This is a genomic window from Bacillus sp. JJ1533, from assembly GCF_036965045.1.
Taxonomy (GTDB): Bacteria; Bacillota; Bacilli; order Bacillales; family Bacillaceae_L; genus Ferdinandcohnia.
In genome coordinates this window covers 1-57671 of record NZ_JBALOV010000027.1, presented here as the reverse complement: position 1 = coordinate 57671, position 57671 = coordinate 1, and the positions used below count along the sequence as shown (strand labels likewise).

The following is a 57671-nucleotide window of genomic DNA, read 5'->3' as shown; positions in this document are numbered from 1 at the left end:
AGAGAAAGCCAAAGAGATTGCGAAAGAGACAAATGCGGTCATAGAGGTTAACCATGATCCAGTCGGTGGTTTAAAAGGTGCTGATTATATTTATACAGATGTTTGGGCAAGTATGGGGCAAGAGAAGGAACAGCAAGAAAGATTGCAAGCGTTCATGCCCTATCAAGTAAATTCAGAGCTTGTGAGTGCAGCTGATGACGAATATCTTTTCATGCATTGTCTACCTGCACATCGTGGTGAAGAAGTCACGGCTGAAGTGATTGATGGTCCACATTCGGTTGTATTTGAACAAGCAGGGAATCGCCTGCACGCACAAAAAGCCGTTTTAAAAGCAATTATGGAATAAAATTTTTAAGCTTTGGACTTCATGGTTCCAAGGCTTTTTTCATGATTTAAGGCATGAGTGGGAATAGTAATCATGTATTACCATTCAAAAGGAGGATTATCATGGGGCAAAGTCATGAATTTCGTGCAGGCCAAAAAGCACCGAATAATGGGATTTATGTTGAAATCGGCGAGCAAGGAGATATGGTTAAAAACCCAAAAAGCGTTAAATTAAGTGCCGGAGACGCATTCCCGGAAAACTCAAACCATAACCGCAAATGGACATATAAAAGAAAACCGTGATTAGAAAAAAAAGACCCGATGGGGTCTTTTTTAATGCTGAGGTTCCTCTACAGAATCATTTGGAATAATAGATCCGAGAATAATGATTAGGGCTGTAACGATAACAGCTACGATTGAAGATGTCTTAAAGGAATATGTAGCCGCCTGCATTGATCCAATTACATATGAAGCCATTTGGATTAAGAGGAATGTCCAAAAAAATGTCCAAAAATAACGCAATGTCTTCACCTCGTTAAACAAATTCTGTAATTAGTTTACCACAATTGTTAACGGATAGAAAAGATATTTGTTAGGCATTTCCCCCTTTCATCTTTTATTTCATAACATACACTAATCATGAAGGACGAAAACAAGAGTAGGGGAAGAGAGCAATGGTACAAAATAAATATTTTTTTAAGCTCGATACGGAGTGGTCTGCTCTTCATTTGCCAACACGTCCAAATGGCTTCGCTGTTTTAATTATCGGGGATAAAACAAATTTTGTAGAAGAGAATACCAGCTATTGGATTCAAAACTACGCAAGGTCTCAAATTCTTGAATACCTAAAAGATGAAGGATATACAGTATTTTATTCAAACTTATACGGTGCAAACTGGGGAAATCCAGCCTCCGTCAAGTTAGCTACACAACTCTATCACATCATCATGAAACGAGAAATTCTAAACAAACGCATTCATATTCTGGCAGAGGGAATGGGTGCATTAACAGCAATGCAATTAAGCCAAAAACTTAATGAAGAAATTCGCTCAATGGCTTTCCTCAATCCATGTATTGATTTAGTGGCACATATCGATAATGAAAGAAAAAATAAATTTTATTATAAAAAACTAATCAAAGAAATTGCACAAGCATATCAACTTGACGTAAGGGCAGTTGAAATGAATATTGAAAACTTAGCACCTAGAGACCATTTGCTTTTTCCAAATATCCCAATAAAAATTTGGCATAGCACAAATGAAAGGACATACACTCCAGAAATCCACAGTATGAAATACCAGGGTGCCAATGAGAAGGTTACGTTAAGCTATCATATTAGTGAAAATACGTATGCATTTAGTCGCTCAATTGGTAGCTATTTTAAAGAGAACGAAAAGGAATTATGAAAAGTCCCGATTCTTTTTTTAGAATAGGGACTTTTTATTTCCCCACAAGCATACGATACTGTAACAAAATATATGGGAGATGTTACAAGTGAAAAAGGTCATCCTATTCGACACTTTCTCGTTTGTAGGATATGGACTTTGCTGTAGAATGATTGAGAAAGAAATTCATGTAATTGGTGTAGATACAATACCAGAGGAAAATAGCCTTGAAGAAGATAAAATGCTGCGGATTGGCCGTAATGCATTTTTTGAATTTAAGGAGTACCCCATAGCAATGATGAATCAAAACCTATTCATGCAAACAGATGCTGTGATTTACCCTTGGTATAATCCAAACTCCTTAGAGCGAAATAAAAAAAACGAGGAAAAGCTTCAATCTGTGATAGAGTTCTGTTCTGAGTCAAAAACAAAGTTAATTCTAGTCTCGGCGCATTCCTTAAATAGAACTATTGATTTAGACGATGAACTTGATGAAAACTGGTATTCAAAAATTACGATTGAGAATAGTTTGTGTGAGCATCAAAAAGTTCGAACAAAAAATATTGAGTTTTTGTTTACGTTTATCCATTTTTCAAGTACAGGGTTGGAGGATGGAATCAATAAGAAAAATGAACATAAAGAGTGGATTTCCCAAACTTTTTGTGACTAACGACTTTTTTTCCTTTCTTATTCCAAACAAGTACAATAAAATGAAAGTATTATAAGATTGGTTTGTTTTTGTTTTTAAAGGAGTTGTAGTCATGCAAAAGTTGTTTAGGTGGTTGATATTCTTATTCTTAATTTCCATCCTCGTAGCTTGTGGACAAACGGATGCCAATACTGGGATTAAAAAAGTTGGCTTACTAGTACCTGATACAATTGATGATCAAGTGTGGGGTACGGAAGGATATAAGGGGTTATTGCAAATAAAATCAAAATTTCAAGTTGACGTCTTCTTTAAAGAAGGTATTACTTCAGAAGCTTCAACACGAGCAGCTGTGAATGAATTTGTTGATCAAGGTGTCAATTTAATCTTTGGTCACGGAAGCGAATATGCTGAAATTTTTAATCAGATTGCAGAAGAATACCCCGATGTCCATTTCGTTTTTTTTAATGGGAATACGAGAAAAGAGAATATTACGAGCCTAAACTTTGAAGGTCATGCCATGGGCTTTTTCGGAGGTATGGTTGCTGGTAAAATGACTGAAGCGAACAAAGTCGGTGTAATCGCCGCATTTGAATGGCAACCAGAAATCAACGGATTTTATGAAGGTGTTTTATTTCAAAATGATGAAGTAGATGTGGATATTGGCTATGTTCAAAACTGGGATGACACTGAAAAGGCAATTTCAATCGCAGAGAAAATGATAGCTGAGGGTGTAGATATTATTTATCCTGCGGGGGATGGTTTCAATGTTCCTGTAATAGAAAAGATAAAAGAAGAAGGCCTCTATGCGATTGGTTATGTTTCAGATCAATCTGACCTAGGAGAAGAAACAGTATACACAAGCACAGTGCAGCATGTAGACCAGCTCTACTTATTAGTTGCAAATAAATTTGATTTGGGCGAACTCAAATCAGGAACCCTCTATTTTGATTTCCAAGACGATGTTGTTTCTATGGGCGCCTTTAGCCCAAAGGTAGATGAAACGTTTATAAAGGAATTAAAAGGGTATATTAAAGATTACAAAGAAACAGGAGACCTACCTTCAAAATAAGAGAGGCTATCACATGTGGTGATAGCTTCTTATTTTTTTCGGAAATAATCAAGAAGTGGAGATAAGTCCTTTAATGCCGGCTTGATTTTGCTGATGGAGGTCATAATATCGTCGATTTGGTTCATCAGTTGATTGAAATCAACTTCATCTGTTTTGATTTCTTTCGTATTTTTTTCTGCTGCTTTTCTTTCATCTCTCCTAGCACGAGGGCCAAACATGAGACGATCAAACCTGGCCATCTTGGAAGGCTCACGTTCACTTTCTTGCTGTACAGTGGATTCCTCATGCGTAACATCCAAATCATCAGGCTTATTACTCATCATTTATCACCAACTTACATTTAATATCTTTCTTGAACACTTTTTACTATAATCTTATGTTTCACCACACAAAATGAAATAGGCCTGTATCACGTATAACACTAGGCAAACGTGGAATCTTACAAAAAGTAAAACCAAAGAGTTGATAACAATTAAAAAATGAATTAAAATTAGTACCAAGTCATAAGAATTGATAATAAGAAAAATGCTTATTCTATAAATTTGAGTTTTTCGCATAAATAAGGGAGATGTTTATATGGGTGTAGGAATAATCGGAATTAATCGATTTGTACCAGAAAAGGTCGTAACAAACAAGGATCTAGAAAAAATTCTAGACACTTCAGATGAATGGATTCGTACAAGAACAGGAATAGAAGAACGTAGAATTGCCGATGATGATACAAATACATCTGACATGGCATACGAGGCAGCCCGTAAAGCAATTGAAGATGCAGGAATCACTGCTGAAGAATTGGACATGATCATCGTAGCTACAGTTACCCCTGATCATCCGTTCCCATCCGTATCTTGCATGATTCAAGAACGTTTAGGTGCAAAAAACGCAGCTGCAATGGATATTAGTGCTGCATGTGCTGGATTTATGTACGGAATTATCACAGGTAAACAATTCATCGAAGCGGGTACCTATAAGCACGTATTAGTAGTAGGTGTTGAAAAACTTTCAAAAATCGTTGACTGGAGCGACCGAAATACTGCTGTTTTATTTGGAGACGGAGCTGGTGCAGCAGTACTTGGTGAAGTTTCAGAAGGCAGAGGTATCCTCTCTTTTGAATTAGGAGCAGACGGTACAGGAGCAAAACACCTTTACCAAGATGAACACATTATCATGAATGGCCGCGAAGTGTTTAAATTTGCGGTAAGACAAATGGGTGAATCAAGTGTAAATGTTCTCGAAAAAGCTGGATTAACTAGAGAGGATGTAGATTACCTAATCCCACATCAGGCAAATATTCGTATCATGGAGGCTTCAAGGGAAAGACTTGAACTACCAGTTGAAAAAATGTCAAAAACGGTAGACCAGTTTGGAAATACATCAGCAGCATCAATCCCAATTTCGATTGTTGAAGATCTCCAGGCAGGAAAAATTAAAGACGATGACGTAATAGTAATGGTAGGATTTGGTGGAGGATTAACTTGGGGTGCCATCTGCATAAGATGGGGTCGCTAGAGAAGTGTTTTTTAAAAACAATTGTGTGTAACACATGATAGAAATTTTTTATGAAGTTGGAAGGAGAACGATTATGGAAAAGAAACGTGTAGTTGTTACTGGATTAGGCACAGTCTCGCCATTAGGTAACGATGTGAAAACGACTTGGGAAAACGCAAAAAACGGAGTCTCAGGGATCGGTCCATTAACTAGAATTCAAATTGAGGGCTTACCCGCAAAGGTAGCAGCTGAATTAAAGGATTTTAATCCTGAAAATTATATGGATAAACGAGAAGCACGCCGTATGGACCGCTTTACTCAATATGCAATGGCAGCTTCCCTCATGGCTGTTGAAGATGCTAAATTAACCATCACCGATGAAATTGCTCCACGCGTTGGAGTATGGATTGGTTCAGGTATTGGTGGTATGGAAACACATGAAGAACAGCACAAGATTTTCTTGGAAAAAGGCTATCGTCGTGTAAGTCCATTTTATGTTCCAATGATGATTCCGGATATGGCAGCAGGCCAGGTATCCATCGCAATTGGGGCAAAAGGAATAAACACCTGTACTGTTACAGCGTGTGCGACAGGTACGAACTCAATTGGAGATGCATTTAAGGTCATCCAGCGCGGAGATGCGGACGTCATGATTACAGGTGGAACAGAAGCACCTTTAACGAATATGTCATTTGCAGGATTCGTTTCTGCAAGAGCTTTATCATTAAACCCAGATCCAAAAACAGCAAGCCGCCCATTTGATAAAAACCGTGATGGATTTGTAATGGGTGAGGGCGCTGGGATTCTAGTTCTTGAAGAATTAGAGCATGCGTTAGCACGCGGTGCACATATTTACGCTGAAATTGTTGGCTACGGAGCAACTGGAGATGCCCACCATATTACAGCACCAGCACCAGGCGGTGAAGGCGGAGCTCGTGCAATGCGCCAAGCTATTGCGGATGCAGGGCTTAATCCAAGCGATGTTGATTATATCAACGCACATGGAACGAGCACAGATTACAATGATAAATTTGAAACAGCAGCTATCAAGGAAGTTTTTGCTGAACATGCATATAAAGTGGCAATTAGTTCAACAAAATCAATGACAGGACATCTACTTGGAGCTGCGGGCGGTGTAGAAGCAATCTTCTCAATACTTGCAATACAAGAAGGGCTTATCCCACCGACCATTAATTATGAAACACCAGATCCAGAATGTGATTTAGACTATGTCCCGAATAAAGCAAGAGAGCAGGAAGTAAATGTAGCTCTAAGCAACTCACTAGGCTTTGGCGGACACAATGCAACGATTTTATTTAAAAAATATCAATAAGATTTTGAGTGAGAGTCAGACTTAAAGGTCTGGCTCTTTTTTTATGAAGTTGAATACAATATAGGGTCCGCGAAAGGAAGGAAGTGAGGTAGTGGGGTAATACGTACCGACGAATGGCTAAAGGAAACAGATGCAAACCCTATTGAACTTTCTAAAAAACTTACAAGCTATTTTCCAAAAGGAGCTACTGCACGAGATATTTATGAGTACTTAAAAATGCATGGAATGTATAGAACAGGTTCTAAAAACAAAGCGGAAAGTCTTCCTCAAAATGTTTGGGCAAAAGTAGAGAAAGAATATGGTGTTTTGCAAAAACAATGGAATGGCCCACAGATTCCAATTTTCATTTTACCAGCAGATGAAACAAACACCAAAATCAAAAGAGAGTTCAATGGAAAATCAGGCCTTGCCTTTAAAAACAAATTATTTCTATTCTTTTCACCACATAATACAGATTCTGAAATCAAAGCTGTTTTAACCCATGAATACAATCATGTTTGTCGTTTAAAAAAATACAGAAAAAATGAAGCCGACTTTACACTTTTGGATGTAGTCATTTTAGAAGGCTTTGCAGAAAATGCAGTCCGCGAACATTGTGGAAATGCGAGTTTGGCGGACTGGACAAAATATTACTCTGACAAGGAACTCAAAAAAATAGTACAACAACTCATCATTCCAAATCGAAATGTGAAAAGAAATGAAAGAAAACATGATGATCTTTTATATGGAAAGAAATTTTACCCGAAGATGACAGGATACTGTGCAGGCTATTATTTGGTGCGAAACTATTTGGAAGCAAACCAGCTTCAGGTTAAGGCAATACTTGGGGTGGATTCGAAGGAGTTTGTGAAGGAGTATATGTAAGATTTTTTTAAAAACCGCAGGGAGTTGTGATCCTGTGGTTTTTTTGTTTGGATAAAACAGGTAAAAGTCATAGTATGAACCCTTGTATAGACAACTTATTTGAAAATTCCAATATAATATATTTTTATAATATATTAAAATAATTTGATTAAATGGAAATTAACTAAAAACCCATATATTACGGAGTTTTAAATCTTTTTTTATGTAAATTTAAAAATTGTCTTGCAATTATAACATTATAGTAATAAAATTTTATTTACATATTAATTGTGGATAATCTAGAAGAATTTGGGGTGTTATTATGCAACAGCCAAATAATGGAGCCCCTTTACTAGAGGTAAAGGGCTTAAAAACAGGCTTCAACATAGATGGAGAAATCTATCATGCAGTGGATGATGTTTCTTTTACAGTAAATCCGCGCCAAATTGTCGGAATTGTTGGTGAATCCGGCTGCGGAAAAAGTGTCATGTCAATGTCTGTAATGAAACTATTACCGGTAGGGATCGGAGAGATTACAGACGGGGAAGTTATTTTCCAAGGAAATAATATTGAAAGTCTATCAGAATCTGAAATGAATAAAATACGCGGAAAAGATATTTCAATGATATTCCAGGAGCCAATGACTGCACTTAACCCAGTTTTCACCATTGGGTTTCAATTAGACGAGGTTCTATTAAACCACCAAAAAATTTCAAAGCAAAGAGCAAGAGAAATTAGTATTGAACTTCTAACCCAAGTAGGTATTTCTCGTCCTGAGAGTATTGTAGATGAATACCCTCACCAACTTTCTGGAGGGATGAGACAGCGTGTCATGATAGCAATGGCTATTGCATGTCAGCCAAAACTATTAATTGCAGACGAACCTACAACTGCTCTTGATGTGACAGTACAAGCACAAATACTAGAACTTCTTAAGACGATTCAAGAAAAGAATGATATGTCAGTCATTTTAATAACGCATGACCTTGGTGTTGTAGCCGAGATGTGTGACGAAGTAATTGTAATGTACGCAGGTAAAATCGTGGAAAGAACGGATGTTGATACACTTTTCTACAATCCAAAGCATCCATATACAAAACTCTTAATGGAATCTATTCCAAAGCTTCATGAAGAAGTTGAAACATTGGGATCGATTGAAGGAATTGTACCATCCTTAAAAAACATGCCTAAAACGGGTTGCCGATTTACTGACCGTTGCCCGGCAGCAATGCCAGAATGTAAGACGCTAACACCTGAATTGGCAGCAGTAGAGGATGGACATGAAGTTTCCTGTCTTTTATATAAGAGCAGTCGTCCTGTAGAAGAGGTGAAATAAAAATGGCTCAATCAACATTAGAGAAAAAAGATAATCTTATTTTGGAAGTTAAGGATCTTAAAACCTACTATCCTATTAAAGGTGGGTTTATGAGGAAAACGATTGGCCATGTAAAAGCGGTTGATGGTGTTTCGTTTGACATTAAAGAAGGTGAAACATTAGGTCTTGTAGGTGAATCAGGATGTGGGAAGTCAACAACAGGAAGAACCATTCTTCGTTTGCTTGAACCAACAGAAGGCCAGATTCTATTGGATGGTAAAGACATCACAAAACTTAAAGGAAAACACTTGAGAGAAATCAGAAAAGATTTCCAAATGGTATTCCAGGACCCATATGCTTCATTAAATCCAATGCAGATGGTTGGTGATATCGTAGCAGAACCTATCATTAACTACACAGGAAAATCATTAAAAGAACTAAAAGGTGAAGTATTGGATTTATTGAAAAAGGTTGGTCTTCCCGAGGATGCTTTCTATAAATACGCACATGAGTTCTCTGGAGGGCAACGCCAAAGAATTGGGATAGCACGTGCCTTAGCACTTAAGCCAAAACTAATTATCGCAGATGAACCTGTTTCGGCGCTCGATGTTTCCGTTCAATCCCAAGTATTAAATTTATTAAAAGAATTACAAGAGGAGTTCGGATTAACGTTCCTTTTCATCGCCCATGATCTGAGTGTTGTGAAGCACATGAGTGACAGGATTGGAGTTATGTATCTTGGAGGTATTGTAGAAATTGCAGATAAGGATGACTTGTATGCTGAACCGCTTCATCCTTATACACAGGCATTGATATCTGCTATACCCGAGCCTGATCCAAGAAAGAAAAAGGAAAGAATTGTTCTTCAAGGCGATGTACCAAGTCCAGCGAATCCACCAAGTGGCTGCCCGTTCCATCCAAGATGTCCAATGGCAATGGAGGAATGTTCGAAAAGCAAACCACTTTTAAAGGAGGTGAAGCCAGGACATAAGGTGGCTTGTCATTTACACAAATAATTGGCAGCTAAAATTTAAAAAACATAAACAAATACTTAAGGGGGAAAACCTACATGAAAAAGTCAGCATTGTGGACAATCGTACTTATGCTAGCAATGTCCTTATTTCTAGCAGCATGCGGTGGTAATGAAAAAACAGCTGAAAAAGAAAAAGAAAACACTGGTTCAGAAACAGCTGAACCAAAAGAAGGTGGAACAATCACTTTAGCAGTTGACCAAGCTCCTGAAGGCGTTTTTGAATCTGCTTATTATAGAAGCGTTATTGATGCGCAAATCCTTGGTTTTACTGGTGGTAGTATTTACAAGGTAAATGACGACCTAGAGTATGTACCAAATCTTGCTGAATGGACAATCAGCGATGACAAATTAACGTATACTTTTAAATTTAAAGAAGGCGTTAAATGGCACAATGGTGAAGAGTTAACAGCTGATGACTATGCGTTTGCTCTTGAAACAATCGCAGACCCTGATTATGATGGCTCTCGCTTCAACTATGTTGAAGGAATCAAAGGTGCTACAGAGAAAAAAGAAGGAAAAGCAGACCATATCGAAGGTGTTAATGTAATTGATAAATACACAGTTGCAATTACTTTTAAAGAAGTGAAAATTAACAACTTAGAAAATCTATGGTCAGATCCAATGCCTAAGAAACATTATGAAGGCGTACCTGTAGCTGAACTTGGAGAATCTGAACAAGTTCGTACGAATCCTGTTGGTCTTGGACCATTCAAAGTGAAAAAAGTTGTACCTGGTGAGTATGTAGAATTAGAACGTTTTGATGAATATTGGGAAGGGAAACCACTTCTAGATGGAGTAGTTATCAAAGTTATTGATCCTTCATTAGCAAACGGTGCTTTCCAAAATAGCGAAATTGATATTATGAACATTGCTCCAGCGTCTGTTAAAGAATTAGAAAAGATGGATCATGTTCGCGTAGAAGAAGCTACTGGAACTGTTTACTCTTATATCGGTTTACGTTTTGGTCATCGTGATCAAGAAGCACGTAAGAACATAGCTGATTTTGATAAGTTTGAATCTAAAGAGTTACGTCAAGCTTTATTAACTGCAATTGATCGTCAAGCAATGATTGATGGTTTCTTATCTGGTAAAGGTAAAGTATTCAACACTGTTATTCCATCTGCATTCTGGATGGCTGCTGATGATTCAGAACTAAACCAATATGAATATAACCAAGAAAAAGCAAAAGAACTTTTAGCTTCAGCTGGTTATAAAGATGTAGATGGAGACGGATTTGTAGAAGATCCAGAAGGCAAGCCATTCTCTATCAAATTTGGTCACTATGCAGGTAACGCAACATTTGAAGGTCGTTCACAAGCAATTATCCAAAGCTGGAATGACATCGGCGTAAAAACTGAATTAGCAACTGGTAGTCTAATTGAGTTCAACCTTTATAACGAAATGAAAGACAATGACGATGTTGAATTAGAAGCATTCTTCGGTTCTTGGGGAACTGGTTCTGACCCAGATCCATCTGGTCTATGGGCTAATGATGCTGAGTGGAACTATGGACGTTGGGTAAATGAAGATAGCCAAAGACTTCTTGATGAAGGCTTAAGCGAAAAAGCATTTGATAAAGAATATCGTGGACAAGTATATGTTGAGTGGCAAAAACTATTCAACGAAGAATTACCAGCATTACCATTATGGGAAAACATGGACCTATATGGAATTAACGAACGCCTTCAAGGTGTACATGTAAATGCAGTTGGATTCCAAACAGATGTTCATAAATGGTATGTAACTGATTGATCACAGGTCAGTAAAGTTCAAAAAGTCACGAACTGTGACTTTTTGAACTTCTATTTTAGTAAAGAATTTTTTAGAATAAGGAGAAATTAACATGCTCCAATACTCAATTCGAAGAATACTAAGCATGATTCCATTATTACTCCTTGCCTCAATAGTGGTATTTTCCTTGTCAAAAGTAATGCCAGGTGACCCGTTTGGGGGAGAAATTGACCCGTCAAATACTGATCCAAAATACATTGAAGAAATGCGAGAAAAATTGGGCTATAACGACCCAATCTATGTACAGTATTGGAGATGGGTTACTGACTTTGTTCAGGGGGATTTTGGAAAATCTACAACACATAAAATGGATGTTTCAAAGCTAATTGCTCAAAAAATTCCAAACACATTATTTTTAGCACTTGTTTCATTATTTTTTACGTACATTTTTTCCTTCTTAATGGGAATGTATTCAGGACGAAAGCCGTATAAACTTGGAGATAATCTTATTGCAAGTTATAACTATATCGGACTTGCAGTTCCATCGTTTGTTGCGGGGATTGTAGCGATTTATTTCTTTGCGTTTCAGCTTAATTGGTTCCCATTCAGCGGATCAGTTGAAGTAGGACTTGATGAAGGAACTTTTGAATATTATGTGAGTAAATTCCATCATGTATTGTTACCAGCACTCGTTTTAGGATTAATGGGTACTGCATCATACACTCAATTTTTACGCAATGATATTATCGAAAATAGTCGGAAAGACTTTGTAAGAACAGCAAGAGCAAAAGGCACGAAAGAATCAACGATTTATAATAAGCATATTTTACGAAATTCTATTATTCCGTTAGTAACATTTTTAGGATTCGATATTGCAACCTTAATAGGTGGAGCGGTTATAACTGAAACTATTTTCACATACCCTGGAATCGGACAACTTTTCTTAGAATCCGTTAACACAAGGGATTATGCTGTTATGATGACGATCACAATGTTACTTTCATTTTTAACACTTTTCGGAAATCTTATCGCTGATTTACTTTATGGTATCGTGGATCCGCGGATTCGATTGGATTAAGGAGGAGAATAAATGGAAGTAGTTACAAATACAGATGCAGGTTCACCAGACAAAGAAGCAAAAAGTCTTTCCCCTTGGGCGATAGCCAGAAGGAAATTCATGAAAAACAAACTAGCGATGTTCAGTTTGGGTTTTCTGATTCTAATCATATTAACGGCTATTTTTGGCCCAATGTTTAATAAAATGGATATTGTTCGTGTTGATTTCACGAACATGAGAAAACCGCCGTCCGCAGATAACTGGCTTGGGACAGATACAAACGGTCGTGACATGTTTGCAAGAATGCTACATGGGGGAAGAACATCCTTATTAATTGGATTCTCATGTACCATTTTCATTACTCTAATTGGAACTATTGTCGGTTCTGTCGCAGCTTATAATGGTGGGAAAATCGACCAGATGTTAATGCGTTTTACAGATTTCGTATTAGTATTCCCTTTTATGATCTTTGTAATTGTTTTAAACAGTATTCTTACTGGGAAGGTATCTGGAGCATGGACTCTAATTATTGTAATGAGCTTACTAAGTTGGGGTGGAGTTGCACGTATCGTTCGCAGTAAAGTCTTAGCAGAAAAAGAAAATGAATATATTCTTGCTGCGAAATCGATTGGGACAAGGCCATCAAAAATCATTATTAAACATTTGTTACCAAATGTTTCTTCCACAATCATTGTGCAAGCGACATTAATTTTGGCGGTTATGATTGTTGCTGAATCTGGTTTAAGTTTTCTAGGTTTTGGGGTACCTTCGAATACACCAAGCTGGGGAAATATGCTAGCGGAGGCAAGGGATGCCGATGTTCTGCGAAATATAACTTGGATGTGGGTACCTCCTGCAACAGCTATTACATTAACCATTTTATCCATAAATTTCATAGGTGAAGGGTTAAAGGATGCGCTTAATCCTAAATCCAACCGTTAACAGATCTATCACAATGTGTGATGGATCTTTTTTTGTCTTGGTATTTCACTGATTCAACGCTTTTTGGCGGTAAAGTATTATATTGAGAAAATAAAAACAGCGTTTTATAACAAAGATATATTACGTATGATTCTTTTGAAAAACCTTTAATATCAAATGGTTAAAGAAAAAGTAATGAAAATAATAAAAATTATCTTGCAATTTTGACATAGTTTTAATAGAATTTTAAATAGATTAAGAGAATGTAAATTTTTCGGTTTAACCTGAATTAAATCAATTTTTAAAAATTGACTTGTATTTGTAATCTTTCTGTAATAAAATTTAGGTGATTCTTTTGTCAGATAATTTAGTGCACTCTTTACGTTAACGCTTTAATCTGGTAAAATGAGAGATTGCTAGAAATTTTTGGTTGATATTTCTCTAAAAATATTATATTTTGAATAATGAGTGAACTTGTTTAGTTCCGATAAGGAAGGTGAACCTAATTTATGGCTACATTACTAGAAGTGAAAAATCTAAAAACATATTTTTATAAAAAGAAAACAGTAATACCTGCCGTAGATGGCGTTGATTTAAAAATAAATAAAGGTGAAACTTTAGCAATAGTAGGTGAGTCTGGATCTGGTAAAAGTATTACCTCACTTTCAATTATGAAGCTCGTACCAAGTCCGGCTGGAAAGATCGTAGAAGGTGAAATCGTTCTTGATGGTAGAAACCTCGTCGAACTGTCTGAGGCAGAAATGTGTAAGGTTCGAGGAAATGATATTTCAATGATTTTCCAAGAACCAATGACATCTCTTAACCCAGTACTAACCGTTGGAGAACAAATCATTGAGGTACTAATGTATCACCAAAAAATGTCCAAAGCAGAAGCGACTAAAAAAGCAATTGAAATGTTGGAATTGGTTGGATTCTCAAGGGCAGCTGAATTAATTAATGATTACCCGCACCGTCTTTCAGGTGGTATGCGCCAAAGGGTAATGATAGCTATCGCAATGAGCTGTAATCCAAAGCTTTTAATTGCGGATGAGCCTACAACCGCTCTTGACGTTACAATTCAAGCGCAAATTCTTGATTTAATGAAGGATCTTAGTCGCAAATTTGATACTTCAATTCTTTTAATCACCCATGACTTGGGAGTCGTATCAGAGGTTGCCGATAAAATTGTTGTTATGTACGGTGGCCAAGTAGTTGAGCAATCACCAGTGGATGATTTATTTGATGAACCGCTTCATCCATATACGGTTGGACTCATGAATTCGATACCTGCAATAGAAGGTGAAATTGAACGTCTTCAATCAATTGAAGGAAATGTACCTTCACCTGAAAATATGCCGAAAGGATGCAGATTTGCCCCACGCTGTTCCAAAGCTTTAGACCGCTGTTTTGCAGAAGCACCTCAGCTAAAACAAATGGGTAAAGAACGAGCAGTTCGCTGTTTCCTATATGAAGATGAGGGGGCACAAGCATGACTACTACCAACCTAGATAATAAAGTTAAAACAACGCAGGAAAATAGCGATATCATCCTGGAGCTTCAAGATGTTAAAAAATATTTTCCAATCAAGGCTGGTCTCCTGCAACGAAAAGTAGGTAATGTCAAAGCAGTTGACGGCATTAGCTTACAAATCAAAAAAGGAGAAACAATCGGGCTTGTTGGAGAGTCAGGCTGTGGAAAATCCACAACTGGCAGAACAATTATCCGATTATACGAACCGACTGATGGAAAGATTATTTTTAAGGGTAAAGACATTTCACATATGTCGGAAAGTGAATTAAGAAAACATGTGAGAAGAGACATTCAAATGGTCTTCCAAGATCCATTTGCAACCCTTAACCCTAGAAAGACATTACGTTCTATTATTAAAGAACCATTAATTACTCATAACTTATACAATGCAAAAGAGCGAGAAGAGAAAGTAAAAGAATTAATGGAAACGGTTGGATTAAACTCATCTTTTATCAATAGATATCCACATGAATTCTCAGGAGGACAACGTCAAAGAATCGGAATTGCAAGAGCACTTGCGTTAAATCCTGAATTGATTATAGCTGATGAACCTGTATCAGCGCTTGACGTGTCGATTCAAGCTCAGGTTATTAACTTGATGGAAGATCTTCAAGAAGAATTTGGACTAACGTACATCTTTATCTCTCATGACTTGAGTGTTGTAAGACATATAAGTGATAGAGTAGGAGTTATGTATTTAGGTAGAATGATGGAATTAGCTGAAAAAGAAGATTTATATGCTGAACCACTTCATCCATATACACAAGCATTATTATCTGCCGTTCCTGTTCCTAAAAAAGCAGGTGCAATCAAAAGAGAACGAATTGTACTTAAGGGAGAACTTCCAAGTCCTTCAAATCCGCCAAGTGGATGTGTCTTCCACACTAGATGCCCAGCCGCAACCGATATTTGCCGCCAGCTGGTACCAGAATTTAAGGAAGTAAAACAAGGGCATTTTGTTGCATGTCACCTTTACGAGTAAAGGTGGCTGCACAGAAAATATATAGATTTCTTGAAGGGAGGAGATGCCACCTAAGAGGGATCAATCTAAGTAGTAAAAACTAAAAATTCTAACAAAACGATAGGGGGAAACAAAGATGAAGTTAAGAAAGAGCTTATGGCTATTTTTAGTCCTAACACTTGTTATGTCACTTTTCTTAGCAGCTTGTTCCGGTGGCGAAAAAGCTAATAGTGACGAAGAAAAGCCAAAAGAAGAAACACCTGCAAAAGAAGAACCAGCAAAAGAAGAACCAAAAAATAATGAACCTGTAACTGGTGGAGATTTGGTAGTTGGAAGTGCAGGGAGTCCAACATTATTCAATCCATATTTTTCAACTGATACAGCGTCAAGTGATATTGAAGGATTAATCTATAATGCAATTGTCAAGACAAATAAAGATCTTGAAACTGAGTATGATTTAGCTGAGGATATTCAAACTTCTGAAGATGGTTTAGAATATACGGTTAAACTTAAGCAAGGCGTTAAATGGCATGATGGTGAAGAAATGAATGCTGACGATTTAGTATTCGCCTATGAATTAATGAAAAAACCAGAGGTAGTTTCAGAACGTAAATCAAACTTCGAAAGTTTAGAAAAAATTGAAAAAATCGATGATTACACTGTTAAATTTACTTTAAATAAAGTAGATGTAACTTTCTATCCAACAACATTAGGATCATATGGTCCACTACCTGAGCATATCTTAGGTGATGTTGACCCAGCTACAATTCATGAGCATGAGTTCAATACAAAGAGCCCTATTGGTACTGGTCCTTTCAAATTTGTAGAATGGAAAGATGGCGAGTATGTAAAAGTAGAAGCGAATGATGATTACTTTGAAGGTCGTCCATATTTAGATACGATTACAACTAGATATGTAGCAGATGCTAATGCTTTAATCGCAGCATTGCAAGCTGGTGAAATTGATATGTATAATGCATTCCCTGGTACTGAAATTGATACTGTAAAAGCAATCGAAGGAACTAAGATTGAGGAAGATTTAGCTTTATCTTATACATTCCTTGGATTCAACCAAAAGGATGAAAGATTCAAAGACAAGAAAGTACGTCAAGCATTTACACATGCTGTAAACAAACAAGCAATTGTTGATAGCATTATGAATGGTGCTGGTCAACCTGCTGAAGCTCCAGATAGCCCGTTGATGTGGACATATAATGACGACGTACCAAAATTTGATTATGATTTAGAGAAAGCCAAAGCATTGCTTAAAGAAGCTGGTTGGGAAGATACGAACGGTAACGGTATCGTAGATAAAGATGGCAAAGAAATGTCATTCTCTATCAAAACGAACCAAGGTAACAAAATCCGTGAAGATATTGCTGTAGTTTTACAACAACAATTTAAAGAAATTGGCGTTGAAGCAAAACCAGAAATCGTTGAATGGTCAGCATTCATTGAACAAATCTCTGCTCCAAACTGGGATTATGAAGCAATGATTCTAGGCTGGTCATTATCAACATTCCCTGATCAATATGATATTTTCCATTCAAGTCAAGCTGAAGAAGGCTTAAACATGAACTGGTATAGCAATCCTGAAGCAGATAAGCTAATGGAAGAAGCTAGAAAGACTACTGACATTGAGAAGTATAAGGAAATTCACAAAGATCTATACCAAATTCTTGTTGAAGACCAAGCATATACATTCTTGTACTACCCAATTGAGTACCGTGCTATGCCGGAAGAATTACAAGGTTATGAATTCCATCCGAAGTCTCAATTATTCAATGCAAATAAATGGTGGTTACAACCTAGTAACTAATAATAGTAAACTAACATGATTATTGCAGAGGGAAGGGTAATGATTCCCTTCCCTCTTGCTATTGGAAACCGAAAATTCCTGGATATTTGTATCTAGATCAAACATAGACGAATTTATTAAATTGTGAAGGAGAAATAGCTATGGTATCTTATATCATCCGTCGAACATTAATGGCTATTCCCCTATTATTAGGAATTACCATCATCTCATTTGCAATCATGCATATGGCTCCAGGTGACCCAACTGCACTCTTGATGGACCCTAATATTAGTGCTGCAGATAGAGAGGTGGTTATGGAGAAATATGGATTTAATGACCCTGTCCATGTACAGTATTTCAAATGGTTAGGAAACATGCTTCAAGGTGACTTTGGAGATTCCGTTATTAATAAGGGCCGAGATGTTTCTGAGTTGATTTGGAATCGATTGCCGAACACCCTCTTGTTGATGGGAGTATCTACAATATTAGCAATCGTAATTGCAGTTCCATTTGGTGTCATTTCTGCTGTACGTCCATATTCAAAAATAGATTATACAGTTACTGTATCTTCCTTTTTAGGACTTGCTATCCCAAATTTCTGGTTTGGACTAGTATTAATTATGATTTTCTCTGTTCATCTAGGCTGGTTCCCAGCTTCAGGTACCCAAACACTAAATGCACCGTTTAGCATTTGGGATCGTATTCACCATTTAATCCTACCTGCTTTCGTTTTAGCAACAGCCGATATGGCTAGTTTAACTAGATATACTCGATCAAGTATGATCGAGGTTGTTAACCAAGACTACATGAGAACGGCAAGAGCAAAAGGCTTTAAAGAAGGAAAGGTTATTGCAAAGCATGGATTACGAAACGGTTTAATTCCGGTTATTACGATATTTGGAATTATGATACCAAGTTTCATTGGTGGTTCCGTAATTGTTGAATCCGTATTTGGTTGGCCGGGACTGGGAAAATTATTCGTTGATTCAGCTTTCCAACGTGATTATCCAATCGTTATGGCAATAACTGTTATTTCCTCCGTACTAGTAGTAGTAGGAAATCTTATAGCCGATATTTTATACGCTATCTTTGATCCGAGAATTGAATACTAGAGGGGGGGAAGAAGGATGGCACAACCTAATTTAGCACCAGGAAATGAAATAGAACTTCAAGGTATGAGCTCTAAAGCCGATACTTTGACGAAAATAATGATTCGTAAGTTCTTTAAAAATAAGCTTGCAGTTATCGGTGCAGTGCTTTTGATTCTTATTATCTTATCAGCGATATTTGCACCATTATTAACGCCACATGACCCAGACAAACAGGATCTATTTAAGAGACTTGCAGACCCTAGTAAGGAACATTTACTAGGTACAGATACCTTTGGCCGTGATATCTTAACTCGATTATTGTATGGTGCAAGAATTTCATTACTGGTAGGCTTTGCATCAGTAGCTGGAGCGATTACGATTGGAACAGCATTAGGTGCAATTGCAGGATATTTTGGTGGAATTGTTGATGCATTGGTCATGAGATTCGTAGATATTATGCTTTCTATTCCACAAATTTTCTTGCTAATCACGCTTGTAACGCTTTTTAAACCAGGTGTTGATAAGTTAATTATCATTTTTGCACTTACAGGATGGATGACAACTGCCAGATTGGTTCGGGGTGAGTTTTTATCACTGCGTAATCGTGAGTTTGTTTTAGCATCTAAGACGATTGGAACAAGAAGCTTTACCATTATCTTTAGAGAAATCCTTCCAAACGCGATGGGGCCAATCATTGTTGCAGCTACATTAGCTGTAGGGGGAGTCATTTTAGCTGAGTCTGCTCTTAGTTACCTAGGATTAGGTATTATGCCACCAACACCAAGTTGGGGAAATATGCTACAAGGTGCACAGAGTATAACAATCATGCTTAACCAGTGGTGGGTTCCAACTGCTCCAGGTTTAATGATTTTAATTACCGTACTATGCTTTAACTTCGTAGGTGATGGTCTTCGTGATGCACTTGATCCAAAAATAAATGAGTAAAAAGCCAAGATGCGATCTTGGCTTTTTCTATTTTCCAGTAGTCATCTTTTCTAAACTTGAACCATAGATTATAGTAAGTAAATGGGACGAGCAGGTGATTGAATTGAGAAGGCATTTTTATCACAGCTTTATTGTCTGGTATCCAGATGGGTAGGGCTTTTTTCTTTTTAGTTGGATTTGGGCTAGCAGTTAGTGGAGGTATTACGATCATTGCTTATTTAAACCTAATGACAACAGGGCTTACATTTGTGCAATACTTGCAATTTATTAGTAAAAGAATTGAATGCTATCTAGTCGCAGTGGGCTTAGGAATGATTTGGGCTAGTATTTACTATCCGGTAAAATCATCAAGAAGAGATTAAGATGTAGAGTATTTTTCTAGCAAAACAAGAATATTTTGGAATAAATTTTTCCCCTTCTGCCTATACTGTTGACAAACAGCTTTGAAGTGAGGGGTAATAAATGTTGTTTCTTCATGATATTTGGGTAAATTGGTTTGAAGGTGAAGAAAATGGTTACAACGTTTGCCACTTCCATGAATGGCGCAAGGATGATAGTGTTGAACTGTTAGACCAGGTACCTTTGCTAAAAATTGAGTCTCCATTGTTTAACTACATTGAGAATGATTTAATGGAACTACCACAGCAACTTCTTATGGATGTTCACCAAAAAGCGTATGTTCGAAAAAATCATGAACGGATTCAGCTCGATTATTGTTTTGTTGTAACAGATGGTCATGGAATTATGGCGATAGACACAATTGGGTACAATATTCCAATTCGGAAAAGTCGATTAATTCCACGGCAGGAACAGCTTGTTTATGAGATGGTGAGTGGACATGAAGCGATTCCTTATACTTTTGATACTAAGGATAGCATAAATGACAAGGAATATCATATTTTATCTCCATCACCTATTGAAATGGCAGGGCTAACCCGTAAGGAAAGACAGTTAAAGCAGCTTTTATTTATGGCGTTAGATCAGTTAGCCTCAACAAAAAATGTAGCTGAGATCAGGTATTGGTATACGGAATGGAATCCGTCGAGATACCAAGAAATTCAGGAAATGCAGTTTGAGGAAGTATGGCATAACCTCTATGAAGAAACGAGAAACGGTTGGACGAGCAAACATGTCCAACTATGTGAAAACCTAATTAAAGGTCAGCCATTTTTTGAAAAGCTTTGGGAAATTGAACATGAGTCAAAGGTATAAGAAAAAGGATTTGTTTTCGAACAAATCCTTTTTCACTTTTATTATTTTCTTTTTCTCCCTAGACCCATGGCATTTTCCATCTTTTTGACGGTTTTACTTGCTACTTTATTGGCTTTTTCAGCACCGGCATCAAGGATTTCATCTAATTTTGATGAGTTTAAGAAGTCGTAATATCTTTCTTGAATAGGGCGAATTTCGTTTAATACAACCTCCGCTAGGTCAGCTTTAAATTCTCCGTATCCTTTTCCTTCATACATTGCTTCAATTTCCTCAATTGATTTGTTGCTGAAATTGGAATAGATGGTCAGTAGATTGGAAATACCAGGTTTATTTTCCTTGTCGAATTTCACAATTCCCTCTGAGTCGGTTACGGCACTTTTAATTTTTTTCTCAATTTGTTTTGGATCATCGAGTAAGGCAATATAGCTTTTTTGATTTGGATCTGATTTACTCATCTTCTTAGTTGGTTCCTGTAAGGACATAATTCTTGCGCCTTCTTTAGGGATTCTTGCATCAGGTATCGTGAAGATTTCACGATATTTTTTATTAAATCTTTCAGCAAGGTCACGTGTTAATTCGATATGTTGCTTTTGGTCCTCACCCACAGGAACAAGGTCTGCATTATAAAGGAGAATATCTCCAGCCATAAGTGGAGGATAGGTTAATAATCCAGCCACGACTGCTTCTTTTCCTTGTGATTTATCCTTAAATTGAGTCATTCGCTCAAGTTCACCGATATAAGAGACACATTGTAACATCCAACCTGCTTGAGCATGTGCCGGAACCTCTGATTGAATAAACAGAGTTGCTTTTTCTGGATCAAGCCCAATTGCCAAATATAGTGCAGCTAGGCTTTTAATATTTTCGCGTAATTTTTTTGATTCTTGTGGTACTGTAATCGCGTGTTGGTCCACTATACAATAGAAGCAATTGTATTCATTTTGCAATTCAACAAATTGCTTCATTGCCCCGATATAGTTTCCTAATGTGACGGATCCACTTGGTTGAATCCCTGAAAAAATAGTTTGCATCTTGTTTTTCTCCTTTTTTAATAGTTAAAACCAAAATAAAAAACCACCCATCCCTAACAATTAAATGTTAGGGACGAATGGTTTCCGCGTTGCCACCCTAGTTATTTTACCCATATTAGTGAGTAAAATCTCTCGTATCCTTGTAACGTAAGGAACACGTCTAAAGCCTACTTTGTTTTTCAGCATAGATGCTCATAAGTCCATTCCATATGCTCCATTATCTGTTCACACCAACCACAGACTCTCTGTAAAAATGGTATTCATATGTACTACTCTTCTTCATAGCACGTTATTCATATTATTTTTATTATATTCTTTTCAATCTAAATTGCAAGTAGTGAAGCGAAAAAAATGGTAAAACATAGGATGCTAACACGCATAAGAAGATATGTTTTGAAACAACATAAGTAGCGTATATCTTTTCGAAACAAATCAAGCAAATTACATATTTGGGAGGTTATCTAATGAAAAAATTATCGAGGTTAGTAAGCATATTTTTGGCAAGCACCCTTGTCCTTTCCGCCTGTGGCACATTTGATAATGATAACGAAGAAGGAGGCGGAGCTGAGGGGGAAGGTGCAAAGCAAGAACTAAGAATCAATATTAGTTCTGAACCTCCAACATTACACCCAGGCTTAGCAACTGACTCAACATCTGGGGTTGTCCTTACCCATGCCTTTGAAGGTTTGACACGTATCAATAAAAATGGAGAAGCAGAAGAAGCAATGGCGGAAAAAATAGATGTATCAGAGGACGGAAAAACTTATACATTTACCATTCGCGATGCCAAATGGTCCAATGGTGATCCTGTTACTGCTCATGATTTTGAATATGCGTGGAAATGGGTACTGGTCCCTGGGAATCAATCTGATTATGCTTCACAAATATACAATTATATTGAAGGGGCAAAAGACGCATACAATTCACCAGATATTACAATCGAAAAAATGGAGAATGTAGGTATTAAAGCAATCGATGATAAAACGCTTGAGGTTAAATTAGTAAACCCAACTGCTTATTTTCTAGAACTAACAGCCTTTTATACGTATTTTCCTGTGAATAGTAAGATTGCAAAGGATAATCCTGATTGGGCAAATCGTGTTGATGAATCTTATGTATCGAATGGCCCATTTGTGATTGCGGATAAATCAGCAACAATCACGCTTGAAAAAAATAAGGATTATTGGGATGCAGATTCAGTTAAACTTGAAAAAATTACAATGGATATGATTAATGACCCGAATACAGAGTATCAGAGTTTCAAAAAAGGTGAATTGGACTGGGCTGGGGCGCCTATGTCAGCATTACCGACAGATGTTATTCCTACTTTAGAAAAAGAAGGAACACTCAAAAAAAGCACAATTGCAGGAACGTATTGGTATAAATTTAATATTAATAAGGAGCCGTTTCAGAATGAAAATATTCGTAAAGCATTTGCTTATGCGATTAATCGAAAAGCGATAGTAGATAACGTTGCCCTAGGTGGACAAATTCCAGCAATGGCATTAGTTCCAACGACCATATTAAAAGAAAATGAGAACGGTTATTTCAAAGATAATGATGTTGAGGCTGCAAAGGAACATTTACAAAAAGGTTTAGATGAACTTGGTTTAGCCGACGTTTCTGAACTTCCTCCAATTGCTCTCTCCTATAATACTTCCGAAGGGCATCAAAAGATTGCCCAGGCAATTCAAGATATGTGGAGAACAAATTTAGGAGTGGAAGTAACACTTAATAATGCGGAATGGAACGTGTTTCTTGATAATGTAGACCAAGGCAATTTCCAAATTGCTCGTACAGGTTGGTTAGCTGATTTCAATGACGCTGTAAACTTCCTTGAAATTTTTACTGAACCAAAAGGTAATAATGATACAGGTTGGACAAGCGAAACATTTAATAATTTGCTTTCGCAAGCAGCAAAAGAAACGGATAAAGATAAGCGCCTAGGAATACTGAAAGAAGCCGAGCAAGTGGTAATTGGTGAAATGCCAATTGCACCTATCTACTTCTACACAAACAACTGGGTTCAAAATGAGAATCTAAAAGGTGTTGTTATCTCACCATTAGGTGATGCTCAATTTAAGTGGGCTTACTTTGAGTAAGTAAAAATAAGCAGTTACCACAGTAAAGTAAGGTATATAGTTGGCCTATATACCTTACTTTTTGAAGCGTATGTGATTGGGAGGTGTTCAAAGTGGCAAAATATATCATTAAGAGATTGCTCTACATGCTCGTTTCTCTCATCTTGATTGTAACCGCCACATTTTTCTTAATGCAAGCGGCCCCGGGGGGTCCTTTTACAAAGGAAAAAGAAGTTCCCCCTGAGATTGAAGCAGCATTAAATGCTCATTATGGTCTGGATCAACCACTATATAAACAGTATTTTGACTATTTATATGATGTGGCAAGATGGGATTTTGGTCCTTCCTTTAAATATAAAGCAATGACAGTCAATGAAATCATCAATAATGGATTTCCTATTTCCCTTTTTTTGGGGCTTGAGGCCATTTTAATCGCGATTGCCTTTGGTGTGGTTTTAGGTGTGCTCGCTGCAATGTATCATAATAAATGGCAGGATTATTCGGCGATGATTGTTGCCGTTTTAGGAATATCAGTTCCAAGCTTTATTTTAGCTACGGTCTTGCAATATGTGTTCGCTATTAAACTGGACCTTTTTCCTGTGGCAAGATGGGAATCTTTTATGCATACCATTTTACCAGCAATTGCCCTAGCATCCTCACCAATGGCCTTTATTGCTCGATTAACTCGTTCAAGTATGCTTGAGGTATTGAGCAATGATTACATAAAAACGGCTCGTGCGAAAGGATTAACGAAACCGACAATCACCATTAAACATACGATACGTAATGCGATGTTACCGGTTGTCTCATATATGGGTCCGTTAACAGCAGGAATCTTAACAGGAAGCTTTGTCATTGAGAAAATTTTTGGAATACCTGGATTAGGGGACGAATTTGTAACGAGTATCACAAACCGTGATTATACCGTGATTATGGGAGTCACTGTGTTTTATAGTATCTTACTCTTGATTTCTGTTCTCCTTGTCGATATTTTGTACGGATTTATTGATCCTCGTATTAAGCTTTCTGGGGCGAAGAAGGGAGAGTAACATATGCAGAATATCCCAAAAGAATTGTTTACACCTGCAACTATCAATGAGAATGAAGCTGAAAAAATTTCAAAACCAAGTCTATCCTTTTGGAAGGATGTCACATCCAGATTTAAAAAAAATAAATTGGCAGTAGCAGGTGTGGTTCTATTAATTCTTTTATTAATCATGGCCATTTTTGGCCCAATGATGAATGAATTTGATTATCGGACAACAGATCTTGCCCATGCCAATGAGGCTCCATCAAGTGTGCATTGGTTTGGGACAGATGAGTTGGGAAGAGATGTTTTTACAAGGACGTGGGAAGGAGCCAGAATCTCTTTATTTATTGGACTGGCTGCTGCTGTTATTGACCTTTTTATTGGGGTTTTATGGGGCGGCATATCCGGCTATATGGGCGGAAAAGTTGATGAATTTATGATGAGATTTGCTGATATTTTATATGGCGTACCTTATTTGCTTTTAGTCATTTTACTTATGGTTATATTAGAGCAAGGGTTAGGCACCATGATATTAGCGATGACGATTACGGGCTGGATTAATATGGCCAGGATTGTGAGAGGACAAGTCTTACAGCTGAAATATCAGGAATATGTTCTTGCCGCTCAAACGCTAGGTGCGGATGTCAAGCGAATTATGTTTAAGCACTTGATTCCAAATTCAATGGGACCGATTTTAGTTACGATGACGTTAACGATTCCAAATGCAATCTTTACTGAATCCTTTCTAAGTTATCTTGGCTTAGGTGTACAGGTACCACTTGCCAGCTGGGGAACAATGGCTTCGGAAGGTTTGCCAGCATTTGAATATTATCCTTGGCGTTTGTTTTTCCCGGCTATCTTAATCTGTATCACGATCTTTGCTTTTAACGTAATAGGGGACGGAATGCGAGACGCATTAGACCCAAGGCTGCGCAAGTAAGGGAGTGAGTAAATGGAAAAGTTATTAGAAGTAAAAGACCTTGAAGTCTCGTTTCAAACCTATGCGGGTGAGGTAAAAGCTGTCCGCGGTGTGAATTTTGATTTGTATAAGGGGGAAACACTGGCAATTGTGGGGGAATCAGGTTCGGGTAAAAGTGTAACCTCGCAAACAATCATGAAGCTTATTCCAATGCCTCCAGGAAAAATTACGAAAGGCCAAATCCTGTTTGATGGGGATGATCTCGTTCCAAAAACCAATAAGGAAATGGAGAAGATTCGCGGAAAGGATATTGGGATGATCTTTCAAGATCCAATGACCTCCCTTAACCCAACAATGAAGGTCGGTATGCAAATAATGGAGGTATTAATTAAGCATCAGAATATGTCAAAGGGAAACGCAAAAGATCGTGCAGTTGAGCTTCTAAGACTCGTTGGAATACCCAGCCCAGAGAAGCGGGTCAATCAATATCCGCATGAATTTAGTGGTGGAATGAGGCAGCGTGCTATGATTGCAATTGCCTTGGCGTCAAGCCCAAAATTATTAATTGCAGATGAACCAACTACGGCATTAGACGTAACCATTCAAGCGCAAATATTGGAGTTAATGAAAGACCTTCAAAAGAAATTGGAAACGTCGATTATTTTTATCACGCATGATTTAGGAGTCGTTGCCAACGTCGCAGACCGTGTTGCGGTTATGTATGCAGGAAAGATAGTTGAATACGGAACCGTAGATGAAATTTTTTATAATCCGAAGCATCCCTACACTTGGGGATTATTGTCGTCCATGCCGAGCCTTGACAATGATAATCAAACAGAACTTATGGCAATACCCGGGTCACCTCCTGACCTTACAAATCCTCCGAAAGGGGATGCGTTTGCGCCAAGAAATCGTTTTGCTATGAAAATTGATTATGAAATGGAACCCCCAATGTTTAAGGTTACGGATACACATTATGCAGCAACATGGCTACTTCATCCTGATGCACCCAAGGTGGAGCCGCCAGAAGCGGTAAAACGCAGAATTCAAAAATTATCATCCGAAAAGCAACAGAGAAAGGATGATGAATAAATGGCTGAAAAACAAAAATTAGTCGAAATCAAAAATTTAAAACAATATTTTAATGTGGGAAAGCCAAATATGGTTAAAGCAGTGGATGGAATCACTTTTGATATTTACAAAGGCGAGACATTAGGTCTAGTAGGTGAGTCTGGCTGTGGAAAATCAACCACAGGTAGAACGATTATCCGTTTATATAATGCCACAGGTGGCGAAGTCATTTTTAATGGAGAAAATGTTCACGGGAAGAAGTCTAAAAAAGAGTTAAAAAAGTTTAACCGAAAGATGCAAATGATTTTCCAGGACCCTTACGCTTCTTTAAATCCGAGAATGACCGTAGCGGATATTGTGGCTGAGGGTATTGATATTCATGGGCTTGCGAAAAACAATAGTGATCGAATGGAACAAGTTTATTCCCTTTTGGAGACAGTTGGTTTAAACCGCGAGCATGCTAACCGCTATCCACATGAATTTTCTGGAGGCCAGCGTCAACGGATAGGAATCGCACGTGCACTTGCTGTAAAACCAGACTTTATTATTGCCGATGAACCAATCTCTGCGTTAGATGTATCGATTCAAGCCCAAGTCGTCAATTTGATGAAAAAGCTCCAAAATGAAAAAGGGTTGACTTACCTTTTTATTGCACATGATTTATCAATGGTAAAATACATTAGTGACCGAATTGGCGTTATGTATTTCGGGAAAATCGTCGAACTTGCAGATGCAAACGATTTATACACAAACCCTATTCATCCATATACAAAATCATTGTTATCCGCAATACCACTACCAGACCCTAATTACGAGCGAAATCGAAAACGACTAAGTTATGATCCAAAAGAACATGGGTATTCAGAGAATGAAGAAATAAAGCTCCGAGAAATTAGACCTGGACATCTGGTGGCTTGTTCGGAAAAGGAATACAAAGAATATAAAGCACAATACAGTTAGTGGGACAGGTACACCTTGTCCCACTTTTTTAATTTTCTGCAGGGAATTACCAGTTATATCACAAGAATTAAAATGGAAACTATTCTTATAAAGACAAACTTACTCATTCATTAAAATAAATACTGAATATATGAAAAGTTTGTCTAATTTTGTATAATTTTCACGATTGTTCATTTAGAATGGTTATTAGAGTGGTTAAAAGGAAGGAGGAAGACATGAAGAAAATTATCACTTTTTTAATGATAAGCCTCGTAATCGGATTCGGTTTTATATTTGTTAATCAAACAGGATATGCAGATAATATAATACTCACGCTAGAATCTCATCCAAAAAGTAAAATGGTACTATCTAAAAAATCAATTCCAGAAACGGCTACCCGGTTTGAATTTGAGTCTGGATATCAATTTGAATATCCTGACGCTATTAGAGGTATTTATGTTTCAGCCCATTCCGCTGGAGGCAATCGTTTTCCACAACTTGTCCAATTAATTGATGGGACGGATCTAAACGCAATGGTTATTGATGTGAAGGACGACTTTGGTTATTTGACTTATGTACCTCCACAAGGCTCGAAATATCAACGAATTAGTAAGGATTATATTAAAGACCCAGCATCACTAATTAAAAAACTTGAGGAAAAGCAAATTTATCCGATTGCAAGGGTTGTTGTATTTAAGGATTCAGTATTGGCAAAGAATAGACCGGAATTATCCTTTAAAGAAGGAGACAAAGTTTGGACAAATGGGCGTGGGGAGGCGTTCGTGAATCCATTTTTAAAAGAGGTTTGGGATTATAATGTAGGGATTGCAATTGAAGCTGCAAAGCTTGGATTTCAAGAGATTCAATTTGACTATGTCCGTTTTCCAGAAGGGTTTGAAAGACGTGATCAAACCTTAACATATAGCATGGGGGAATACGAGAAAGCAAATATAGACAATGTTCAAAAAAGAGTTGCTGCTGTGACTGATTTTGTGGCTTATGCAAAAGAAAAATTACAGCCCTATGATATAAAGGTTTCGGTGGATATCTTTGGATATACAGCAACATTGCCTGAAGCACCCGGCATTGGGCAAAACTTTTCGAAGATCTCCGAGCATGTCGATGTGATCTCTTCGATGATTTACCCAAGTCATTGGACTTCATATTTTGGAATTCCACGTCCAGACTTAGAACCATATCGCTTAGTTTCTGAATATGCAAAGGTTGAAAATCATAAACTTAACCAAATCGAAAACAGACCTATTTCAAGACCATGGCTTCAAGACTTTACAGCGAGTTGGCTGGGAAAAGGAAATTATACGGTTTACGGAAAAGCTGAAATAGAAGCGCAAATAAAAGGATTGCAAGACCAAGGGATCCATGAATTTTTACTATGGAACGCTGCAAATACCTATACAAAAGGCGTGGACTACACTCCATAATAAGAAAAGCGTAAGGCGCCTGCCTTGGGGAACATCGACTAACTACCGCCACGTCCTGTGGCGAACGTCGATGTCAGTACTTCCTGTGCAAGTCAAGCATAAGACGAGCGCTGACAAAAGGTGCCTTTTACCTTCCGAAGCGATTGGCTTATGACCAGAGAGCCGATGGCGCCTGAAGCTAGACAATAAAATGGCTGGCCCAATCGACTTTGGGCCAGCCTTCATTTTATTATTTTTTTCGTCCGCCAACGTTTTTCCATCCTGTTTTTACATGTAAATCTCGATTAACAATATCAGAACCGGTTTTGCCACCAAAAACTCGTTCCCCAATTCCATTTGCCATAACACCCATCAAGGCAGTAATACCAATGATGAGAACAGCAATTAGACCTAAATCCATTATGTAGTTTGCCATGAACACCCCTCCATGAAAAGGTTTTCTTCTTACTTCTATTCTATTCGAAGTTTAGTTTGAATAAAAGAGGGAATATCTAATTTTAGAACAAACTTACTGAAATTGCATACACTAAGTATGTCCCATTAAATGACAAGGAGAAGATGTATGAATTGGTATGAAAAATTAAATCAGTATTTTCCAATCGAAGAAATGAAATCAAAAGAACATATGGAAACACTATTACAGGAAAAAGGAAATATTTATTATAAAGATGAAGGACCTTACCATGTTCTTATGTATGCGGAGTTGGAAGGCTTTATTTTTATTGACTATCTTTTTGTTTCATCAGAATCTCGCGGACAAGGCTTAGGACATAAACTCATTGAAAAACTAAAGAAAAAAGGGAAACCAATAATCCTAGAGGTTGAACCCGTTAACTATAATGACTCAGACACTGAAAAAAGATTAAGGTTCTACAAACGAGAAGGATTTGAGCATGCAACCTCAATTGGATATGAACGTAAGTCATTAGCAACAAATGAACGTAATCAAATGGAAATTTTATATTGGTCACCAACAAATCAACCCGAAGAACTTGTCTTTGAAGCGATGAGAAAGACTTATGAAGAAATCCACAAATATAAAGACAAAGAGTTTTATGGAGATTCCTATGAAGACGTTGATGAAGTATTATCATTTAAAAATAATAATGATAATCGGGATATCTTAAAAAATGTTTAATACTGGGAAACTAAAAGGCTGTGAATGCCTATTGTTTGTCGATTAAAAGCATTGAGTATCAAAGAGTGAATGAATCTTAAGTTTTCTTTAAAATTGTCTATCTTTCTCAGAAAATTTGAGGTATAATAATTAAAGAAATTACTTAATTAAAGTCATTTTAATTTAGGAATATACACATCCATGACCAATCATGCAGATTGTTAAGTAATAATCTACTTTTAAGGGAGTGATAAGGTTAATGGTTACTCTTTATACTTCTCCAAGCTGTACTTCTTGCCGAAAAGCGAAGTCATGGTTAGAGGAAAATCAAATTCCATATCAAGAAAGAAACATTATTTCAGATTCTCTTTCAATCGAAGAGATCAAAGAAATTTTACGTATGACGGAAGATGGAACAGATGAAATCATTTCAACTCGTTCTAAGGTCTTTCAAAAATTAAATGTAAATCTGGAGACTATGCCTCTTCAGGATTTATACAAATTGATTCAAGAAAACCCTGGTCTTCTTCGTCGACCTATTATCATCGATGAGAAGAGACTTCAGGTAGGATATAACGAGGACGAAATTCGCAGATTTCTACCAAGAAAAGTTCGTACCTTCCAACTAAAAGAAGCGCAGCGCTTAGTCAACTAACATCAAGAAACTTCTACTTTAACGTAGGAGTTTTTTTCTTTAATAGGACATTTTACTCGTTTTCTATCGCGTTTCGTATTATAATGGTACATAAAACAGAAGGTACCCGAATCTTGCTTAACCGTATTCATTAATGTATGAATAAAAACCGGGCAAAACAACTGTTTTTATAAAAATAGCCTTTTTTATTTCCATTCTCATAGCTTTTAACATAAAATAAAGTACAAGATTAGACTTTTTCTTATCCTGAGGTTATTCTGCAACAATTATGGGAAAAGTGAATAAAAGAGCATCTGGCTCGGGGGTATAACGTCCCTTCAAAAACTGAGCAAGAAGGGAGAGGTTCTGTAATGGAAATCGAACGAATCAACGAACATACAGTAAAATTTTATATTTCATATAATGACATAGAGCAGCGTGGATTTGAACGTGAAGAAATTTGGTATAACCGGGAGAGAAGTGAAGAGCTCTTTTGGGAGATGATGGACGAAATTCATCAGGAAGAAGAATTTACGATTGATGGTCCACTATGGATCCAAGTCCAGGCGTTAGAAAAAGGGTTAGAGGTTCTTGTAACCAGAGCACAGCTCTCAAAAGATGGTAATAAATATGAGCTTCCTGTTGGTGACGATAAAATTCATGTTGATGAAAAAATCGAATCCTTACTCGATCAGCAATTTCATACAAAATATGAGGACAAGGATTTTATCGAAGAATTTGAAGAAGAAAACTTCCAATTTTTAATTCGATTTCAAGATTTTGAGGATGTTATATCTCTTGCACATCGAATCCAGCTTGAGGGATTAAGCAACTCCTTGTATTCCTTCGAAAATAAGTATTATTTATTTATCGAATTCAACGAGGAAGTTTATACTGAAGATGAACTTGAAGATATGCTTAGTATCGTCTTGGAATATGGGCAGGAATCAGCTATGTCGATTCATAGAATTGAAGAATATGGTAAAAAAATCATGAATGAGAATGCGTTAGAAGAAATGGTTAAATATTTTTCGATATAATTGAAAGTCGATTTCATTTTCTGAAATCGGCTTTTTTAAGTGAAATGTTCATAATATTTAGATTGTGCAACCCCGTCATCTGTGCTATTTTTAAGGAGCCATTAAAAATAAGTAGGAGATGAGGCCATGTTTGTTGCTTTACGTGAAAATGGTGAATACCTATCACTTTTGGAAAAATGGGAGCGTTCAGAATTGCTTAAGCTTCGAAAGCAGGAGACTTTTCATTGTCCAGCATGTCAAAGCAAGGTTCAGCTTAAGGCGGGTATGAAAAAGACTCATCATTTTGCACATTTAAAAGGATCCGAATGCACAGTTAAAACTGAACCTGAGTCAGAATACCATCTAGAAGGTAAACGGCAGCTTTATCATTGGTTTCACGCCCAAGGCTATGATGTTAAGCTGGAGCCATTTTTACCCGAAATATCACAACGTCCAGACCTCTTAGTTTCCACTCAAACCAAACACTTCGCAATTGAGTACCAATGCTCCCAAATTGATTTTTCCTTATTTAAGAAGAGATCAGATTCCTATAAAAATGAAGGAATTGTGCCTATTTGGATTTTAGGTGCTAAATGGTTTAAACGGTTGTCTACCTATACGGTTCGACTACCACCATTTCAATGGCTTTTTGCCACTTCCTTTAATCAATTCATCCAGCCAAGTATTCTTTATTACTGCCCAGAAACATCTACCTTCGTTAAACTATCGAATCTTCAACCATTTACGACTAGTGAAGCTTTTTGTACCATTCATGTTAAGCATGAAAATATGATGTCCTTTTCAGCACTATTAGCACCTCCCAATCCCCCGTTTACCTTTCAACACTTTTGGGGAAGAAAAAAACAAAAGTGGAGGGCAAGCTACTCCGGATATTCATCTAACCATTTGACTCCATTCTTGACGACCCTCTATCAAAATCGAATTCCACCAGCCCATTTACCTGCTGAAGCAGGATTACCCGTTCCGTCAGGCTACTGGTTCCATACACCGCCGATGATTTGGCAGATGTGGATTTTGCTAGATCTTTTGCTTCTTCTGAGGAGAGGTGATACATTCTTTTTTTCAAAAGTAATGGAGGTCATCTCAAAGCGATTGGATACAAAAGATATTATGATTAGACAGTTGCCACTGGTGTGTCATACCCAATATTCACTTGCAGCTGAGGAATATTTAAATATACTTGTCATTACAGGCAAGCTAAAAAAACTTTCGAAGACGAAATATGAAAAAACGAAGGATTTTGAAGTACCAACGAATCTAGAGGAAGCTTGTAAAATGGACGAAAACCTGTTGGAAAGTGTTGGAAAGCATGAAGAAGTTGGATTGGAACAACATAATATTGGTAGAGAACTAAGTTAACATAAATTCAAAAGGCTTGAACTTTTTTCATAAAAAAGGAGATAATCAAAGGGGTAGAGAATACTTTTTAATGAATAACAAATAGGAGGTTATCAAAATGGCTGAACAATCAAATGTAAAAAAGCTCCCGAATCGGAATGAAATTGCCGAGCAGGATACATGGCGATTAGAAGATATATTTGCTTCAGATGCAGATTGGGAAAAAGAGTTTGCTGAAGTAAAAGAGATGATTCCTGGAATTGAAGCATTTCAAGGTAAACTAGGCGAATCAGCAGATAAGCTGTATGAAGCCTTAGCATATCAAGACGCAATATCTCTACGAATGGGGAAACTTTATACATACGCACATATGCGCAATGACCAAGATACGTCAAATTCTTCTTATCAAGGTTTATATGATCGTGCTACAAATCTATACACACAGGTAGGAAGTGCACTTGCTTTTATCGTCCCAGAAATTCTATCTGTCGATGAAGAAAAAATCAAATCCTTTTTAGCAGAAAAAGAGGAGTTGAGGGTATACGAGCATGCCTTAAGTGATATCAACCGTGAACGTCCACATGTTCTTTCTGCAAAAGAAGAGGCATTACTTGCACAAGCATATGAGGTAATGGATTCTTCAAGCAACACATTTGGTATGTTAAATAACGCAGATTTAACATTCCCAACCATCAAAGATGAGAATGGGGAAGAGGTTGAAATTACACATGGTCGTTATATTAACTTCCTCGAAAGTTCAGACCGACGTGTAAGAGAAGAAGCGTTTAAATCTGTCTATGATACATACGGCAAATTTAAAAATACGTTTGGAAGCACATTGAGTGGAAATATCAAAAAGAATAATTTTAATGCTCGTATTCGTAACTATAAATCTGCTCGAGAGGCAGCCTTAAGAAGCAATAATATCCCCGAGACCGTTTATGATAATCTTGTGAATACAATCAATGAACATTTGCCATTATTACATCGCTATGTTGACCTTCGCAAAAAAGCACTAGGTGTGGAAGAGCTTCATATGTATGACCTCTATACACCACTTGTAAAGGATGTAAAAATGGAGGTATCCTATGAGGAAGCAAAGGATTATATCCTTAAGGGGCTTGCTCCATTAGGTGAGGATTATTTACATGTATTAAAAGAAGGCTTTGAAAATCGTTGGGTGGACATTCATGAGAATAAAGGAAAGAGAAGTGGAGCATATTCATCAGGAGCTTATGGAACAAATCCATATATCCTTATGAACTGGCAGGATAATGTGAACAATCTATTTACATTAGCTCATGAGTTTGGCCACTCCGTTCATAGCTACTATACTAGGAATAACCAGCTATACACCTATGGAAACTATTCCATCTTTGTAGCAGAGGTAGCCTCTACTTGTAATGAAGCTCTATTAGGTGATTATTTATTGAAAACCCTTGAAGATGACCAACAAAGATTATATCTTTTAAACCATCAGCTTGAAGGATTTAGAGGAACTGTATTCCGTCAGACGATGTTTGCAGAATTTGAACATCTGATTCATAAAAAGGCTCAAGAAGGGGTAGCGTTAACTCCTGATTTATTAACCGAAATGTATTATGACCTTAATAAAAAATACTTTGGTACAAACATTGTCGTGGATGAGGAAATCGGTTTAGAATGGTCACGTATCCCACATTTCTACTACAATTATTATGTATATCAGTATGCAACTGGCTATAGTGCGGCAACGGCGTTAAGCAAGCAAATCTTAGAAGAGGGCGAGCCTGCTGTTAAACGATATATAAACAATTTCTTGAAAGCTGGAAGTTCTAATTATCCAATTGAGGTATTGAAAAATGCAGGGGTAGACATGACGTCTGCAGATCCAATAAAAGAAGCTTGTAAGGTATTCGAAGCTAAGCTAACTGAAATGGAAGAATTATTAAACAAGCAATAATGAAGAAGGGCATCCGTGTTGGATGCCCTTTGTCAGGAACGAAAACCCTTGAAACGATTTCGGTGATTATAAATAACGATGGTAACTAGTAATGAAAGAAATAAAAGTGGGGTTGTAATATAAAGGGGGATTAACTTCATTAATCCTAATATATTTAGTCCAAAGGTGATGATGATCATGAAAGTCCCGATTATCAGCCCGATTTTCCTCATCTTTAATTCCTCCATAGTTTTATAAGTTTTTCGTTAATTCCGCTAAATTTACTATATATTTTATATCTATGTCCAAGCATACGTTTTAAGAATTGGAATTTGACAACTTTGTGAAAAAATGTACAAATAGTTGAAACTGGTTATCAACCTTGTTATTATGTAATCAAGAAGTAATCACACAAACAACACCCCTTTGTTTGAAGTGAAATTTCTCCCATCCCCTTTATTGAAATAGAAAAAAGACTTGGACCAATCGGGTTCAAGTCTTTTTCGTTTTTCAATTTTTAACTCCAGCGCTTTTATTCTATATATCTCCAAAACGTTCCGTATTTGACAGGAACTTGTTCCACTTTTTGCTTTAAGATTAGCTTCTTCATTTCACGTTCGACTTCTGGTATCGGTAAATCATATAGAACTGAAATTTCTTTTGAGGCAACAAATTTAAAGTATCTTAAGAAATCCTCTAAGGGCGGTGGTGGTGTAGGTTCTATTTTCTCCCCAAGCATATCGTAAATAATATGAACATACATTTCATATGGATAGCAACCAGTGATTTTTAGTCCTTCTTCTTCAATGTTTTCATTGAAGAAAACAAGTGTTGGAATTTCATCTACTTCCATTTCAGATGTGATTTTTAAATCGCATTGGAATGCCTTTGCTGCACTTGATGAGTGAAGATCACTTTTAAATTCGTTAACATCAAGACCGACCTCGTCCGCGCATGCAAGCAATACATCGACTTCTGAAATATCGCGTTTCTCTAGAAAGAGATTTTCCTGAAGCTTTCGTAAAAAACGGATTCCTGCTTTTTTACCTTGTAACTCAGCAGCTTTAATCGCAATTGATACTGAATGGGGGGCAGCGATTGGATTCTCAAGCCAGAGGCTTCCATCACATGACATTCCTGATCTGCTAGCTGTGCGTTCCCATACCTGAGCTATGTCAGCAGGTTTTTTCCTCTTTTGAATATTCAAGGAAGCAAGGCGGCCACTTAAAATATGGCGAATTGTAAAGTAGTTTCCATATTCAATTGTCAGCTTTTTTAAAATGGGTTCCAGTGCCCAACAATCAGGACATAATGGATCAACAAACATATAGATTTCTAATGGCCGATTATTAGATGAGTGATTGAAACCCACATTTTCAGTTTGTTTCAAGACCTTACCCCCTTTCTACTCGCAAGGAGTGTATAACATATGTTGAATGTATTAACATTTTATCAATGGACGGGATTTATCTCAAATAAAGCGCACTTTTTGTAGGAAGAAATTTATGGAATCGAAATAATATCCGGTCATAATGAAAGAACTCTCCCTGTAGTACAGAGAGAGTTCGTGTTATCCAAAATAGCTTTCAGTTACTTTTTTAACATAGTTTTGTGTTTCTTTAAAAGGTGGAATTCCGCCATATTTGTCAACATTTCCGGGTCCAGCATTATATGCAGCTAATGCAAGTGAAATATTACCATTGTATCGGTCTAACATATTTCTTAGGTATTTCGTCCCGGCTTCAATGTTTTGAGCAGGATCTGTCATATCCGTGACGCCTAAACCTCGTGCAGTTGCAGGCATTAACTGCATAAGACCAGTTGCGCCCGCATGGCTTTTCGCATTTGGATTAAAATTGGATTCCTGTTTGATTACAGAACTAATCAAACGTTCATCGACATTATATTTTTGTGCTGCTCTTTGAATCAACTCATCAAAACTTGTGGAGACAGGCAACGATTGAGCGTTCGATATCGATAATGGTATATAATGCTTATTCGTATATAAAGATGAAGGGTCAACCTTCGACCGTATACTTTCAGCTGGTGCACTAGATGTATTCGCCATCAACTGTAATAGCATATCCTTAAAAACGGAATTGTCATTACTAGTCGAAGGTGAATTTGCCGTTGAAACATTCCGTAACGCTTGAAGCTCCATCAATACTTTAAAATCTATTTTCAACTGTGTTCCTCTCCTAGTAGAATTTGTTTTTTTTGATTATAAAATCTACGAATTTTATTGTCTGTTTTACGCAGTGGAATATTATATTGATCGAGTAGTTCTTTAAAAATTTCTTTTCCGATTACATCGTCCGTTACTTCATATTCTACCTCGAAATCGCTGCTGTTTAAATAGTAACTCTTATCCAATACAAGTAAGCCATCTTTATAATCAACTTCTGCTCGTTTCGTTTTAAGTGACCCAAAGAACATAACTTCCATCGGGTTAATGGTTAATGTTTTTAAGATGGCAGAAACTTCACCTTCAATCATTTGACCGCCATTAAGCATCTGTTTTGCTTCTTCAGTCGTTAAGACTTGATGTGTCTCAAGTAATCCTCGTTCAACAGGCTGCTTCAATGTGAGTGTAAATGTTCCTTTCTTTTCGCGGATACGGAGGGCGGCACCAAGATTTTTTAAAGAAAACTCGGCTGTATCAAAATAAAAATTCTCCTGTATGACCGTTTTCTCCTCAGTAATCGAGAATCCAGAGAGTAGTCGATGGTATTCATGTTCCGTAAGTATATTTTTAAATTCAATTTCAAGTTCTTGTGACATTATTTTCAACGCCCTTTATTACAGTTTGTCTTATTATATCATGTTAGTGCGTTTTTTTTAGGAATTGGTTAGCAGTTTCTTTAAAGAATCGATGTACATATGATAAAATAAGTGTGGATTTGGAAATGAGAAAAAGGAGATTACGAATGCAGAAGCGTATTGAAATTAGCCATATTAATGATTCTAACAACAGACTAGTGCTAAAAGCGGATCAAACTGATTTTGACACAACAGGATTGCGTGCCAGTGGTCAAATGCTTGTTGATTCCGATTCACTAGCATTCATTTACAAGCTTGAAAATGAACAGGAATTTATATATGTGAGTTTACCATCAGAAGTTTGGCCATCACTTAAAAAAATTATTTCAGAAAAACAACAAGTTATTTTACAACTAGAGGACAACGAACTTGAGCTGATCGATATCATTCCTGAATTGGAGTACCTTTTAGATAATATCAAAGGTAATGCCAATTATGGAGATGTTATGGTAGAACTCGTTGAAAAGACATTTTTATCCGAATAAGTTAATTAAAATGGGGGTCTATTATGAGTAAAGATTGGGATCTTTTTTTGGCTCCATACAAGCAAGCGGTGGATGAGCTGAAAATTAAGTTTAAAGGAATGAGAACTCAATTCGAAATGCAAGGTACCCATTCCCCTATCGAATTTGTAACAGGAAGAGTAAAGCCAATCCCCAGTATTTTAGATAAGGCAAAGAGGAAAAACATTCCGCTCGACAAAATTGAGGAAGAGATGCAGGATATCGCAGGGTTACGGATGATGTGTCAATTTGTGGATGATATCAAGCGGGTTGTGGGGCTTTTAAGGATGCGAACAGATCTAGAAATCTTAGAAGAACGAGATTATATTTCACAAAAGAAAGAGAGTGGATATCGTTCCTATCATCTTGTAATCAAGTATCCTGTTCAAACCATAAATGGTGAGAAGAAAATTTTAGTGGAAATACAGGTTCGCACTCTTGCTATGAATTTTTGGGCAACGATCGAACATTCCTTAAACTACAAATATAAGGGCAGTTTTCCTGAAGAAATCGAGCATCGCTTGCAAAGGGCATCAGAAGCTGCTTTTCTCCTAGATGAGGAAATGTCCAAAATACGTGGCGAAATCCAAGAAGCGCAAGCTATTTTTTCTAGAAAAACGGATAGTAAGGATTCGAAATCTTAATAGATAGGGTGTAAAATATGAAATTTGCTGTAACTTCGAGAGGTGACTCGAACTCGAATACATTAATGCAAAAAATAAAAACATACTTAATGGACTTCGGGCTCATATATGACGAGGATCAACCAGATATTGTCGTTACTGTCGGAGGAGATGGAACACTATTATATGCCTTTCATCGTTACCGTAGCCGATTAGATAAAACAGCCTTTGTTGGGATTCACACAGGACATCTTGGATTTTATGCAGACTGGGTTCCGGAAGAAATCGAAAAGCTTGTAATAGCTATTGCCAAAACCCCTTATCAGGTGGTTGAATACCCATTACTTGAGGTATATATTCGCTATATCAATGGTGGTCGGGAATCAAGATATCTTGCTTTAAATGAATGTACGGTAAAAAGTGTAGAGGGTTCACTTGTGATGGACCTCGAAATCAAGGGACAGCTTTTTGAAACATTCCGTGGGGATGGATTATGTATTTCGACACCTTCAGGGAGTACTGCATATAATAAAGCGCTTGGTGGTGCCATTTTACATCCATCGATTGAGGCAATACAGGTTGCGGAAATGGCGTCAATCAATAATCGCGTGTTCCGGACGGTAGGTTCACCCTTAATTTTACCAAACCATCATACGATTTTAATGAAACCCGTGAATGACGTCGATTTTCACATTACGATTGACCATTTGACCCTGTTGCACAAGGATGTAAAGTCCATTCAATGTAGGGTTGCACCTGAAAAAGTGCGTTTCGCACGTTTCCGCCCTTTCCCATTTTGGAAAAGGGTACGTGATTCGTTTATTTCGGATTGATAAAGGGGTCAAGGAATGTGACGGCTTTTACATTAGAATGGAAGATATCATTTTTAGATAAAGGTAAAGTTGTTCGAGAGTTTTTAAAAGAGCAAGCCATCTCAAAAACAGCTTTAACTGCGATTAAGTTTGAAGGTGGCGGCATTTTTATAAATGGCGCTCCTGTAACAGTTCGACATCGTTTGGTTGAAGGTGAGGTTCTAAAGGTTGTATTCCCACGAGAGGAACCCAGCATAGAGCTAAAACCTGAAAATCTGCCTTTGCAAATTGTGTATGAGGACCCTTTTGTCTTGGTTGTGAACAAACCGCCATTCCAACAATCAATTCCATCTAGGGAGAGTTCGACGGGTAGCCTGGCGAATGCCCTTCTATATTACTATCAATCGATAGACCATAAGGCAACGGTTCATTTAGTTAATCGGCTTGATCGAGATACATCTGGGTTATTGCTCGTCGCAAAGCATAGGCATATCCATCATTTATTATCTCAGCAACAAAAGGCTGGAAGCTTGAAGAGAACGTATGAAGCTATAGTTCATGGTGTGATAGATGAGGAATTAGGGACAATCGATGCCCCAATTGGGCGGAAGGACGATAGCATAATTGAACGCCAAGTGCGGGAGGATGGGCAAAAGGCGGTTACCCATTTTCAGGTTATTCAAAAGTATGCTGATTATACATATGTGCAGCTTCAACTAGAGACAGGTAGAACTCATCAAATCCGTGTCCATCTCTCTCATATTGGTCACCCGATTGTAGGGGATGATTTGTATGGGGGGATGCGGGCGGAGATGGATAGGCAAGCACTTCATTGCAGGGAGCTTCGTTTTTTGCATCCGATCGATAAAAAAGAGATTGTCATGGATGCTGAACTGCCGGAAGATATGAAGAAGTTATTGGAAAAAGCGACCTTGTGAGTAGCGGGTTTTTTTTAGGGTACAAAACAACAAAAAAATATCAAATGAGGCTCTAATTTATCATCTAAATTAGAGCCTTCGTTTTTATTGATTTATCAATGTTTAAAACCTAATAAACGTCAATTTATATACCATTTTGACATTGGTAACCAGCATTAGTAAAATAAACGGAGATTTTCCGGTTAAATGCAGAATGGAGTTCATTTTGGGGTAAATAAGGGGAGTTTTTCCGATTATGCCAAGCGAAAGTCCCCATTTTCCCCTTTTTTGAGTAAATAGACGGAATCTCTCCTTCTATTTAAACCTTTTTTAATTATAATTACAAATTAAGCGGAATTTTTCCGTGTATTATCAGCTCGGGAGCTTAACCTGATCCCTCAACCAATAGTGTGGACCTAGTTACAGGAATCCGCAGCTTGTTATCAGCACCCGTAAACGGAATCCTTAATGTTCTTTTTGCCTTCGATTTTCTATTCTAATTTAGTATTCAATTGCGATGATATTTAAGGTGTTAAAACCTGTTATATATATAGCGTTATTTTGCTATTTTCACCTCGAAACAGAACCCGTTACCTTGTGAGGTCGCTTGTTTGGTATCATGTCTAATTTTGAATTTAGCGGTACATGCTCCAGCAAAAAGTGAGCGAGCGTGTCGCGCAATATAGGTTTTGCGGTACATGCCCGACAAAATGCACGAACCTACCCAATCTCCCGAAACTTCTCCTCCACCATTGGCATTGACGAAGGGACTGAGATGGTCTCCATTTCCGGATACCTTAAAGCCGTCAAGCTTCCACCAAACACGCATCCAGTATCGATATTCACAGTATGATTTACCCATCTAGGCTTCTTCACTGGCGTATGCCCGTAGACGATCCAGGCCGAGCCCTGATAACGTTTGGCCCAATCCCGTCTTTCCGGTGTCCCATCAGGGTTATTCTTACCTGTAATATCCCCATACAACACAAAGGTTTTCACCTTTTTATCAGTGCGTCCGATATAGTCCTCACGTATCCCAGCGTGAGCGATCACTAATTTCCCCCCATCTAATCTCTCATACAAAGGGGCACCCTCATACAAATTAATAAACTGATTGCGAATCGATTCTTGTTCTTTTTTATCCAAAGCTTCATACTCAGCTGCCGTTGTTTCCAAGCCATGTGTAGTATGGACCTTGTTCCCGAGAAAAAAACGATATAGCTTATTACAGTGGTTGCCCGGTACATAATAGCCTTTTTTCTCTTGAACAACGAGCCTGTATACTGTTTCAATTACCTTTAATGACTTTGGTCCGCGATCAGTTAGGTCACCCACAAATGCTAGGACTCGCTCAGTATGTAATGGAATCCCGCGCTCCCACGAATAACCTAATTTCGTCGTTAATTCTTTAAGTTCTTTAAAACACCCATGAATATCACCGATTACATCTATTTTCATCCAAAACACCTCTCAACAAAAAAATCACGCCACACCTATTATTAGAAGTATGACGTGATTTTATTTCTATTAATCGAACATAAACTTTTTCGTTCTTGAACGAACATTTAGCACAATCCCAATAGCAATCATATAGGTGGCGAGGGAACTACCTCCATAACTAATGAACGGTAATGGAAGACCAGTGATAGGTAAGATTCCAACTGTCATTCCGACGTTTTGGAACACTTGGAAGGTAATCATTCCAATTACACCTGCACACAAGTAACTTCCGTATGGGTCGTGACTTTCTAGTGCGATATGAATCATTCGATAGATTAATAAGAAGAATAAGGAAATAATAATACTTGTTCCGATAAATCCAAACTGCTCGGCAACTACAGCAAATATAAAATCGGTATGCCCTTCAGGAATCGTAACCTCTGATTCCTGGAAGCCTTTTCCGCGTAATTGTCCAGACCCAATTGCAAGAAGGGAGCGAACTAATTGGTGGCCCTCGTTACCAGCTGTTTCAAAAGGTGCGAGCCAACCATAAAACCGATTCATCTGGTAGTCTTTAATAATATATTTAAAGAAAAAGTCCGGAAAATTGAAGTATAGAAATACGCCTAGGGAAATTGCAAAAACAGCTGAAAAGATAGCTGCAAAAATAATTCTCCATTTAATGCCTGCGACAAGAATCATTGTCGCAATGATGGACATAAAGACCATCGTCATCCCCATATCAGGCTGTAAAACTAAAAAACCAATCGGAGGGGCAGATGCTAATAAAATCTTTCCGATAAGAAGGAGATCATCCCTTACCGTATTAATCGGATATTTTTCCCGATGATCTGCAATAATTTTACTTAATACAATGATAATAATAATTTTCATTAGTTCTGATGGCTGAAAGCTAGCAAATCCAAAATTGTACCAGCTCGTTGCACCTTTTACCATAGTTGCAAAAGGGATGTCAACAATATATTTTTCAACAAAAAGACCAAATAATAGCACCATCCCGAATCCATATAAGTACCAGGAAATCATTTTGAAACGGTCAAAATCAATTACCATGGTCCCGATGATGGCGACAATACCAATCACATACCACTGAAGCTGTTGAGCTGCGAAATTTATATTTTTAAGCTTTTCCGGTAAAAAGGGCTGTGCGCTTTGGATTGCAATAGCACTAACAATGGCCATGAGAAATAAAATAAACAACAATGTATAATCAATTTTTTGAGGAGTATTTTCTTTATTCATGGATAAAAATCCTTTCTAATCAGGCACGAGTTTTATATCATAGGTAACAGGGTATAATTCAATATCCTGTTTTTAAATCTAAAATCCAGCTTCACGCGTGTCTTACGCATTTCAAGAGCCAATTCTATCTTAGCTTATTTTTGCTTCGTTGCAAATCATTACATCGTGCAAACTAAAAAAATAATGATATACATTTTGCCACTAAAAGTAAATGGTCGTATGTTACATTTTATGAAAAGTATGTTAAGATTTTATTTTTCAGTTGAAAGGGGGGGAAAGAACATGCTACAACAAGAAGTAACAGAAAAAGAGCAACAGCAATTAGAAAATGAACAATTGCTAACTGCTCTTGAAAATGAGAATATTGACGAATTCCGGGCCATATTCTTAGAAATACATCCATATGAAAGATCAAAATTCTATGCAAAATTACCAAAAGATGCTAGAATGCGCGTATATCTTTTTTTATCTCCAACTGAAATGGCCGAGGTTTATGAAAACCTGGAAATCGATGAGAATGAATATGAAGAGCTTTTATCAGAGATGGATCCAACCTTTGTCGCAGACATGCTTTCCCAAATGTATGCTGACGATGCTGTTGACGTATTAAATGAATTAGATAAAGACCAGGTTGCCAGCTATTTGACCATTATGGATGTTGAAGCTGCAGGGGAAATTAAACAGCTTCTTCATTATGAAGAATATACAGCTGGTAGCATCATGACTACCGAATTTATTGCCATAAATGCTAACCAAACCGTAAAATCAGCTATGTATATTTTGAAAAAGGAAGCACCTCGAGCTGAAACGATTTATTATGTGTATGTAATCGATGAAGAAAAACGACTTGTTGGTGTTATTTCAATCCGTGATTTGCTTATAAGTGAAGACGATACAATGATCCATGAAATTATGAATGACCGTGTTGTTTCCGTGTCTGTTAGTGAAGACCAAGAAGAGGTCGCACGGAAGATGAGGGACTATAATTTCTTAGCTGTCCCGGTTATTGACTTTCAAAATCATTTATTAGGAATTATTACTGTAGATGACATTATTGACGTTATCGATGAAGAAGCTTCTGATGATTACTCAAAGCTTGCAGGTATATCAGATGTAGATTCTGCTGATAAGAATATTTTTACATCCGCTAAGAAGAGATTACCATGGCTCATTATTTTATCCTTCCTTGGAATGATGACAGCAAGTTTAATCGGACGATTTGAAGCGACGTTGGATCAAGTTGCAATTTTAGCTGTTTTTATTCCGTTAATTGCAGGTATGGCAGGGAATACTGGAACACAAGCGCTGGCTGTCGCCGTTCGTCGAATTGCGATTGGCGAGGATGAGGATGAGAATAAATGGCTATTAATCTTAAGGGAAGCTGGGACCGGTGTCATAACTGGGGCTGTTTGTGGAACAGTCATCATGTTTGTGGTTTATTTTTGGAAAGGTGATTTCTTTCTTGGATTATTAGTTGGATTTTCTATTTTAATTACATTAATTGTGGCAACACTTGCCGGTGCGCTTGTACCTTTATTGATGCATCGTTTAAAGGTGGACCCAGCGGTTGCGTCAGGACCTTTTATTACCACCATTAATGACATTATTAGTATTCTCATTTATTTTGGATTAGCCACCTTTTTTATGGGCTATCTTGTTTGATCCAATTTTAGTGTGAAATATAAGGGGGTAAAACATGGAACATGGTGCTTCATTAACATCTTTAGTAATTGTGATGGTGGTGGCCTTTTTGACACCACTGTTATTACATAGGCTAAAACTCCGGATAATCCCAGTTGTTGTAGCTGAAATTATCATGGGGATTATTATTGGAAAAAGTGGGTTTGACGTGGTTGAACCTGATATGTGGCTTGAAACCTTATCAACATTAGGATTTATCTTTTTAATGTTTTTAAGTGGTGTTGAAATAGACTTTTCTGCATTTGCTGGAAGGAAAAAGAAACAAACACTACAGAGTGGCAAAAAGGCACCAAATACTTTCGTTGTGTCAGTAGTTGTGTTTGCAGGTATATTTATTTTATCGCTTCTATTATCATTCGTATTTGTGTGGACGGGTTTTACCGATAATGCCTTTTTAATGACATTGATTATTTCGACGATTTCATTAGGAGTGGTGGTACCAACCCTTAAGGATGCCCAAATTATGAAAACAAATATTGGTCAGATTATTCTACTTGTTGCTGTAGTCGCTGACCTTGTTACGATGATTTTATTAGCTGTATTTGCCTCTATTTACGGAGGCGGAGAGAGCAATATGTGGCTTCTGTTAATCCTATTTGGTGCAGGGGTACTCCTCTATTTGGTAGGGAAGAGGTTTCAAAATCGCTCCTTCCTTGAAACGATGTCAAAAGGAACAGTTCAAATTGGAACAAGAGCTATTTTTGCACTAATCATGATTCTTGTTGCTCTATCCGAAACAATCGGCGCAGAGAACATTTTGGGCGCATTTTTAGCGGGTGTCTTAGTTTCACTATTGTCTCCAAATCATGATATGGTGCAGCAGCTTGATTCGTTTGGTTATGGATTTTTAATACCAATCTTTTTCGTGATGATTGGGGTTGAACTTGATCTTTGGGCGCTTTTCCAGGATCCGAAGATTTTAATCCTGATTCCATTATTATTTATTGCTTTAGTTATTTCAAAAATGGTTCCGATTCTTTATATCAAGCGCTGGTATGATTGGCGAACCACGATTGGCGCTGGTGCTTTATTAACATCCACCTTATCTCTTGTGATTGCAGCAGCAACTGTTGGGGAGAAGATGGGAATCATTGATGACCGAATGTCGGGTGCCTTGATCCTAGTTGCAGTTATAGCTAGTATCGTTTCACCAATAGGGTTTAAAAAGCTTTTTCCAAAACAAATGGACGAAGACCCAGTTATCCGCGTTTCCTTTATTGGTGCAAACCAAATGTCATTACCTGTGATAAGGGATTTAAACTCAAAATTGTATGATACGACGATTTATCATACAATGCAGGATAAGATTGATAAAAAACATTCTGATTCTGTGTTTGATATTGTCGGGCTTGAAGATTATTCAATTGAAACCTTACAAGAGTTAAATGTGTTTGATGTAGAGATTTTAGTTATAACTACTGGGTCTGATGAGCAGAATGCCGAAATTGCGAAATACGCGAAGGATAATGGAGTAGAACGTGTTATTGCGAGAATTGAATCCGGTTCACTTGGTGATGAACTCAAGGATCAAAACATCGAAGTATTCTCTTTACTCATGTCGACTAATACATTGCTTCGTGCGTTAATAGAAGTACCTAGTATTATGACAATCCTAACCAATCAGGAACAGTCCTTGTATGAAATTGATATGAACAATAGCCTATATGATGGAACCATGCTTCGTAATTTCCCATTTACCGGAGATGTCATCTTTGTTCGAATCTTTAGAGGCAAGGATTCCATCGTTCCACACGGGGATACAGACCTACAGCTAGGGGATCGTTTGGTTGTTACAGGCTCGAGGGAGTATGTTGACGAGTTGAGAATGGATTTAGAATTTTAAAATAAGAAAGGGCGAGCCATTAATGGTCTCGCCCTCATTTTTTACCCTACAATATTATAACCGGAATCTACATAGATTACTTCACCCGTTACACCGCGTGATAGATTACTTAACATGGCGATGGACATGTTACCGACATCTTCTTTTGTAACATTTCGCTTAAGTGGAGCTTTTTCTTCAATCATTTTCATAATATCATTGAATCCTGGCACTCCTTTAGCAGCTAATGTTCTGATTGGGCCAGCTGAAATCGCATTGATTCTTACTCCGTCTTTTCCAAGGTCAAATGTCAGATATCTCACACATGCTTCAAGTGAAGCTTTTGCAATTCCCATTACATTATAACCAGGAAGAGCTCGAACAGCACCTAGGTAAGACATGGTTAAGATTGAAGCATCCTCTGCTAAATAAGGTCGAGCTGCTTTTGCTGCTGCCACTAATGAGTAGGCACTCGTGTCTTGTGCAAACGCATATCCATCTCTTGATGTATCGATAAAATCACCTTTTAAGTCATCTGCATTGGCGAATGCAACAGAGTGTACTAAGCCGTGAATCGTTCCTACTTTTTCACCAATTTCAGTAAATGCTTGTGCAATACTTTCATCACTATTCACATCACATCTAACAATCATTTCAGCAGGGTAGTTGTATTTCTCTAATAATTTTTCCAACTTTTCACGTGAACGATCTAGACGATATGTATAAATGACTTTTGCCCCAGCTTTATAAAGGGATTCAGCAACTCCCCATGCAATACTTCTTTCATTCGCTACGCCCATAACGACGATATTTTTACCTTCTAATTGAATTAAGTCCTCCATTGTTACCTCCATAACAGCATAAAAAATTTTATTTCACTTTTTATTATACCTGGTTTTAGTATCTGATACTAATTATAACATTTTTTATTAATTTACCCAAGTGTTTGTGATGTTTAAATGCTTTTATATTTCAATTTTTTCATCGTAACTAATAAATGTTTAAAGAAACCTGCATAGTAATCAAAAGTCATGGTAATTTTTGAGAAAGTAGTTTCTGGCATCTTTTGGTGTTTGTTACATGATTGCGATGATATGTTTATATGAATGGTTTATTTGGGAATGGTTAGTTTGTCACCTAGCGTAATTTAAGTCCAATAGTGCAAGTGGTTCATACATTATGGACCATCCATAATGACAGTTTGAGGTTTTGTGGATATTTTTTAATTAATCATCTTCATTATTGTTGTGTTGTAAACTTACAAATTGAAATATTAATTCATTTAATTCTTTTGCAGCATCAGTTGGTATATGGTGATCAGCATTTTCAATAAACTTTAATTCATTAACAGGTAATTTTTTATGCAATTGCTTCGCGTAAGAATGAAATGGCTTATCCTTTTTTCCATAAATTAATAAAACGGGAAGGGCGATTTGATTCAATTGGTTAGTACAATTATAATCCAAGCTATACCGATAGTATTGCTCGATGTTTCTTGAATCTCCTTTTCGAGCTTCTGTAACCATTTTCTTAAACAGCTTTAGTGTATTTTTTGAATTGCTCCACGATATAGACCACGCCAATAATGGTACAGCTCCAGCATTCGCAAGCTTAGCACCTAATGAAATCTTCTTTCGTAACGACTGATCCAATACTTCTGACATTCCTCCAATGACAACTCCTCCTAAAGCTCGATCGGCTGATGTTATCAAAAATTCTAATGCGATAGATCCTCCGGTTGAATAGCCGCAAATAAATGCTTTTTTTATTTCAAGATAGTCCAACAAACGTTTGATATCATCAACAATCAATTGATAAGTTATAGGATGACTTGAATAACTACTTCTTCCGTGCCCCCTAATATCAAAGGTTAAGACTTGAAAGTTTTTAGATAAATCGTCTAATTGGTAATTGAAATTAACGGAAGTAAGTACAGGTGGATGAATAAAAACGATAGGTACCCCTTTTCCCTTAATGGTATAGTACAGACTTACTCCATTTAAATTAATCTTTGGCATTTGTTCTACTCACCTCATTTTGTGTTAGTAATAAATTTTCCAACTTATTTGCATTTTATTATTGAAGTCGATTATCTTTATTTATTTCTGGCATTTTTACATTTCATCTGGCCACATCAATTTAAACCCTTTATGCATAGTAAGGGATGTTTAAGGATAGGTTAATCTTGATATAAACGATTAGAATTCCGAAGGAGATAGGAGAATGCACAAAAAAGAGAAATGGGGCGTGCTTTCGCTTGCATCCATCCCATTAGTCATGACCTTGGGCAATTCTATGCTGATTCCAGTTTTACCAATCATGGAAAAGGAACTCGCTATTTCTTCTTTTCAATCAAGCTTGATCATTACGATATATTCGGTTGTTGCGATTATTTTAATACCTATTGCTGGTTTTCTCTCTGATCGAATCGGAAGGAAAAAAGTGATCATCCCAAGCTTAATTATTGCTGGGATTGGAGGTTTACTTTCAGGGCTAGCTTCGTGGTTATTCGAAAGCCCTTATATCTTAATTCTAATAGGAAGACTATTACAAGGTGTTGGAGCAGCTGGAGCTTCACCGATTGTTTTACCATTGGTAGGGGATATGTGTAAAAGTGAAAAAGATGTGAATACCGGACTAGGATTAATCGAAACATCCAATACCTTTGGAAAAGTGCTAAGCCCAATTTTAGGTGCAATATTGGCTGCTATGATTTGGTATTTGCCTTTTTTTGCTTTTCCAATTTTTTGTTTGATTTCAATTCTTTTGATTCAATTTATGGTTCAAACGCCAAAGGACGATGAGGTAGATACCTCAAGCTTTGCTTTTTTTCTGAAAAAAATTATGCGTACCCTTAAGGAAGAGGGACGATGGCTGATTTCTATCTTTATTGTTGGAGCTATATGTTTTTACATTCTTTTTGGTATGCTCTTCTTTTTATCTTCGATTTTGGAGGACAAATACGGGATTGATGGAATTAAGAAAGGTCTCATCCTTGCAATTCCACTTGGTGCCCTTTGCCTCGCTTCATTCATCACTGGAAAGAAGCTAGGTGATGATAAAAATGTAATCAAATGGATCATTTTTACAGGGGTTTTTGGATCTACATTGGCTGTTTTTGGGATTTGTTATACCGAAAACCTATATATTTTTTTAGCTGCTCTTGTTGTTTGTGGAGTAGGCATTGGAATAGCTCTTCCAAGTTTGGATGCACTCATTACAAATGGTACAGAAAAAGATGAAAGAGGCACTATTACCTCTATTTATAGTAGTTTTCGATTTATAGGTGTTGCTGTGGGCCCTCCTGTATTCGCAATATTAATGAAGCTTTCACATGATATTTTGTTTTTCTCTGTAACAGGAATTTCGGTAATTGCATCTATACTTGTATTATTTTTCATTAAGCCACCGAAGCGGGTCAGAACAGATTCTTTATTCCAAAAAGTAAAGAGGTAGGGGAAAATGGCGAAAGAAAAAAGTGAGAAAAAGATTAAGTGGTGGCAGCTCTCTTTATTTGGTGTCGGGTGTACAATAGGTACAGGCTTTTTTTTAGGGTCTAGTATTGGCATACGCACGGCTGGCCCTTCTATCTTGATTTTATTTGTTATAGCTGCTATTGGAACCTACTTTGTATATGATGGCTTAGCTAAATTAACTGCAAAGAAGGCTGAAAAAGGGGCATTTCGTACCTATGCGAAACAAGCTTTTGGAAACTGGGCAGGTTTTAGTATTGGATGGATATATTGGAGTGCTGAGATCCTTATTATGGGAAGTCAGTTAACGGCATTATCCATTTTTACAAAGTTTTGGTTTCCGAATATTCCGCTTTGGATTTTTGCTGCAATCTATGGAGTATTAGGGTTAGGGGTTTTATTAATTGGGACCAGCGGTATCAATAAACTTGAGAATGTCTTTGCACTCATTAAAATATCTGCCATTCTGATGTTTATCGTCATTGGAGTGTTGGCAGTCACAGGTGCGATCGATGGAATACGTGAGCCTCAATTTCCAACTGAATATTTTCCAAAAGGAATCATGGGGCTTTGGTCAGCTTTAATTTTTGCCTATTATGCATTTGGTGGAATTGAAGTGATGGGTCTAATGGCAACCCAGCTTAAGGATAAAAGTGAAGCCCCAAAGGCTGGAAAGATAATGATTCTTCTATTGACGATCATTTATTTAGGATCAATTGGACTTGCTATTATGCTTGTCTCATGGAATGTTTTTACAGGAGAAGAAAGCACCTTTGTTGTGGCTCTTGATAATTATAATATCCCACTTGTTGCAGATATTTTTAATGGGGCCCTCATTATAGGTGGTTTCTCCACTATGGTTGCGGCCCTCTATGGGGTAACCAGTATATTAGTCAATCTGTCAGAAGATGGAGATGCTCCAAAAATCTTTTCGAAAAAAGGAAAATTAAAGGTACCTTTACCAGCCTTTCTATTAACGGCTTCGGGACTACTCGCGTCCATCATCAGTTCACTCTTAATGCCAGATAGCATTTATGAATATATAACAACTGGTGCAGGACTTATGCTGTTATACAATTGGCTGTTTATCTTATTGTCTGCGAATCGCCTATTAAAGCCTGGATTCCTTGGGAAACTGAAATATTATTTGGGTATGCTGTTCATATTGCTTGCCGTTAGTGGCACCTTATTTAGTAAGGAAATTCGTCCAGGCTTCTTTATTAGTTTAGGCTTTGTCTTGATTATTGGTATATTTGCATTTGTTAAAAATGCAGGATGGAAAAAGAAAGATGCCATGAGTATGGGAACATTGTTTGAAAAGCTTGAAAAACCTTAGTAACTTAGCAAAAGTGTGATACCTTGGATTCCAAAATAAATACCGAAACCAATGAGTGATAGGCCGGATATGATCGATATGAGTGCTAACAGAAGTGATGTTAAAATTCTCCGGAACCCACTTGCTATCGTGGCCATGGTTACATCCCAGAGCAATAAACCACAGAAAATAGCTGCACTGTAAATGATAAGCTCACTATTTGTTGATGTTGCGGCTGTTTTAGCTAATACAGAACCGTAGATCCCTAACCAGAATAATATGGTTAACGGATTTGTAATTGACATGATAAAACCGGACAAAAAAGCTTTAGAAGCAGGTTCCAGATTTCTGGAACTCTGCATATTGATTTTTCCGGCACTTAAAAGGCTCTCTATCCCAGTGTAGATTAAAACAAAACACCCAAATAACCATAAGAATGTTTGAATAAATGGGGTATTAATAAACGACACTAGTCCAAGGTAAACGACCAGCATATAAACCCCATCAGCTAGAACAGCACCAACACCAACTAACCATGCATGTAAAAAGCCAAATTTTATACCCCGGTCTAATTGTGCAGCATTAACAGGTCCTATTGGTGCCGCTAGACTTAGACCTAATAAAACATAACTTAACAATACTCCCACTCTCTACACTCCTTGAAAAAAACTTGTCTCAACAGTGTATTCAGGTGGAAGGACTTGTACTACTACTTTTTGAAGGGGAAGAAGTTAATGGAAAATGGAACACATCTATTTATCCAATCGGTCGATGAAGCCGAGAAAGCAGTAATCGAAACACAAGGAAATGATGACCTAGAGCGGTTCCAGCATGCACAGAACTTGGTATTACTTGCGAAAGAACAATTACGCATAGTTGAAAATTCTGGAGAAAACGGTGAGAAGGAAATCCGACGTGCTAAAGAAAGACTTCGAAGGCTTGAGGAAACACAGCATGCTAATGAAATGATGAATTAATTTTATATAGTAATTTTAGGCTACTCAAATATGGGTAGCTTTTTGTTCTTTCATAAAGCAGGATCACAATATTGACTTTTAGGACTATCGGAAAACTACCGTGAAGCAAGGAAGAAAAAAGAATCGAAGGTAAATATTTTAATGAAAATATATGGAGAAGGTGATCAACGCTTCTCTACTACATAATTTAATTAAAATAAAGAAATTGCCCTCTAGATATGGAAACGCATCATATTTCATAAACAAGCATTTATAAAAAATACTATGCGTAAGTAGCCTAGGGATTTTGAAACCGTGGTTTTTTTAGTTTAAAAACTACCATATTCCTTACTAATAAACGTTATGCGTTTTTCTCATTTAGTCGCCCTTTCTAAGGTGGACAACTTCCTCGTAAAGCACTCGTGAATAAATTGAATAATAACAGAAGGGGGGAGACAACTAAATGATTAAAAAGGCTATTATTCCAGCAGCTGGGTTTGGAACACGGGGATTACCAATGACGAAAGTACTTCCTAAAGAAATGCTCCCTATTGCAGGTCGACCAGCTATTGATTACATTGTCGAAGAAGCTGTGAAAGCAGGTATTGAGCAGATTTTAATGATTGTCTCACGTACCAAGAACTTAATTGTCGATTATTATGATAGATCCCTAGAATTAGAAGCATTTTTAGAGCAACAAAATAAAAAACACCTCCTCAACACATTGGAGCTTCCGAAAGTGAAAATTTATTATATGAGGCAGTTCTATCCAAAGGGGTTAGGGCATGCCGTTTTATTAGCGAAGGAATTTGTTGGAAACGATCCATTTGCGATCTTGCTACCGGATGAAATTTACCTTTCTACTAAACAAAATCCATTAGAGGAGTTAATAGACTCTTATAATGAATATGGTAAAAATGTCATAGCCTTACAACAGGTGGATGAAGAATATTTGAAAAGCTATGGAGTCATTCAAGTCGAAAAAAAGGAAAAAGATAATTTATATAAAATTTCTGATATAGTTGAAAAACCAAAAACGAATCCACCCTCAAACCTTGCTGTTACAGGAAGATATATTTTGAAGCCAGACATTTTTTCATGCTTAGAGCAGACAAAACCTGGAGTTGGTTCTGAGGTGCAGTTAACCGATGCGATCAAGATGATGCTACAATCAGAGTCAGCATATGGGCTTGAGGTTGCCAGTGAGCGCTTTGATATTGCAAAGGAAGCTGATTATGTAAGGCTTGTGCAAAAAATATACACATTACAAGGGGAAAAGGAGGAGTAAATGCAGAGAAAAAGCTAAAGGTGAGCTTACCTTTAGCTTTTTTTCTTATATTCTAAAATGACCTCCAGTACATAATAGTTAATAAAATATATTCAGCGGAAAAATAGGATGAATGAGGTAACAAGCCTCATCGTGGTTAACAAGATGAGAATGTAATAGCGGTAGTATTGTTAAGCCCGATAACAGTTATTGGAACATTACTGGTAGTATCAGTACCATTTCCGAGTTGTCTAAAAAAGTTATCACCCCAAGCGCTGACTGCTACTTGGCTGTTTTCTTCATAACCAAATGGCTTTAGTCCAATGTCTGCAGGTTTAAAGTTATTAACAAATAATGTAAACGGCAAAACAAGTAAAAGTACGATTCCTGCCATTATTAGATACGCATTTCTCCATCCAAAGTTTTCAATAGAAGATGAGATAATTGGGTTCATGATTGCCCGCCAATTCCTTAAAATGACACCGCAATTCCCATTTCTAGTCCAACCTTCTTTTGAAACCAGTTCCCAACCATAATCGGTGCAGGGATAACAAAAACAAGTGCTACAGCCAAACCTAAAACGGCACCAGTCACATAAAATTGCCATACTGCTGTAAATTGTGACATTGCTGCAACTGCATGGGCTATAATTCGGAATACCACCTGATAAAAGTATGCGAATATTAAACTTTGGTAAAAGCTTACCAACAAACGGTAATGTGTATAGAATCTAGTTTTGTGTAGTATTGAAACATGAAATGTTTTCTATAGGAATGCATTGGGGGAGCAGATATGAGGGACTTGAAAAAGTTTTTCTGGGCTTTTTGCCTATAAAAAAGCAAGCTTTCGTTAAGCCTACTTTTCTTCGTTTTTTCGAAAATCTTTCGGGGGCATTCATGCACTTTGTTAACAATACACTCTTCAAATTACAGGGATCCGGTTAGCGTATGGGCAAAGGTAAAAATCTAGGTGTAAAAATAGTATAAGGCCTATTCCATGTTTAATCAACCGAGCATAAAAATAATATAGAGATATGTTCAACCTATAGAGTTTTTGATGAGTGATAAGGAGGGGGATAATGAATAAAATGATTGAACAACAACGAATGCCGGATTTTCTTATAATCGGGGCTCAAAAATGCGGAACCACATCACTGTATAATTATTTAATAAAACATCCAAATGTAGTACCAGCTAAGAAGAAAGAAGTTCATTTTTTTGATTATCAATTTGAGAAAGGTATTGCTTGGTATAGAAAACATTTCCCACTGGTATTTGAAAATAACCCTAATCTAATTACCGGAGAAGCAAGTCCTTATTATATTTTCCATCCCCATGCTCCTCAGAGAATATCAGAAATGATGCCACGAGTGAAGATCATAGTCATGTTGAGAAACCCGGTCGACAGAGCTTATTCACATTTTCAACATGAAATAAGGTTGGGGGCAGAAACATTATCTTTTGAAGAAGCTATTGAAAAAGAAGCTGCGAGATTACAAGGCGAAAAAGAGAAGATGATGAAGGATGAAAATTACTACAGTTATAATCATCAACATTACTCCTATTTATCCAGAGGCATCTATGTTGATCAACTAAAAGCCTGGATGGAGAAGTTCCCTAAAAAACAGTTTTTGATCGTCAAAAGTGAAGATTTTTTTTATGATCCATTAACCGTTTTCGATAGAGTGCTCCATTTCTTAAACTTGCCAGTCTGGGAGTTAAACAAGGGAAAAAAATACAATGCAGGCCATTACTCAAAGATGGATGACGTTATGAGGAAGCACCTTATTGATTACTTTAAACCGCACAATCAGCGGTTATATGAAATTTTGGGTGAAAATCTTGATTGGGAACAATAACAAGTAGAGGGAAAGACACCATTGCGAATCTCAAGTATGACTCGCAATGGTCCTTTTTAAAGTCTTTTTCATCTTTTTAGACAGATGATGGTTTTGCTAAATTTCCATTTGTGGTCTATAACTTTAGCAAATAGCCAAGCGAATATCAATCAATCATTGGGGAGGGAAAGTTTTGGCTGAAAAAAGTAAATTATTCCTTGTGTTATGTCTTCATCGATCTGGCTCCAGCGCTACAGCTGGGGTGATGCATCATTTGGGCATTCATATGGGGAACAACTTAATACCGCCAAGCCGTCATAATAAGAAAGGATATTTTGAGAATCAGGATTTCGTCGAAATGAACGATATGTTGCTGAATAGTATCGGTGGTGGAGTCTGGAACCCGCCTACAAGAGATCAGGTGATCAAATCCAGTTTCCCATCAGAACAAATTCACGCTTTTTTATCGAATCAAGTAAAACCTGTTTGGGGACTTAAAGACCCCAGAACGCTATTAACATTTGAAATCTGGAAACCTTATTTTGAGGAAATAGCTGATATTACCTATGTTTTTGTTCATAGACCCTTTGAATCTTCGGTCTATTCTTTAGATTACCGTCAAAAAAAAATGAACAGAAAGACAGCGGATGAAATATTAACTATTTATTTAAAAAACCTATATTATTATCGACATAATTTTGGTATCGATAAGCAGGATATTATTGATGTTTATTATGAGGATATGTTGAAAAATCCACGGCCGTTTGTACATGAATTTAACAAAAGAATAGGTCGAAATCCTGAAAATAATTTGGAGTTGGTCTATGAATTTCTAAATAATAATTTGAAGCATCACTAGCAAAGACGGGAGGGATCCATAATGAAAACAATCGGACACATAACGAAAGAATTCCTACATCTAAGTGAAACCTTTGTTCTTCGGCAGATTGTACAAAATCAATGGTTTCGGAATGTAGTATTTACAAGTAAACGGAAGAATGAACATTTGTTTCCTGCCTTAGATTTGATAGAGATTCATAATAAGGCGGACTTGGCAAAAGCCTTGGAACAGAGCCGTGTAGATTTAATTCACGCTCACTTTGGTCCTAGTGCGCTATACGCTCTATCGGCCAAAAAGAAGCTGGGTATTCCGATGCTTACCTTTATCCATGGGTACGATGCCCGGCAATATCCGAATAGAACCCCGAAGAAAATGAAGCAATATATCGAATTATTTGAAGTTGGGGAATTATTCGCTGTTCCATCAGAGGCCATAAAACAACAACTCATTGCACTTGGGTGCCCAACTGAAAAAGTGATTGTCTGTCATTTGGGCGTGGATTTATCGTTTAGATTTCGACCGCGAACCTTGGACAATGGTGAAATTCGTTTAATTTCCGTTGGTCGGCTTGTTGAGAAGAAAGGGCATAACCATTTAATTCAAGCACTCTCAATCGTTCAGAAGCAAATTCCTAATTTTCATTTGACAATCATTGGTGAAGGAGCCGAGCGGGAAGAGTTGACGGCTTTAATTGCCCGCTTAGGACTTGAAGAGAAGGTAAGTCTTTTAGGTGGCCAAAGTCATTCGAAAGTGTTGAACGAATTGGATCGGTCTCATATCTTTTGCCTAGCTAGCGTTACTGGTCAAGATGGTAATATGGAAGGTCTTCCGGT

General features: G+C 37.2%; 59 protein-coding genes and 1 other annotated feature (1 of these 60 running past the window's edge). Of the genes, 44 read left to right on the top strand and 15 right to left on the bottom strand.

From position 1 onward, the window contains the following. Together argF and V7138_RS14745 are read left to right on the top strand one after the other, a co-directional pair. Nucleotides 1-346: the 3' end of an ornithine carbamoyltransferase gene (gene argF / locus V7138_RS14750; RefSeq protein ID WP_335398639.1), read on the top strand. Its footprint begins 614 nt before the window's first position; the window shows 346 of its 960 coding nt (coding positions 615-960); the start codon falls outside the window, past its left edge; it ends in the stop codon at nucleotides 344-346. Nucleotides 347-447: 101 nt separating this feature from the next. Beyond that, on the top strand, nucleotides 448-627 hold the full coding sequence (locus tag V7138_RS14745; protein ID WP_335398637.1) for a YjzC family protein: 180 nt from the start codon (nucleotides 448-450) through the stop codon (nucleotides 625-627). A gap of 30 nt (nucleotides 628-657) precedes the next feature. Here V7138_RS14745 and V7138_RS14740 read toward each other — a convergent pair whose 3' ends face one another. Next, nucleotides 658-846, bottom strand: coding sequence for a YjzD family protein (locus V7138_RS14740; protein ID WP_335398635.1), 189 nt, complete (start codon nucleotides 844-846; stop codon nucleotides 658-660). Between the two features lie 152 nt (nucleotides 847-998). Here V7138_RS14740 and V7138_RS14735 point away from each other — a divergent pair, with 152 nt between their 5' ends. The 3 genes from V7138_RS14735 to V7138_RS14725 all read left to right on the top strand — a co-directional run bounded on the left by V7138_RS14735 (nucleotide 999) and on the right by V7138_RS14725 (nucleotide 3427). Next, nucleotides 999-1730: an alpha/beta hydrolase gene (locus V7138_RS14735; protein WP_335398633.1), complete on the top strand. Its 732-nt coding sequence runs from the start codon at nucleotides 999-1001 to the stop codon at nucleotides 1728-1730. 88 nt (nucleotides 1731-1818) lie between these two features. Next, nucleotides 1819-2379, top strand: a complete 561-nt coding sequence (locus V7138_RS14730) for a hypothetical protein (RefSeq protein ID WP_335398631.1) — start codon at nucleotides 1819-1821, stop codon at nucleotides 2377-2379. 91 nt (nucleotides 2380-2470) lie between these two features. Then, nucleotides 2471-3427, top strand: a complete 957-nt coding sequence (locus V7138_RS14725) for a BMP family ABC transporter substrate-binding protein (RefSeq protein WP_335398629.1) — start codon at nucleotides 2471-2473, stop codon at nucleotides 3425-3427. Nucleotides 3428-3456: 29 nt separating this feature from the next. Here the strand turns inward: V7138_RS14725 and V7138_RS14720 are convergent, their stop codons facing one another. After that, on the bottom strand, nucleotides 3457-3747 hold the full coding sequence (locus V7138_RS14720) for a hypothetical protein (RefSeq protein ID WP_335398627.1): 291 nt from the start codon (nucleotides 3745-3747) through the stop codon (nucleotides 3457-3459). A 256-nt stretch (nucleotides 3748-4003) separates the two neighbouring features. Here V7138_RS14720 and V7138_RS14715 point away from each other — a divergent pair, with 256 nt between their 5' ends. From V7138_RS14715 to V7138_RS14645, 15 genes are all read left to right on the top strand, one after another. Beyond that, nucleotides 4004-4936 carry a beta-ketoacyl-ACP synthase III gene (locus V7138_RS14715; RefSeq protein ID WP_335398625.1) on the top strand — a complete coding sequence of 311 codons (933 nt, stop codon included), beginning with the start codon at nucleotides 4004-4006 and terminating at the stop codon, nucleotides 4934-4936. Between the two features lie 73 nt (nucleotides 4937-5009). Further along, on the top strand, nucleotides 5010-6248 hold the full coding sequence (fabF, locus tag V7138_RS14710) for a beta-ketoacyl-ACP synthase II (protein WP_335398623.1): 1239 nt from the start codon (nucleotides 5010-5012) through the stop codon (nucleotides 6246-6248). Nucleotides 6249-6464: 216 nt separating this feature from the next. Continuing rightward, entirely contained in the window at nucleotides 6465-7112 is a 648-nt protein-coding gene (locus tag V7138_RS14705) for a DUF2268 domain-containing protein (RefSeq protein WP_335398621.1), read from the top strand. Nucleotides 7113-7413: 301 nt separating this feature from the next. After that, complete coding sequence (locus V7138_RS14700) at nucleotides 7414-8427, top strand: ABC transporter ATP-binding protein (RefSeq protein WP_335398619.1); 1014 nt, start codon at nucleotides 7414-7416, stop codon at nucleotides 8425-8427. Between the two features lie 2 nt (nucleotides 8428-8429). Next, nucleotides 8430-9422, top strand: coding sequence for an ABC transporter ATP-binding protein (locus tag V7138_RS14695; RefSeq protein WP_335398617.1), 993 nt, complete (start codon nucleotides 8430-8432; stop codon nucleotides 9420-9422). Nucleotides 9423-9475: 53 nt separating this feature from the next. After that, nucleotides 9476-11191: an oligopeptide ABC transporter substrate-binding protein gene (opp4A, locus tag V7138_RS14690; RefSeq protein WP_335398615.1), complete on the top strand. Its 1716-nt coding sequence runs from the start codon at nucleotides 9476-9478 to the stop codon at nucleotides 11189-11191. Between the two features lie 91 nt (nucleotides 11192-11282). Then, the gene (opp4B, locus tag V7138_RS14685; protein WP_335398613.1) at nucleotides 11283-12248 is read left to right on the top strand and encodes an oligopeptide ABC transporter permease; all 966 of its coding nucleotides are present in this window, start codon (nucleotides 11283-11285) and stop codon (nucleotides 12246-12248) included. A 12-nt stretch (nucleotides 12249-12260) separates the two neighbouring features. Then, nucleotides 12261-13169, top strand: coding sequence for an oligopeptide ABC transporter permease (gene opp4C, locus V7138_RS14680; RefSeq protein WP_335398611.1), 909 nt, complete (start codon nucleotides 12261-12263; stop codon nucleotides 13167-13169). Between the two features lie 488 nt (nucleotides 13170-13657). After that, nucleotides 13658-14641, top strand: a complete 984-nt coding sequence (locus V7138_RS14675; protein WP_335398609.1) for an ABC transporter ATP-binding protein — start codon at nucleotides 13658-13660, stop codon at nucleotides 14639-14641. Then, on the top strand, nucleotides 14638-15660 hold the full coding sequence (locus V7138_RS14670) for an ABC transporter ATP-binding protein (protein ID WP_335398607.1): 1023 nt from the start codon (nucleotides 14638-14640) through the stop codon (nucleotides 15658-15660). The genes V7138_RS14675 and V7138_RS14670 overlap by 4 nt, the downstream gene beginning before the upstream one ends. Nucleotides 15661-15775: 115 nt before the next feature. After that, nucleotides 15776-17458 (top strand): peptide-binding protein, encoded by a 1683-nt coding sequence (locus V7138_RS14665; protein ID WP_335398605.1) that lies wholly within the window; start codon nucleotides 15776-15778, stop codon nucleotides 17456-17458. A gap of 140 nt (nucleotides 17459-17598) precedes the next feature. Further along, nucleotides 17599-18549 carry an ABC transporter permease gene (locus tag V7138_RS14660; protein WP_335398603.1) on the top strand — a complete coding sequence of 317 codons (951 nt, stop codon included), beginning with the start codon at nucleotides 17599-17601 and terminating at the stop codon, nucleotides 18547-18549. A gap of 15 nt (nucleotides 18550-18564) precedes the next feature. Beyond that, the gene (opp4C, locus tag V7138_RS14655) at nucleotides 18565-19473 is read left to right on the top strand and encodes an oligopeptide ABC transporter permease (RefSeq protein WP_335398601.1); all 909 of its coding nucleotides are present in this window, start codon (nucleotides 18565-18567) and stop codon (nucleotides 19471-19473) included. A 146-nt stretch (nucleotides 19474-19619) separates the two neighbouring features. Then, nucleotides 19620-19835, top strand: a complete 216-nt coding sequence (locus V7138_RS14650; RefSeq protein ID WP_335398599.1) for a hypothetical protein — start codon at nucleotides 19620-19622, stop codon at nucleotides 19833-19835. 100 nt (nucleotides 19836-19935) lie between these two features. Continuing rightward, nucleotides 19936-20685, top strand: coding sequence for a YjbA family protein (locus tag V7138_RS14645; protein ID WP_335398597.1), 750 nt, complete (start codon nucleotides 19936-19938; stop codon nucleotides 20683-20685). A 41-nt stretch (nucleotides 20686-20726) separates the two neighbouring features. On the opposite strand, the gene trpS is transcribed toward V7138_RS14645, so the two are convergent. After that, nucleotides 20727-21716 carry a tryptophan--tRNA ligase gene (gene trpS, locus V7138_RS14640; protein ID WP_335398595.1) on the bottom strand — a complete coding sequence of 330 codons (990 nt, stop codon included), beginning with the start codon at nucleotides 21714-21716 and terminating at the stop codon, nucleotides 20727-20729. A 66-nt stretch (nucleotides 21717-21782) separates the two neighbouring features. Further along, nucleotides 21783-22008, bottom strand: a binding site (T-box leader). 172 nt (nucleotides 22009-22180) lie between these two features. Here trpS and V7138_RS14635 point away from each other — a divergent pair. From V7138_RS14635 to V7138_RS14610, 6 genes are all read left to right on the top strand, one after another. Continuing rightward, nucleotides 22181-23818 (top strand): peptide ABC transporter substrate-binding protein, encoded by a 1638-nt coding sequence (locus V7138_RS14635; RefSeq protein WP_335398593.1) that lies wholly within the window; start codon nucleotides 22181-22183, stop codon nucleotides 23816-23818. Nucleotides 23819-23910: 92 nt separating this feature from the next. Beyond that, nucleotides 23911-24846 carry an ABC transporter permease gene (locus V7138_RS14630; protein ID WP_335398592.1) on the top strand — a complete coding sequence of 312 codons (936 nt, stop codon included), beginning with the start codon at nucleotides 23911-23913 and terminating at the stop codon, nucleotides 24844-24846. Nucleotides 24847-24849: 3 nt separating this feature from the next. Next, on the top strand, nucleotides 24850-25767 hold the full coding sequence (locus V7138_RS14625) for an ABC transporter permease (RefSeq protein ID WP_335398590.1): 918 nt from the start codon (nucleotides 24850-24852) through the stop codon (nucleotides 25765-25767). A 12-nt stretch (nucleotides 25768-25779) separates the two neighbouring features. Beyond that, nucleotides 25780-26838, top strand: a complete 1059-nt coding sequence (locus tag V7138_RS14620) for an ABC transporter ATP-binding protein (RefSeq protein ID WP_335398588.1) — start codon at nucleotides 25780-25782, stop codon at nucleotides 26836-26838. Continuing rightward, nucleotides 26839-27777: an ABC transporter ATP-binding protein gene (locus tag V7138_RS14615; protein ID WP_335398586.1), complete on the top strand. Its 939-nt coding sequence runs from the start codon at nucleotides 26839-26841 to the stop codon at nucleotides 27775-27777. It abuts the gene before it with no gap. A 215-nt stretch (nucleotides 27778-27992) separates the two neighbouring features. Beyond that, nucleotides 27993-29198 carry a putative glycoside hydrolase gene (locus V7138_RS14610; RefSeq protein ID WP_335398584.1) on the top strand — a complete coding sequence of 402 codons (1206 nt, stop codon included), beginning with the start codon at nucleotides 27993-27995 and terminating at the stop codon, nucleotides 29196-29198. Between the two features lie 229 nt (nucleotides 29199-29427). Here the strand turns inward: V7138_RS14610 and V7138_RS14605 are convergent, their stop codons facing one another. Continuing rightward, the gene (locus V7138_RS14605; protein WP_335398582.1) at nucleotides 29428-29613 is read right to left on the bottom strand and encodes a hypothetical protein; all 186 of its coding nucleotides are present in this window, start codon (nucleotides 29611-29613) and stop codon (nucleotides 29428-29430) included. Nucleotides 29614-29760: 147 nt separating this feature from the next. Between V7138_RS14605 and V7138_RS14600 the strand changes: the two genes are divergently transcribed. The 5 genes from V7138_RS14600 to pepF all read left to right on the top strand — a co-directional run bounded on the left by V7138_RS14600 (nucleotide 29761) and on the right by pepF (nucleotide 35269). Continuing rightward, nucleotides 29761-30336: a GNAT family N-acetyltransferase gene (locus V7138_RS14600; protein ID WP_335398580.1), complete on the top strand. Its 576-nt coding sequence runs from the start codon at nucleotides 29761-29763 to the stop codon at nucleotides 30334-30336. 238 nt (nucleotides 30337-30574) lie between these two features. Continuing rightward, nucleotides 30575-30970, top strand: coding sequence for a transcriptional regulator SpxA (gene spxA / locus V7138_RS14595; protein ID WP_099354197.1), 396 nt, complete (start codon nucleotides 30575-30577; stop codon nucleotides 30968-30970). 350 nt (nucleotides 30971-31320) lie between these two features. Next, the gene (gene mecA / locus V7138_RS14590; RefSeq protein WP_335398578.1) at nucleotides 31321-31989 is read left to right on the top strand and encodes an adaptor protein MecA; all 669 of its coding nucleotides are present in this window, start codon (nucleotides 31321-31323) and stop codon (nucleotides 31987-31989) included. A gap of 126 nt (nucleotides 31990-32115) precedes the next feature. After that, entirely contained in the window at nucleotides 32116-33348 is a 1233-nt protein-coding gene (locus tag V7138_RS14585; protein ID WP_335398576.1) for a competence protein CoiA, read from the top strand. Nucleotides 33349-33445: 97 nt separating this feature from the next. Further along, nucleotides 33446-35269, top strand: coding sequence for an oligoendopeptidase F (gene pepF / locus V7138_RS14580; RefSeq protein ID WP_335398574.1), 1824 nt, complete (start codon nucleotides 33446-33448; stop codon nucleotides 35267-35269). A 32-nt stretch (nucleotides 35270-35301) separates the two neighbouring features. Here pepF and V7138_RS14575 read toward each other — a convergent pair whose 3' ends face one another. From V7138_RS14575 to V7138_RS14560, 4 genes are all read right to left on the bottom strand, one after another. Continuing rightward, on the bottom strand, nucleotides 35302-35448 hold the full coding sequence (locus tag V7138_RS14575; protein WP_438824362.1) for a hypothetical protein: 147 nt from the start codon (nucleotides 35446-35448) through the stop codon (nucleotides 35302-35304). Nucleotides 35449-35780: 332 nt separating this feature from the next. Continuing rightward, the gene (locus V7138_RS14570; protein ID WP_335398570.1) at nucleotides 35781-36638 is read right to left on the bottom strand and encodes a ClpXP adapter SpxH family protein; all 858 of its coding nucleotides are present in this window, start codon (nucleotides 36636-36638) and stop codon (nucleotides 35781-35783) included. Between the two features lie 180 nt (nucleotides 36639-36818). Beyond that, on the bottom strand, nucleotides 36819-37433 hold the full coding sequence (locus tag V7138_RS14565; protein ID WP_335398568.1) for a lytic transglycosylase domain-containing protein: 615 nt from the start codon (nucleotides 37431-37433) through the stop codon (nucleotides 36819-36821). Beyond that, nucleotides 37430-38029: a CYTH domain-containing protein gene (locus V7138_RS14560; RefSeq protein WP_335398566.1), complete on the bottom strand. Its 600-nt coding sequence runs from the start codon at nucleotides 38027-38029 to the stop codon at nucleotides 37430-37432. The genes V7138_RS14565 and V7138_RS14560 overlap by 4 nt, the downstream gene beginning before the upstream one ends. Nucleotides 38030-38175: 146 nt before the next feature. Between V7138_RS14560 and V7138_RS14555 the strand changes: the two genes are divergently transcribed. From V7138_RS14555 to V7138_RS14540, 4 genes are read left to right on the top strand one after another with little or no spacing between them, the layout of a single operon-like run. Then, the gene (locus V7138_RS14555; protein WP_335398564.1) at nucleotides 38176-38553 is read left to right on the top strand and encodes a hypothetical protein; all 378 of its coding nucleotides are present in this window, start codon (nucleotides 38176-38178) and stop codon (nucleotides 38551-38553) included. A gap of 23 nt (nucleotides 38554-38576) precedes the next feature. Next, a complete protein-coding gene (locus V7138_RS14550) occupies nucleotides 38577-39215 on the top strand; it encodes a GTP pyrophosphokinase (protein WP_335398562.1) in 639 nt (212 codons plus the stop codon). A gap of 17 nt (nucleotides 39216-39232) precedes the next feature. Then, nucleotides 39233-40027, top strand: a complete 795-nt coding sequence (locus V7138_RS14545) for an NAD kinase (protein ID WP_335398560.1) — start codon at nucleotides 39233-39235, stop codon at nucleotides 40025-40027. Nucleotides 40028-40044: 17 nt separating this feature from the next. After that, entirely contained in the window at nucleotides 40045-40944 is a 900-nt protein-coding gene (locus V7138_RS14540; protein ID WP_335398558.1) for an RluA family pseudouridine synthase, read from the top strand. Nucleotides 40945-41643: 699 nt separating this feature from the next. On the opposite strand, the gene prpE is transcribed toward V7138_RS14540, so the two are convergent. Further along, a complete protein-coding gene (gene prpE / locus V7138_RS14535) occupies nucleotides 41644-42381 on the bottom strand; it encodes a bis(5'-nucleosyl)-tetraphosphatase PrpE (protein WP_335398556.1) in 738 nt (245 codons plus the stop codon). Between the two features lie 69 nt (nucleotides 42382-42450). After that, nucleotides 42451-43626 (bottom strand): FtsW/RodA/SpoVE family cell cycle protein, encoded by a 1176-nt coding sequence (locus tag V7138_RS14530; RefSeq protein ID WP_335398554.1) that lies wholly within the window; start codon nucleotides 43624-43626, stop codon nucleotides 42451-42453. Nucleotides 43627-43908: 282 nt separating this feature from the next. Here V7138_RS14530 and mgtE point away from each other — a divergent pair, with 282 nt between their 5' ends. Beyond that, the gene (mgtE, locus tag V7138_RS14525) at nucleotides 43909-45288 is read left to right on the top strand and encodes a magnesium transporter (RefSeq protein WP_335398552.1); all 1380 of its coding nucleotides are present in this window, start codon (nucleotides 43909-43911) and stop codon (nucleotides 45286-45288) included. 34 nt (nucleotides 45289-45322) lie between these two features. Continuing rightward, complete coding sequence (locus V7138_RS14520; RefSeq protein ID WP_335398551.1) at nucleotides 45323-47170, top strand: monovalent cation:proton antiporter family protein; 1848 nt, start codon at nucleotides 45323-45325, stop codon at nucleotides 47168-47170. Nucleotides 47171-47211: 41 nt separating this feature from the next. Here the strand turns inward: V7138_RS14520 and fabI are convergent, their stop codons facing one another. Both fabI and V7138_RS14510 read right to left on the bottom strand, forming a co-directional pair. Further along, a complete protein-coding gene (gene fabI, locus V7138_RS14515; protein ID WP_335398549.1) occupies nucleotides 47212-47991 on the bottom strand; it encodes an enoyl-ACP reductase FabI in 780 nt (259 codons plus the stop codon). A 384-nt stretch (nucleotides 47992-48375) separates the two neighbouring features. Continuing rightward, complete coding sequence (locus V7138_RS14510) at nucleotides 48376-49167, bottom strand: alpha/beta fold hydrolase (protein WP_335398547.1); 792 nt, start codon at nucleotides 49165-49167, stop codon at nucleotides 48376-48378. Nucleotides 49168-49372: 205 nt separating this feature from the next. Here V7138_RS14510 and V7138_RS14505 point away from each other — a divergent pair, with 205 nt between their 5' ends. Both V7138_RS14505 and V7138_RS14500 read left to right on the top strand, forming a co-directional pair. Beyond that, a complete protein-coding gene (locus V7138_RS14505; RefSeq protein WP_335398545.1) occupies nucleotides 49373-50605 on the top strand; it encodes an MFS transporter in 1233 nt (410 codons plus the stop codon). A gap of 6 nt (nucleotides 50606-50611) precedes the next feature. Beyond that, complete coding sequence (locus tag V7138_RS14500; protein WP_335398543.1) at nucleotides 50612-51958, top strand: amino acid permease; 1347 nt, start codon at nucleotides 50612-50614, stop codon at nucleotides 51956-51958. Here the strand turns inward: V7138_RS14500 and V7138_RS14495 are convergent. Further along, the gene (locus V7138_RS14495) at nucleotides 51955-52584 is read right to left on the bottom strand and encodes a LysE family transporter (RefSeq protein WP_335398541.1); all 630 of its coding nucleotides are present in this window, start codon (nucleotides 52582-52584) and stop codon (nucleotides 51955-51957) included. The genes V7138_RS14500 and V7138_RS14495 overlap by 4 nt on opposite strands. An 87-nt stretch (nucleotides 52585-52671) precedes the next feature. Here V7138_RS14495 and V7138_RS14490 point away from each other — a divergent pair, with 87 nt between their 5' ends. Together V7138_RS14490 and V7138_RS14485 are read left to right on the top strand one after the other, a co-directional pair. Further along, a complete protein-coding gene (locus tag V7138_RS14490; RefSeq protein ID WP_335398539.1) occupies nucleotides 52672-52914 on the top strand; it encodes a hypothetical protein in 243 nt (80 codons plus the stop codon). Nucleotides 52915-53356: 442 nt separating this feature from the next. After that, nucleotides 53357-54181, top strand: a complete 825-nt coding sequence (locus V7138_RS14485; protein WP_335398537.1) for a UTP--glucose-1-phosphate uridylyltransferase — start codon at nucleotides 53357-53359, stop codon at nucleotides 54179-54181. A 136-nt stretch (nucleotides 54182-54317) separates the two neighbouring features. Here V7138_RS14485 and V7138_RS14480 read toward each other — a convergent pair whose 3' ends face one another. Both V7138_RS14480 and V7138_RS14475 read right to left on the bottom strand, forming a co-directional pair. Further along, nucleotides 54318-54614: a hypothetical protein gene (locus V7138_RS14480; protein ID WP_335398535.1), complete on the bottom strand. Its 297-nt coding sequence runs from the start codon at nucleotides 54612-54614 to the stop codon at nucleotides 54318-54320. 17 nt (nucleotides 54615-54631) lie between these two features. Further along, the gene (locus V7138_RS14475) at nucleotides 54632-54787 is read right to left on the bottom strand and encodes a hypothetical protein (RefSeq protein ID WP_335398533.1); all 156 of its coding nucleotides are present in this window, start codon (nucleotides 54785-54787) and stop codon (nucleotides 54632-54634) included. 451 nt (nucleotides 54788-55238) lie between these two features. On the opposite strand from V7138_RS14475, the gene V7138_RS14470 reads away from it, so the two are divergent. The 3 genes from V7138_RS14470 to V7138_RS14460 all read left to right on the top strand — a co-directional run. After that, nucleotides 55239-56018, top strand: coding sequence for a sulfotransferase domain-containing protein (locus tag V7138_RS14470; protein WP_335398531.1), 780 nt, complete (start codon nucleotides 55239-55241; stop codon nucleotides 56016-56018). 172 nt (nucleotides 56019-56190) lie between these two features. Continuing rightward, the gene (locus V7138_RS14465; protein ID WP_335398529.1) at nucleotides 56191-56856 is read left to right on the top strand and encodes a sulfotransferase family protein; all 666 of its coding nucleotides are present in this window, start codon (nucleotides 56191-56193) and stop codon (nucleotides 56854-56856) included. Nucleotides 56857-56877: 21 nt separating this feature from the next. Then, a partial coding sequence (locus V7138_RS14460; RefSeq protein WP_335398527.1) for a glycosyltransferase occupies nucleotides 56878-57671 on the top strand: 794 nt, incomplete at its 3' end.

What these genes read in the sequence shown, in the direction of transcription:
- V7138_RS14745 (WP_335398637.1), top strand. Translation starts at nt 448, where the DNA reads ATGGGGCAAAGTCATGAATTTCGTGCAGGCCAAAAAGCACCGAATAAT.
- V7138_RS14735 (WP_335398633.1), top strand. Translation starts at nt 999, where the DNA reads ATGGTACAAAATAAATATTTTTTTAAGCTCGATACGGAGTGGTCTGCT.
- V7138_RS14725 (WP_335398629.1), top strand. Translation starts at nt 2,471, where the DNA reads ATGCAAAAGTTGTTTAGGTGGTTGATATTCTTATTCTTAATTTCCATC.
- V7138_RS14720 (WP_335398627.1), bottom strand. Translation starts at nt 3,747, where the DNA reads ATGAGTAATAAGCCTGATGATTTGGATGTTACGCATGAGGAATCCACT.
- V7138_RS14715 (WP_335398625.1), top strand. Translation starts at nt 4,004, where the DNA reads ATGGGTGTAGGAATAATCGGAATTAATCGATTTGTACCAGAAAAGGTC.
- fabF (WP_335398623.1), top strand. Translation starts at nt 5,010, where the DNA reads ATGGAAAAGAAACGTGTAGTTGTTACTGGATTAGGCACAGTCTCGCCA.
- V7138_RS14705 (WP_335398621.1), top strand. Translation starts at nt 6,465, where the DNA reads ATGCATGGAATGTATAGAACAGGTTCTAAAAACAAAGCGGAAAGTCTT.
- V7138_RS14700 (WP_335398619.1), top strand. Translation starts at nt 7,414, where the DNA reads ATGCAACAGCCAAATAATGGAGCCCCTTTACTAGAGGTAAAGGGCTTA.
- V7138_RS14695 (WP_335398617.1), top strand. Translation starts at nt 8,430, where the DNA reads ATGGCTCAATCAACATTAGAGAAAAAAGATAATCTTATTTTGGAAGTT.
- opp4A (WP_335398615.1), top strand. Translation starts at nt 9,476, where the DNA reads ATGAAAAAGTCAGCATTGTGGACAATCGTACTTATGCTAGCAATGTCC.
- opp4B (WP_335398613.1), top strand. Translation starts at nt 11,283, where the DNA reads ATGCTCCAATACTCAATTCGAAGAATACTAAGCATGATTCCATTATTA.
- opp4C (WP_335398611.1), top strand. Translation starts at nt 12,261, where the DNA reads ATGGAAGTAGTTACAAATACAGATGCAGGTTCACCAGACAAAGAAGCA.
- V7138_RS14675 (WP_335398609.1), top strand. Translation starts at nt 13,658, where the DNA reads ATGGCTACATTACTAGAAGTGAAAAATCTAAAAACATATTTTTATAAA.
- V7138_RS14670 (WP_335398607.1), top strand. Translation starts at nt 14,638, where the DNA reads ATGACTACTACCAACCTAGATAATAAAGTTAAAACAACGCAGGAAAAT.
- V7138_RS14665 (WP_335398605.1), top strand. Translation starts at nt 15,776, where the DNA reads ATGAAGTTAAGAAAGAGCTTATGGCTATTTTTAGTCCTAACACTTGTT.
- V7138_RS14660 (WP_335398603.1), top strand. Translation starts at nt 17,599, where the DNA reads ATGGTATCTTATATCATCCGTCGAACATTAATGGCTATTCCCCTATTA.
- opp4C (WP_335398601.1), top strand. Translation starts at nt 18,565, where the DNA reads ATGGCACAACCTAATTTAGCACCAGGAAATGAAATAGAACTTCAAGGT.
- V7138_RS14650 (WP_335398599.1), top strand. Translation starts at nt 19,620, where the DNA reads ATGGGTAGGGCTTTTTTCTTTTTAGTTGGATTTGGGCTAGCAGTTAGT.
- V7138_RS14645 (WP_335398597.1), top strand. Translation starts at nt 19,936, where the DNA reads ATGTTGTTTCTTCATGATATTTGGGTAAATTGGTTTGAAGGTGAAGAA.
- trpS (WP_335398595.1), bottom strand. Translation starts at nt 21,716, where the DNA reads ATGCAAACTATTTTTTCAGGGATTCAACCAAGTGGATCCGTCACATTA.
- V7138_RS14635 (WP_335398593.1), top strand. Translation starts at nt 22,181, where the DNA reads ATGAAAAAATTATCGAGGTTAGTAAGCATATTTTTGGCAAGCACCCTT.
- V7138_RS14625 (WP_335398590.1), top strand. Translation starts at nt 24,850, where the DNA reads ATGCAGAATATCCCAAAAGAATTGTTTACACCTGCAACTATCAATGAG.
- V7138_RS14620 (WP_335398588.1), top strand. Translation starts at nt 25,780, where the DNA reads ATGGAAAAGTTATTAGAAGTAAAAGACCTTGAAGTCTCGTTTCAAACC.
- V7138_RS14615 (WP_335398586.1), top strand. Translation starts at nt 26,839, where the DNA reads ATGGCTGAAAAACAAAAATTAGTCGAAATCAAAAATTTAAAACAATAT.
- V7138_RS14610 (WP_335398584.1), top strand. Translation starts at nt 27,993, where the DNA reads ATGAAGAAAATTATCACTTTTTTAATGATAAGCCTCGTAATCGGATTC.
- V7138_RS14605 (WP_335398582.1), bottom strand. Translation starts at nt 29,613, where the DNA reads ATGGCAAACTACATAATGGATTTAGGTCTAATTGCTGTTCTCATCATT.
- V7138_RS14600 (WP_335398580.1), top strand. Translation starts at nt 29,761, where the DNA reads ATGAATTGGTATGAAAAATTAAATCAGTATTTTCCAATCGAAGAAATG.
- spxA (WP_099354197.1), top strand. Translation starts at nt 30,575, where the DNA reads ATGGTTACTCTTTATACTTCTCCAAGCTGTACTTCTTGCCGAAAAGCG.
- mecA (WP_335398578.1), top strand. Translation starts at nt 31,321, where the DNA reads ATGGAAATCGAACGAATCAACGAACATACAGTAAAATTTTATATTTCA.
- V7138_RS14585 (WP_335398576.1), top strand. Translation starts at nt 32,116, where the DNA reads ATGTTTGTTGCTTTACGTGAAAATGGTGAATACCTATCACTTTTGGAA.
- pepF (WP_335398574.1), top strand. Translation starts at nt 33,446, where the DNA reads ATGGCTGAACAATCAAATGTAAAAAAGCTCCCGAATCGGAATGAAATT.
- V7138_RS14575 (WP_438824362.1), bottom strand. Translation starts at nt 35,448, where the DNA reads ATGATCATCATCACCTTTGGACTAAATATATTAGGATTAATGAAGTTA.
- V7138_RS14560 (WP_335398566.1), bottom strand. Translation starts at nt 38,029, where the DNA reads ATGTCACAAGAACTTGAAATTGAATTTAAAAATATACTTACGGAACAT.
- V7138_RS14555 (WP_335398564.1), top strand. Translation starts at nt 38,176, where the DNA reads ATGCAGAAGCGTATTGAAATTAGCCATATTAATGATTCTAACAACAGA.
- V7138_RS14550 (WP_335398562.1), top strand. Translation starts at nt 38,577, where the DNA reads ATGAGTAAAGATTGGGATCTTTTTTTGGCTCCATACAAGCAAGCGGTG.
- V7138_RS14545 (WP_335398560.1), top strand. Translation starts at nt 39,233, where the DNA reads ATGAAATTTGCTGTAACTTCGAGAGGTGACTCGAACTCGAATACATTA.
- prpE (WP_335398556.1), bottom strand. Translation starts at nt 42,381, where the DNA reads ATGAAAATAGATGTAATCGGTGATATTCATGGGTGTTTTAAAGAACTT.
- V7138_RS14530 (WP_335398554.1), bottom strand. Translation starts at nt 43,626, where the DNA reads ATGAATAAAGAAAATACTCCTCAAAAAATTGATTATACATTGTTGTTT.
- mgtE (WP_335398552.1), top strand. Translation starts at nt 43,909, where the DNA reads ATGCTACAACAAGAAGTAACAGAAAAAGAGCAACAGCAATTAGAAAAT.
- V7138_RS14520 (WP_335398551.1), top strand. Translation starts at nt 45,323, where the DNA reads ATGGAACATGGTGCTTCATTAACATCTTTAGTAATTGTGATGGTGGTG.
- fabI (WP_335398549.1), bottom strand. Translation starts at nt 47,991, where the DNA reads ATGGAGGACTTAATTCAATTAGAAGGTAAAAATATCGTCGTTATGGGC.
- V7138_RS14510 (WP_335398547.1), bottom strand. Translation starts at nt 49,167, where the DNA reads ATGCCAAAGATTAATTTAAATGGAGTAAGTCTGTACTATACCATTAAG.
- V7138_RS14505 (WP_335398545.1), top strand. Translation starts at nt 49,373, where the DNA reads ATGCACAAAAAAGAGAAATGGGGCGTGCTTTCGCTTGCATCCATCCCA.
- V7138_RS14500 (WP_335398543.1), top strand. Translation starts at nt 50,612, where the DNA reads ATGGCGAAAGAAAAAAGTGAGAAAAAGATTAAGTGGTGGCAGCTCTCT.
- V7138_RS14490 (WP_335398539.1), top strand. Translation starts at nt 52,672, where the DNA reads ATGGAAAATGGAACACATCTATTTATCCAATCGGTCGATGAAGCCGAG.
- V7138_RS14485 (WP_335398537.1), top strand. Translation starts at nt 53,357, where the DNA reads ATGATTAAAAAGGCTATTATTCCAGCAGCTGGGTTTGGAACACGGGGA.
- V7138_RS14480 (WP_335398535.1), bottom strand. Translation starts at nt 54,614, where the DNA reads ATGAACCCAATTATCTCATCTTCTATTGAAAACTTTGGATGGAGAAAT.
- V7138_RS14475 (WP_335398533.1), bottom strand. Translation starts at nt 54,787, where the DNA reads ATGTCACAATTTACAGCAGTATGGCAATTTTATGTGACTGGTGCCGTT.
- V7138_RS14470 (WP_335398531.1), top strand. Translation starts at nt 55,239, where the DNA reads ATGAATAAAATGATTGAACAACAACGAATGCCGGATTTTCTTATAATC.